Annotated in this window: 51 protein-coding genes and 2 pseudogenes (1 of these 53 cut by a window edge); 25 read left to right on the top strand and 28 right to left on the bottom strand. The window is 72.3% G+C overall.

Annotated features, from left to right (window positions below):
• Positions 1–345, bottom strand: a pseudogene (locus tag ACFWW8_RS22475) (HAMP domain-containing protein) (its annotated part extends 108 nt beyond the left edge of the window); the annotation flags it as partial.
• A gap of 484 nt (positions 346–829) precedes the next feature.
• Between ACFWW8_RS22475 and ACFWW8_RS22470 the strand changes: the two are divergent.
• The 3 genes from ACFWW8_RS22470 to ACFWW8_RS22460 all read left to right on the top strand — a co-directional run bounded on the left by ACFWW8_RS22470 (position 830) and on the right by ACFWW8_RS22460 (position 2228).
• Positions 830–1297: a DUF3618 domain-containing protein gene (locus ACFWW8_RS22470; protein ID WP_386530718.1), complete on the top strand. Its 468-nt coding sequence runs from the start codon at positions 830–832 to the stop codon at positions 1295–1297.
• Positions 1294–1560, top strand: coding sequence for a DUF4235 domain-containing protein (locus ACFWW8_RS22465; protein WP_386530717.1), 267 nt, complete (start codon positions 1294–1296; stop codon positions 1558–1560). Before ACFWW8_RS22470 ends, ACFWW8_RS22465 begins: the two co-directional genes overlap by 4 nt.
• Before the next feature lie 197 nt (positions 1561–1757).
• The gene (locus ACFWW8_RS22460; RefSeq protein ID WP_386530716.1) at positions 1758–2228 is read left to right on the top strand and encodes a Dps family protein; all 471 of its coding nucleotides are present in this window, start codon (positions 1758–1760) and stop codon (positions 2226–2228) included.
• Positions 2229–2332: 104 nt separating this feature from the next.
• On the opposite strand, the gene ACFWW8_RS22455 is transcribed toward ACFWW8_RS22460, so the two are convergent.
• Positions 2333–4363: a SpoIIE family protein phosphatase gene (locus tag ACFWW8_RS22455; RefSeq protein WP_386530715.1), complete on the bottom strand. Its 2031-nt coding sequence runs from the start codon at positions 4361–4363 to the stop codon at positions 2333–2335.
• A gap of 214 nt (positions 4364–4577) precedes the next feature.
• Between ACFWW8_RS22455 and ACFWW8_RS22450 the strand changes: the two genes are divergently transcribed.
• A complete protein-coding gene (locus ACFWW8_RS22450; protein WP_386530714.1) occupies positions 4578–4832 on the top strand; it encodes a DUF5133 domain-containing protein in 255 nt (84 codons plus the stop codon).
• Between the two features lie 117 nt (positions 4833–4949).
• Positions 4950–6167, top strand: coding sequence for a phosphatidylserine/phosphatidylglycerophosphate/cardiolipin synthase family protein (locus ACFWW8_RS22445; protein ID WP_386530713.1), 1218 nt, complete (start codon positions 4950–4952; stop codon positions 6165–6167).
• Here ACFWW8_RS22445 and ACFWW8_RS22440 read toward each other — a convergent pair.
• Positions 6158–6607 carry a luciferase family protein gene (locus ACFWW8_RS22440; protein ID WP_386530712.1) on the bottom strand — a complete coding sequence of 150 codons (450 nt, stop codon included), beginning with the start codon at positions 6605–6607 and terminating at the stop codon, positions 6158–6160. The two genes, ACFWW8_RS22445 and ACFWW8_RS22440, sit on opposite strands and share 10 nt — an antisense overlap.
• Positions 6608–7022: 415 nt before the next feature.
• Here ACFWW8_RS22440 and ACFWW8_RS22435 point away from each other — a divergent pair, with 415 nt between their 5' ends.
• From ACFWW8_RS22435 to ACFWW8_RS22425, 3 genes are all read left to right on the top strand, one after another.
• Positions 7023–7409, top strand: a complete 387-nt coding sequence (locus ACFWW8_RS22435) for an ATP-binding protein (protein WP_386530711.1) — start codon at positions 7023–7025, stop codon at positions 7407–7409.
• A gap of 515 nt (positions 7410–7924) precedes the next feature.
• The gene (locus ACFWW8_RS22430) at positions 7925–9166 is read left to right on the top strand and encodes an amidohydrolase family protein (RefSeq protein WP_386530766.1); all 1242 of its coding nucleotides are present in this window, start codon (positions 7925–7927) and stop codon (positions 9164–9166) included.
• Positions 9167–9630: 464 nt separating this feature from the next.
• Positions 9631–10629 (top strand): helix-turn-helix domain-containing protein, encoded by a 999-nt coding sequence (locus ACFWW8_RS22425; protein ID WP_386530710.1) that lies wholly within the window; start codon positions 9631–9633, stop codon positions 10627–10629.
• A gap of 95 nt (positions 10630–10724) precedes the next feature.
• On the opposite strand, the gene ACFWW8_RS22420 is transcribed toward ACFWW8_RS22425, so the two are convergent.
• The 3 genes from ACFWW8_RS22420 to ACFWW8_RS22410 all read right to left on the bottom strand — a co-directional run bounded on the left by ACFWW8_RS22420 (position 10725) and on the right by ACFWW8_RS22410 (position 12138).
• Entirely contained in the window at positions 10725–10988 is a 264-nt protein-coding gene (locus tag ACFWW8_RS22420) for a hypothetical protein (protein ID WP_386530709.1), read from the bottom strand.
• Between the two features lie 156 nt (positions 10989–11144).
• Positions 11145–11651: an STAS domain-containing protein gene (locus ACFWW8_RS22415; protein WP_386530708.1), complete on the bottom strand. Its 507-nt coding sequence runs from the start codon at positions 11649–11651 to the stop codon at positions 11145–11147.
• A gap of 64 nt (positions 11652–11715) precedes the next feature.
• Positions 11716–12138 (bottom strand): ATP-binding protein, encoded by a 423-nt coding sequence (locus ACFWW8_RS22410; protein ID WP_386530707.1) that lies wholly within the window; start codon positions 12136–12138, stop codon positions 11716–11718.
• A 605-nt stretch (positions 12139–12743) separates the two neighbouring features.
• Here ACFWW8_RS22410 and ACFWW8_RS22405 point away from each other — a divergent pair.
• Genes ACFWW8_RS22405 through ACFWW8_RS22390 form a run of 4 tightly spaced genes read left to right on the top strand, consistent with a single transcriptional unit; the run spans position 12744 to position 16352 of the window.
• Positions 12744–14315 carry a PP2C family protein-serine/threonine phosphatase gene (locus ACFWW8_RS22405; protein ID WP_386530706.1) on the top strand — a complete coding sequence of 524 codons (1572 nt, stop codon included), beginning with the start codon at positions 12744–12746 and terminating at the stop codon, positions 14313–14315.
• Positions 14315–15394: a B12-binding domain-containing protein gene (locus tag ACFWW8_RS22400; protein ID WP_386530705.1), complete on the top strand. Its 1080-nt coding sequence runs from the start codon at positions 14315–14317 to the stop codon at positions 15392–15394. The genes ACFWW8_RS22405 and ACFWW8_RS22400 overlap by 1 nt, the downstream gene beginning before the upstream one ends.
• Positions 15391–15819, top strand: a complete 429-nt coding sequence (locus tag ACFWW8_RS22395; protein ID WP_386530704.1) for an STAS domain-containing protein — start codon at positions 15391–15393, stop codon at positions 15817–15819. The genes ACFWW8_RS22400 and ACFWW8_RS22395 overlap by 4 nt, the downstream gene beginning before the upstream one ends.
• Before the next feature lie 41 nt (positions 15820–15860).
• Complete coding sequence (locus ACFWW8_RS22390) at positions 15861–16352, top strand: MarR family winged helix-turn-helix transcriptional regulator (RefSeq protein WP_386530703.1); 492 nt, start codon at positions 15861–15863, stop codon at positions 16350–16352.
• 127 nt (positions 16353–16479) lie between these two features.
• Here ACFWW8_RS22390 and ACFWW8_RS22385 read toward each other — a convergent pair whose 3' ends face one another.
• Together ACFWW8_RS22385 and ACFWW8_RS22380 are read right to left on the bottom strand one after the other, a co-directional pair.
• Entirely contained in the window at positions 16480–18012 is a 1533-nt protein-coding gene (locus ACFWW8_RS22385; RefSeq protein ID WP_386530702.1) for an ATP-binding protein, read from the bottom strand.
• Positions 18013–18027: 15 nt separating this feature from the next.
• Positions 18028–18768 carry a response regulator transcription factor gene (locus ACFWW8_RS22380; protein ID WP_386530701.1) on the bottom strand — a complete coding sequence of 247 codons (741 nt, stop codon included), beginning with the start codon at positions 18766–18768 and terminating at the stop codon, positions 18028–18030.
• Positions 18769–19140: 372 nt separating this feature from the next.
• Here ACFWW8_RS22380 and ACFWW8_RS22375 point away from each other — a divergent pair, with 372 nt between their 5' ends.
• Positions 19141–19734, top strand: a complete 594-nt coding sequence (locus tag ACFWW8_RS22375; protein ID WP_386530700.1) for a carbonic anhydrase — start codon at positions 19141–19143, stop codon at positions 19732–19734.
• Positions 19735–19812: 78 nt separating this feature from the next.
• Positions 19813–21585, top strand: a complete 1773-nt coding sequence (locus tag ACFWW8_RS22370) for a SulP family inorganic anion transporter (protein ID WP_386530699.1) — start codon at positions 19813–19815, stop codon at positions 21583–21585.
• Between the two features lie 22 nt (positions 21586–21607).
• Here ACFWW8_RS22370 and ACFWW8_RS22365 read toward each other — a convergent pair whose 3' ends face one another.
• From ACFWW8_RS22365 to ACFWW8_RS22350, 4 genes are all read right to left on the bottom strand, one after another.
• Positions 21608–22315: a transcriptional regulator gene (locus ACFWW8_RS22365; protein WP_386530698.1), complete on the bottom strand. Its 708-nt coding sequence runs from the start codon at positions 22313–22315 to the stop codon at positions 21608–21610.
• Entirely contained in the window at positions 22312–23496 is a 1185-nt protein-coding gene (locus ACFWW8_RS22360) for a pyridoxal-phosphate dependent enzyme (protein WP_386530697.1), read from the bottom strand. Before ACFWW8_RS22360 ends, ACFWW8_RS22365 begins: the two co-directional genes overlap by 4 nt.
• A gap of 967 nt (positions 23497–24463) precedes the next feature.
• A complete protein-coding gene (locus tag ACFWW8_RS22355) occupies positions 24464–25042 on the bottom strand; it encodes a dienelactone hydrolase family protein (protein ID WP_386530696.1) in 579 nt (192 codons plus the stop codon).
• Positions 25043–25507: 465 nt separating this feature from the next.
• Positions 25508–25867, bottom strand: coding sequence for a hypothetical protein (locus ACFWW8_RS22350; protein WP_386530695.1), 360 nt, complete (start codon positions 25865–25867; stop codon positions 25508–25510).
• A 62-nt stretch (positions 25868–25929) separates the two neighbouring features.
• Here ACFWW8_RS22350 and ACFWW8_RS22345 point away from each other — a divergent pair.
• The 3 genes and pseudogenes from ACFWW8_RS22345 to ACFWW8_RS22335 all read left to right on the top strand — a co-directional run.
• Positions 25930–26508, top strand: a pseudogene (locus ACFWW8_RS22345) (IS5 family transposase); the annotation flags it as partial.
• A 315-nt stretch (positions 26509–26823) separates the two neighbouring features.
• Positions 26824–28020: an ATP-binding protein gene (locus ACFWW8_RS22340; protein WP_386530694.1), complete on the top strand. Its 1197-nt coding sequence runs from the start codon at positions 26824–26826 to the stop codon at positions 28018–28020.
• 719 nt (positions 28021–28739) lie between these two features.
• Positions 28740–29279 (top strand): MOSC domain-containing protein, encoded by a 540-nt coding sequence (locus ACFWW8_RS22335; RefSeq protein WP_386530693.1) that lies wholly within the window; start codon positions 28740–28742, stop codon positions 29277–29279.
• Between the two features lie 67 nt (positions 29280–29346).
• Here ACFWW8_RS22335 and ACFWW8_RS22330 read toward each other — a convergent pair whose 3' ends face one another.
• Together ACFWW8_RS22330 and ACFWW8_RS22325 are read right to left on the bottom strand one after the other, a co-directional pair.
• The gene (locus ACFWW8_RS22330) at positions 29347–30294 is read right to left on the bottom strand and encodes an RNA-binding protein (RefSeq protein ID WP_386530692.1); all 948 of its coding nucleotides are present in this window, start codon (positions 30292–30294) and stop codon (positions 29347–29349) included.
• An 86-nt stretch (positions 30295–30380) separates the two neighbouring features.
• On the bottom strand, positions 30381–31247 hold the full coding sequence (locus ACFWW8_RS22325; RefSeq protein ID WP_386530691.1) for a hypothetical protein: 867 nt from the start codon (positions 31245–31247) through the stop codon (positions 30381–30383).
• 382 nt (positions 31248–31629) lie between these two features.
• Here ACFWW8_RS22325 and ACFWW8_RS22320 point away from each other — a divergent pair, with 382 nt between their 5' ends.
• A complete protein-coding gene (locus ACFWW8_RS22320) occupies positions 31630–31914 on the top strand; it encodes a hypothetical protein (RefSeq protein WP_386530690.1) in 285 nt (94 codons plus the stop codon).
• 172 nt (positions 31915–32086) lie between these two features.
• Here the strand turns inward: ACFWW8_RS22320 and ACFWW8_RS22315 are convergent, their stop codons facing one another.
• Genes ACFWW8_RS22315 through ACFWW8_RS22295 form a run of 5 tightly spaced genes read right to left on the bottom strand, consistent with a single transcriptional unit; the run spans position 32087 to position 39340 of the window.
• A complete protein-coding gene (locus ACFWW8_RS22315) occupies positions 32087–34897 on the bottom strand; it encodes a hypothetical protein (RefSeq protein ID WP_386530689.1) in 2811 nt (936 codons plus the stop codon).
• Complete coding sequence (locus tag ACFWW8_RS22310) at positions 34894–36006, bottom strand: AAA family ATPase (RefSeq protein WP_386530688.1); 1113 nt, start codon at positions 36004–36006, stop codon at positions 34894–34896. Before ACFWW8_RS22310 ends, ACFWW8_RS22315 begins: the two co-directional genes overlap by 4 nt.
• Positions 36007–36018: 12 nt before the next feature.
• Complete coding sequence (locus ACFWW8_RS22305; RefSeq protein WP_386530687.1) at positions 36019–37461, bottom strand: VWA domain-containing protein; 1443 nt, start codon at positions 37459–37461, stop codon at positions 36019–36021.
• Positions 37458–38867, bottom strand: coding sequence for a hypothetical protein (locus ACFWW8_RS22300; protein WP_386530765.1), 1410 nt, complete (start codon positions 38865–38867; stop codon positions 37458–37460). The genes ACFWW8_RS22305 and ACFWW8_RS22300 overlap by 4 nt, the downstream gene beginning before the upstream one ends.
• Positions 38837–39340 (bottom strand): hypothetical protein, encoded by a 504-nt coding sequence (locus tag ACFWW8_RS22295; protein ID WP_386530686.1) that lies wholly within the window; start codon positions 39338–39340, stop codon positions 38837–38839. Before ACFWW8_RS22295 ends, ACFWW8_RS22300 begins: the two co-directional genes overlap by 31 nt.
• A gap of 195 nt (positions 39341–39535) precedes the next feature.
• On the opposite strand from ACFWW8_RS22295, the gene ACFWW8_RS22290 reads away from it, so the two are divergent.
• Positions 39536–41149, top strand: a complete 1614-nt coding sequence (locus ACFWW8_RS22290; protein ID WP_386530685.1) for a phospholipase D family protein — start codon at positions 39536–39538, stop codon at positions 41147–41149.
• A gap of 19 nt (positions 41150–41168) precedes the next feature.
• On the opposite strand, the gene ACFWW8_RS22285 is transcribed toward ACFWW8_RS22290, so the two are convergent.
• Positions 41169–41852: a M15 family metallopeptidase gene (locus ACFWW8_RS22285; protein ID WP_386530684.1), complete on the bottom strand. Its 684-nt coding sequence runs from the start codon at positions 41850–41852 to the stop codon at positions 41169–41171.
• A 239-nt stretch (positions 41853–42091) separates the two neighbouring features.
• Positions 42092–43075, bottom strand: a complete 984-nt coding sequence (locus tag ACFWW8_RS22280) for an aldo/keto reductase (RefSeq protein WP_386530683.1) — start codon at positions 43073–43075, stop codon at positions 42092–42094.
• Positions 43076–43179: 104 nt separating this feature from the next.
• Between ACFWW8_RS22280 and ACFWW8_RS22275 the strand changes: the two genes are divergently transcribed.
• The gene (locus ACFWW8_RS22275) at positions 43180–43770 is read left to right on the top strand and encodes a TetR family transcriptional regulator (RefSeq protein WP_386530682.1); all 591 of its coding nucleotides are present in this window, start codon (positions 43180–43182) and stop codon (positions 43768–43770) included.
• Positions 43771–43842: 72 nt separating this feature from the next.
• On the opposite strand, the gene ACFWW8_RS22270 is transcribed toward ACFWW8_RS22275, so the two are convergent.
• Complete coding sequence (locus ACFWW8_RS22270) at positions 43843–45477, bottom strand: BCCT family transporter (protein ID WP_386530764.1); 1635 nt, start codon at positions 45475–45477, stop codon at positions 43843–43845.
• A gap of 412 nt (positions 45478–45889) precedes the next feature.
• Between ACFWW8_RS22270 and ACFWW8_RS22265 the strand changes: the two genes are divergently transcribed.
• Positions 45890–47176: a ClC family H(+)/Cl(-) exchange transporter gene (locus ACFWW8_RS22265; RefSeq protein WP_386530681.1), complete on the top strand. Its 1287-nt coding sequence runs from the start codon at positions 45890–45892 to the stop codon at positions 47174–47176.
• Between the two features lie 101 nt (positions 47177–47277).
• Positions 47278–48588 carry an ion channel protein gene (locus ACFWW8_RS22260; protein ID WP_386530680.1) on the top strand — a complete coding sequence of 437 codons (1311 nt, stop codon included), beginning with the start codon at positions 47278–47280 and terminating at the stop codon, positions 48586–48588.
• A 66-nt stretch (positions 48589–48654) separates the two neighbouring features.
• On the opposite strand, the gene ACFWW8_RS22255 is transcribed toward ACFWW8_RS22260, so the two are convergent.
• Both ACFWW8_RS22255 and ACFWW8_RS22250 read right to left on the bottom strand, forming a co-directional pair.
• On the bottom strand, positions 48655–48900 hold the full coding sequence (locus ACFWW8_RS22255) for a hypothetical protein (RefSeq protein WP_386530679.1): 246 nt from the start codon (positions 48898–48900) through the stop codon (positions 48655–48657).
• A 130-nt stretch (positions 48901–49030) separates the two neighbouring features.
• Positions 49031–49771 carry a hypothetical protein gene (locus ACFWW8_RS22250; RefSeq protein WP_386530678.1) on the bottom strand — a complete coding sequence of 247 codons (741 nt, stop codon included), beginning with the start codon at positions 49769–49771 and terminating at the stop codon, positions 49031–49033.
• Positions 49772–50103: 332 nt separating this feature from the next.
• On the opposite strand from ACFWW8_RS22250, the gene ACFWW8_RS22245 reads away from it, so the two are divergent.
• Positions 50104–52110 carry an NAD-binding lipoprotein gene (locus tag ACFWW8_RS22245; RefSeq protein WP_386530677.1) on the top strand — a complete coding sequence of 669 codons (2007 nt, stop codon included), beginning with the start codon at positions 50104–50106 and terminating at the stop codon, positions 52108–52110.
• Positions 52111–52329: 219 nt separating this feature from the next.
• On the opposite strand, the gene ACFWW8_RS22240 is transcribed toward ACFWW8_RS22245, so the two are convergent.
• Positions 52330–52533, bottom strand: coding sequence for a cold-shock protein (locus ACFWW8_RS22240; RefSeq protein ID WP_267726646.1), 204 nt, complete (start codon positions 52531–52533; stop codon positions 52330–52332).
• A gap of 218 nt (positions 52534–52751) precedes the next feature.
• Positions 52752–53090 (bottom strand): MerR family transcriptional regulator, encoded by a 339-nt coding sequence (locus ACFWW8_RS22235; protein ID WP_386530676.1) that lies wholly within the window; start codon positions 53088–53090, stop codon positions 52752–52754.
• Positions 53091–53569: 479 nt separating this feature from the next.
• Between ACFWW8_RS22235 and ACFWW8_RS22230 the strand changes: the two genes are divergently transcribed.
• A complete protein-coding gene (locus ACFWW8_RS22230) occupies positions 53570–53803 on the top strand; it encodes a hypothetical protein (protein WP_386530675.1) in 234 nt (77 codons plus the stop codon).
• A gap of 240 nt (positions 53804–54043) precedes the next feature.
• On the top strand, positions 54044–54436 hold the full coding sequence (locus ACFWW8_RS22225; protein WP_386530674.1) for an ATP-binding protein: 393 nt from the start codon (positions 54044–54046) through the stop codon (positions 54434–54436).
• A 122-nt stretch (positions 54437–54558) separates the two neighbouring features.
• On the opposite strand, the gene ACFWW8_RS22220 is transcribed toward ACFWW8_RS22225, so the two are convergent.
• Both ACFWW8_RS22220 and ACFWW8_RS22215 read right to left on the bottom strand, forming a co-directional pair.
• Positions 54559–54867 (bottom strand): SCO5918 family protein, encoded by a 309-nt coding sequence (locus ACFWW8_RS22220; RefSeq protein ID WP_386530673.1) that lies wholly within the window; start codon positions 54865–54867, stop codon positions 54559–54561.
• A 48-nt stretch (positions 54868–54915) separates the two neighbouring features.
• Complete coding sequence (locus tag ACFWW8_RS22215; RefSeq protein WP_386530672.1) at positions 54916–55320, bottom strand: CBS domain-containing protein; 405 nt, start codon at positions 55318–55320, stop codon at positions 54916–54918.
• Positions 55321–55474 lie beyond the last annotated feature (154 nt).

The raw sequence follows: 55474 nt of genomic DNA, 5'->3' as shown, positions 1-55474 counted from the left end.
CGCCATCGCGTTGACGGACTCGGTGAGGTCGGCCCACGTACCCGACACCCCGGGGACGACCGCCTGGCCGCCGAGCGTGCCCTCCGTGCCCACCTCCCGGGCGACACGGGTCACCTCCGAGGTGAACCGGGACAGCTGGTCGACCATGCCGTTGAAGACCGTGGCGATCTCCCCGAGGAGGTCGTCGGCCCCGTACGGCAGCCGGGTCCCGAAGTCACCGTCGCGTACGGCCGTCAGCCCGGTCAGCAGCTGGCGCAGCTCGGCCTCTCCGACCGCTCCGCCCGGCGCCCCGGCGGAGCCCTGCTCGGCCCGCGCGCCGCGGATGCCCGCCTCGGTGATGCCCATCCCGCCTCCGTTCTTCCGCGGCCGCCACAGGTCCTGGGGTTCCGGGGTTCCTCACGTCCGCCTGCCCGGCGGACCCCCGGAAGGCTACCGTCCGCCGTCGTACGGGTGACCCGGCGAACGCCGCCGGCCTGCGGCGGGCCCGTGCGGGGCACGACGCGGGGCGCAACGCGGGGACCCTGCCGCGACTGACCCGCGGCGGCTGGGGTAGGCGCGCCATGACGACAGCACCGGAAGGCGATCTCATGGCGAACCCGTCCGCGCACGGCCCCGTCGAGCGGCACGGCGGAGGTTGCGGCGATAGCGGCCCCGGCCCTGGGCCTGCCCCGGTGGGCCTGGGCACCGATCACGGCGCCGGTGCTGTCCACTGCGGCGGCGCCCGGGGCGGTGGGGAAGAGACAGATCGGCCCTGCCGTCCCGACGGCCCCGAACAGACCATCCGGAGCGTGAAGGCCGACGTGGCCGAGATCAAGGAGAGGGCACACCGATGAGCGAGGACCACGCCGACCAGAAGCACCCCGCACCCACCCCTGCGGAGCTGCGCGAGCAAGTACGGCGAACCCGGGAGGAGTTGGGCCAGACGGTGGAGGCCCTTGCCGCGAAGGCGGACGTCAAGGCGCAGGCCAGGGCGAAGACCGCCGAGGTGAAGTCGCAGATCCGGGCCAGGACCGCACAGGTGAAGTCCCAGGTGCACGAGGCGGCCGCCCATGTGGCGGAAGCGGCGCACGACAAGACCCCGGAGACCATACGGGACACGGCGGCGCAGACCAGGGACCAGCTCACCGCGTCGGCGCTGGCGGTTGCTGCGAAGGTCCAGGAGAACACGCCCGAGCAGGCCCGTGAGCAGGCCCGGGTCGCGGCGACGGTGGCGCGCCGCCACCGCACCGCGCTGATAACGGTCGGCGTGGTGGTCACGATCGCCGTGCTGCGCCGGGTCCGGAGGAGGAACCGATGAACACGTCCAAGGTCGCCTACAGGCCGGTCGGCCTCCTGCTCGGCATCGCGAGCGGCATGGCGGCCGGTGCGGCCGTCCGGCATATCTGGAAGGTCGTCGGCAACGACGACGACGCCCCGGACGCGACCGACGAGGACCGCACGTGGCGGGAGATCCTGCTCGCGGCCGCCCTCCAGGGCGCGGTGTTCGCCGTGGTGAAGGCGGCCGTCGACCGCGCGGGGGCGACGGGCGTCCGCCGTCTGACGGGCACCTGGCCGGACTGACCCGGAGGCCGGCGTCCCGTACCGCACGCCTCGCCTCGCCGCGCCGGGCGCCGGGCGCTGATCTTCGCGGGAGATCCGTTTTAGCCGGAGCGATCCGGGTAAGCGATGCTTCGTCTTGGAAATCCTGTTCCTCCGCGGAACGGCCCGGCTCCAGCGCCGGACCTCTCCACCGGGGACACCGCACATTGGAGAACCTCGTGTCCGTCGTGAAGAGTGCCCTGTCGGATGCCGACCTGAAGACCGTCGGCGAAGCGCTGCAGGGCGCGCTGGTGGATCTCGTCGACCTCGCCCTCGTGGCCAAGCAGGTCCACTGGAACGTCGTCGGCCCCCGTTTCCGGTCCGTCCACCTCCAGCTCGACGAGGTCGTCGCCTCGGCCCGCACCCACTCCGACGTCGTGGCCGAGCGCGCCTCCGCCCTCGGCGTGACCCCGGACGGGCGTGCGGCCACGGTCGCGTCGACCAGCGCCATCGCCGGGGTGCCCGAGGGCCTGATCAAGGACGCCGACGCCGTACGCATCCTGGTGGACGCCCTGGGCGCGGTGATCACCCGCATGCGCGAGCGCATCCAGTCCACCGGCGACCCGGACCCGATCACCGAGGACATTCTGATCGGCCTGACGGGCGACCTCGAGAAGCACGCCTGGATGTTCACCGCCGAAAGCTCCTGACCCACCCGTGAACGATGCCCCGACCGCCCCCGGGCGGCCGGGGCATCCGTGCGTCCCGGAGCGGATGCCGGTACCGCGCGCCGGCCCGGGCGGTCCCGACTGCTTCACGTGGTCTCCGGTGGGTGGGGGCGGCGGACGACGAGGACCGCTCGGTCGTCCTGGTGGCGCGTGGCGCGGGCGCAGCCCATCAGCGCGTCCGCGATCTCGTCCACCGAACCGTGGCGCGTCGTCTCCAGCGTCCGGCAGACCAGGGCCGTGCCGTCGTCGAGGCTCATGCCCGGGCCCTCCACGAGCCCGTCGGTGACCAGGGCCATCGTGTCGCCCTCGGCGAAGGTGCCCCGGGAGAGCGGGTAGCGCGTGCCGTGCAGGACCCCCAGCGGGAGGCCGCCCGCCGTCTCCTCGACCCGGGCCCCGGCCGGCCCGCACCGGACGGGCGGTACGTGTCCGGCGCGCGCGGACAGGACGCGGCCCCGCGGGTCGAGGAGGGTATAGAGGCAGGTGGCGAAGCCGGGGGCGCCCATCTGCAGCATGAGCTCGTTGGTGCGCTGCAGGACCCGGTCCGGGGAGGGGTCCTGCCAGGCGTACGCGTGCATGGCCGTCCGCACCTGTCCCATGAGGGCGGCGGCCTGGATGTTGTGGCCCTGGACGTCCCCGATGATGCAGGCGACCGAGCCGTCGGGGAAGGTGATGACGTCGTACCAGTCGCCGCCCACGTCCAGCCCCTCGTGCGCGGGCAGGTAGCGGGCCGCGATCTCCAGGCCGTCGATCGGGGGCAGCGCGGCGGGCAGCATGTCGCGCTGCAGTGCGCCGGCCAGTTCCAGGCGGGCGGTGCTGAGCCGGATCCGCGCCCAGGCCTGGCCCGCGAGTTCCGCCGTCACCCCGAGGAGCGTGCGCTCAGGTTCCGTGACGGCGTGGGGGCGGTCGTAGGTGATGACCCAGCCCCCCAGCGGCCTGCCCGGCTCGGCGGCGAACGGCACCATCAGGAAGGACTGCGCGGTCGTCGCGTCCAGGAGGTGGTGGGCGCGCGGCCAGGTGGCGCGGTAGTCCTCGCGCGAGTCGATGGCCTCCATACGGCCCGTACGGATGGCCTGCGCCAGCGGCTTCGGGGCGTCCAGCGGCATTCCGTGCAGGGAGCGGGCCATGGCGGGGTCGATGCCGTCGCCGAAGGTGACGCGCAGCCGTTCGTCCTCCACGAACGCGAGCAGCGTGCCCGTACCGGAGAAGGTGGGCGCCACCTTGTGCAGGATCGCCTCGGTCAGCTCCTCCTCGGTCTTGGCGGAGACGAACGCGGCGGCCAGCTCCCGCACGAGCCTGCTCTGCCGGGAGTGCTCCCGGGCCAGTGACTGCCGGCGCTCCACCGCGAGGGTGGTGTCGGCGGTGGAGCCCACGATCTGGCGCGGCCCGTCGAACCCCAGCCGCAGGATGCCGGACATGGAGGTCAGCCAGCGGTGGCCGCCCTCGCCGTCGGGGTGGCGGAAGCTGATGTGCGTCACGTCGGTCTCGCCGCGCCTCAGCGCCCGGAACGCCCGGGTGACCTCGTCCACGTCGTCGGGGTGCAGCTCGTCCAGGACCGCCTGGAGGGGAAGGTCGCCGGAGGTCCGGCGGCGGCTGTGGGACAGCGCGTTGTCGATCCAGCGGAACCGGTCGTGCGTTTCGTCGTACACCCACGCCGACTGCCCGCGCAGCGTGGCCGCCGCGTGCAGCACGGCCCAGTTCTCCCAGCCCGGGCCGGGTGGTTCGGCCAGGTCGACGGTGGCGGTGGTCCGGCCGGCGCCGTCCACGGCCGGGCGGGCCGAGGCCACGCACAGGACCGGTTCCCGCTGCCCCCGCAGGACGAGCGGTCTTCTCGCGACGGGCGGAACGGGACCGTGCCCCGCCGGGGCCGCCTCGGCGGCGTCCGTGAGGAGGCGGACGGCGGACCCGGCGTGTCCGGGCGGGGCGAGGTCGGCGAAGGTGCCGGACAGGAGCGCGTCGGCCTCGATGCCCAGCAGTGCGCACACCCGCGCGTCGGCGTCCAGGATCATGCCCCCTTCCTCCGCCCCGTGGGAGAGGTCGACCAGGAGCCGGGCGGCCTGCGGGTGGGCTGCGGGCAGGGAGGGGCGCATCGGGCTGTCCGTCCGTCTGGTCGGGGGCACGACGTTCCACTGAAGCGCAGGGGGTGGGGGGCGGCACAGAGGCTTCCGCCCGTACCGGCCGGGTCGAAATCCCGTACGAGCCGGGCTGAACGGCCCGTACGCGGGCGGGCCCGAAGTCCCGGACCGGCTCCACCGCGGACCGGTTTCCGTCCCGCGTGCATGCACACGGGGTAGCGGGGCAACTGCGTATCACACCCCGCAGAAAGGCAGTCTCGTGCTGAAGCCCGCCCCCGCCGTCCTTCGCGGCCTGCTGTCCCGATACGCCGACGCACGGATCACCCTGGCGCTCGAGGACTCCCCCGAGGTACGCCTCGAGCTGGACAATGTTTCGTTCACGCTGTGCGTGGCAACTGCGACCCGGAACATCAAGGACGCCCTGGCGGCCGCCGACGACATGCTGGCGGCCGCTCCCTGCGCCCCGGCCCCCCGTACGACAGCGGGCGCGCCGGCCGGTTCGGCCGCCGCCTGACCGGACGGCGATGGTCCCCGGCCCGCCCCCGCTCCCCGCGGAAGAGCCGGGGACCGTCGCCGTCGGCGTCGGATAGGGTCCTGGGCGGCAACGGACCCGAACCGAGGAGCGCGCGGCATGATCGACGGGGAACAGCAGCTCAGCGGCGTACTGGCCCCGCCTGCGGGCAGCCGCACGGCGGACGAGCGGATCCGGCGCATCCGCCGGCGCCTGGAGCGGCTGATCGGCATCGCCGCGACCGAGGGAAACACCGTGCGGCCGCTCCGCAACGGGGACGAGATCTTCGCCGCGATGCTGGACGCCATCGGCTCGGCCCGCCACACGGTCGACATGATGACGTTCGTGTACTGGAGGGGCGACATCGCCCGGCAGTTCGCCGAGGCCCTGACCGACCGGGCGCGTGCCGGTCTGCGGGTGCGGCTGCTGCTGGACGGTTTCGGCAGCCGGCTCATAGAGCAGAACCTGCTCGACGGGATGAGGGCCGCGGGCGTCGAGGTCGCGTGGTTCCGCAAGCCGCTCTACCTCTCGCCGCTCAAGCAGAACCACCGCTGCCACCGCAAGGTCCTGGTGGTCGACGAGCAGACCGCCTTCACCGGCGGCGTCGGCATCGCCGAGGAGTGGTGCGGCAACGCGCGCAACCCCGGCGAGTGGCGGGACACCCACGTCGAGGTCAGCGGCCCGGCCGTCGACGGCATCGCCGCGGCCTTCGCCCAGAACTGGGCGGAGTGCCACACCGAGCTGTTCGACGACCGTGACCGCTTCGTCACGCACGAACCGAGCGGCGGCGCCATCGTGCAGGTGGTCCGGGGTTCGGCCAGTTTCGGGTGGCAGGACATGCAGACGCTGATGCGGGTGGTCCTGGAATCGGCCGAGGAGCGGGTGCGTCTGGCGACCGCCTACTTCGCCCCCGACACCTACTTCATCGACCTGCTCTGCGCCACCGCCCGCCGCGGCGTCGAGGTGGAGATCCTGCTGCCCGGGCCGCACACCGACAAGCGCGTGTGCCAGCTGGCCGGTCAGCACCACTACGAGGCGCTGACCGCCTGCGGCGTGAAGATCCACCAGTACCAGCCGACCATGATGCACGCCAAGATCGTGACCATGGACGGCGTGGTGTCGCTGATCGGCTCGACGAACTTCAACCGCCGGTCGCTGGACCACGACGAAGAGGTGATGCTCGCCGTGATGGACGCCGAGTTCACGGCGACCCTCGACGCGCACTACGACGAGGACCTCGAGGCGAGCGACCTGATCCGCCCCGGCCGCTGGAAGCGCCGCTCGGTGCTGCAGCGCGCCCGGGAGGCCGCGGTCCTCCCCATCCGCCGCTACCTGTAGCAGCCCCGCGCGCCCGGCCCGTCGTCCGGAACGTCCTGGGCGTCCGGGTGCCGGATGATGACGGGCGCGGGGCTCCCCTGCCGCGTACAGGGTGCCCGCCGCGGTCCCCGTACGTCCGGCTCCGCCTCGGCCCGGGTTGCGGCCTGGAGCGCGGCGCTGACGAGGGTGGCCAGCAGGTCGATGTCGGAGTCGATGTCCAGACGTACCGTCACCCACTCCGACCCGGTGCGCAGATGGACCGCGGTGGATCCGGCGAGGGCCGGCTCCAGCCTCGCGATCATCGCGCGGGTCAGATGGACGTCAGCCTCGTGATCGCCGTGGAAGTGGACGATCTCCTGTGAACCGGCGTTGAGGCCGAGTCCAGTGCCGCACGGGGTGCGGCCTTCGCTGAGTGCAGGCCAGCTCATGAGCTGTTCACTGGCGTGCCTGGCAGTGTTCATGACCCGAGCCTGCCCGGCCGGGGACCCGCACCACAAGAGCGCTGACTCAATCGCTCCCCCGTACCGCGGAATTCGGCCGCCGCGACACGCGGCGCCCCGCCCCGCCGGGCCGCGCGCCGCCGAGGGGGGTTTCGACCGCGGTCCAGGGGTCACACGCGCAGAGGTAACGGTCCGCGAGGAAGGACTCCACCATGGCAACGATGATCCTGCTGATCGCGCCGATGCTGCTGGCGCTCCTGCTCGTCAAGCGCGGGAGCGGTCAACACGCCCGCCACCGGGCCGGACGGACCTGAGGAACACGTGCCGAAAAGGCCGGAACCAGGAAAGTGAGGTGGGTGCCTTGTCGCTCCGTGCGGTGGGCTGGGCCAGGTCGTTCCCCATCCATCGAGGGCCGGGATCGGCCCGCCGGTGGAGCATGGAGCACCTGGAGTCCCTGAACTGGACCGAGGACGCCCCCGATGTCGTCCATTCCGTCCTGCTGACGGTGTCCGAACTGGTCACCAATGCGCACGTCCACGCGCACAGCAGCGCCCAACTCGTCCTGACCTGGGACGGACAGTGCCTGCACGTCAGCGTCGCCGACTCCGACCCCGGCCTTCCGGCGCCGGGCGAGGCCTCGGAGGGAGCCGTCTCGGGCCGGGGCCTCGCCATCGTCGACGCCCTCGCCGACCGGTGGGACGCCCACGCCTTCCACGGCGGCAAGACCATCACGGCCTGCTTCCACCCGCCCGGCCGGCCGGATCCGCACCCCGACACCGACCCGGCCGGCTCGGGCCACCTGCGTCCACACACCTCGGGCTGAGCCGGCGGGCCGGCCCGGTCGGACCTCCGGACAGGACGGGGCGCCGGGTGGGCGACCGGCGGTACGCGGAGCCGAATTCCACAAAATGTTGACGCGCCTCTATCGCAACGCCGCTCCCCTGCCGCACGCTTCAGCTACCTTCCCCGTTCCATCCTGACGTCTCGTCAGCGACGGGAAGTGCTGTCCGACGCGTGCTCGTTGGGAGGCAACACCACATGGACCCGTACGGCGGGTGTCCCGCCCCCGCTTCCGCCACAGCCCCCGCTCCCCCTACGGCCCGGACCGATCTCCCGGATGCGACCGTCCCTCCACCGGCCCCTCCGGCCCCACCACCCCCGTCGCGACCGGGCCGCCGCGGCGTGCTGGCCGGCATCGGACTGGCCGCGACCTCACCCTTCCTCCTCGGTACCGACCGCGGCGCCGGAGCCGGCCGCACCGCGCCGCGGGCCGAACCTCCGGCGGGACGACCCGCGGGCCGGGCGACCGTGCTGAGGAACGCCTCGCTCGTGCTCACCATGGACCCCACGGCCGGCCAAGGGCCCCTGGGCGGCGTCGAGCACGCGGACGTCCTCATGGCGGACGGGCTCGTCACGGCCGTCGGGCGGGGGTTGCCGACGCCGCCGGGCACGCAGGTGATCGATGCCGCCGGAAAGCTCGTGATGCCGGGGTTCGTCGACGTCCACACCCACCTGTGGCAGTCGTCGATGCGCGGCGGCTGCGCGGACCGCGACCTCTTCGGCTGGCTGGCCGCCTGCAACCGGACGACGTTCTCGCGGATCACGCCGGCGGACATGTACCGCTTCGTGCGCCTCGGCGCCCTCGACTCCGTGCAGTCCGGCGTGACCACGCTCGTGGACTGGGTGGACGCCCTCCCGTACGACACGACGGTGCAGTATGTGCGCGCCCTCACCGACACGCGGGTGCGGTTCGCGTACGCCATGTTCCAGGACGAGCGCGGAACCCCGCTGATCGCCCGGACCAAGCGCGAGCTCATCGATCCGCTACCGCTCGCCTCGGCGCAGGTCGCCACGCACGCGGCGCGGCCGCTGCAGGGCCTCAACCGGCTCCACTGGGAGATCGCCCGGGACCTCGGCGTCATGCTGAACAGCCACGTCCTCGAACGCGGCGAACAGCACGCGGACGATCCCGTGCGCGTCCTCACGGACATCGGCGCACTCGGGCCGCGCCTGCTGATGAACCACGCGGTCCACCTGACCGACGACGAGCTGGCCGCGGTCGCCGCCCACGATGTGCGGGTCGCGCACTGCCCGTTGAGCAACATGCGCCTCGCCTCCGGCATCATGCGGCTCCCGGACCTGGCGCGGCGCGGCGTCAAGGTCGGGCTGGGCCAGGACGGCGGCACGAACGACACCTCCGACGTCTTCGCGCTGATGAAGGCGGCCATCGGCCTCCAGCGGGCGCGCGCCCTGGACCCCGCGGTGTTCCCGCAGGTCCACGACGTCCTGCGGATCGCGACGATCGGCGGAGCCGAGGCCATCGGCATGGCGGACCGGATCGGCTCGCTGGCACCGGGCAAGTGCGCCGACGTCATCGTGATCGACCCGGCCGCCCTCAACTTCGCGCCGCGATTCGACTGGGTGAACCAGGTCGTCTTCAACGGCCGCCCCGAGAACGTCCACGCGGTCTTCGTCGGCGGCCGCCCCCTCAAGCTCGGCGGCCGCCTCGTCGGCGTCGAGCCCGACCGCGTGGTGCGCGAGGCGGAGGCCGCGGCGGCCCGGCTCCGTGCCACCACGTGAACGGCGGTCCCGGGCGGGGCGGGTGAGTCGGACGCTGCCGGAGTGAACCGCCGGGACGGTCCGTGCGTCTGGCCCCGGGCGGCACGGTGCCGTCCCAGCGCGGCCGATGTCGGGCCAGGCCGGGGAGGGGAGCATCGCGTCACGCACCATGCCTCGGGCATCGTGGACAAGGCGCCCTCGGTCAACGCGGCGTCTGGTCCCGGCACTGAGCTGACGCCGCCCGAAACCCCCGTCCTCGGGCGGCGTCAGCTCAGTGCCGGGACCGCGAGAGGGCCCCGGTCGTCGGAGGGGCTCCGGTTTCCCATTCCCTCACCGACTCTCTGGCGCCCAGTCTGCCAAGCCCCGGAGCACCCCGCATTGGCCTGGCGTGCACAGTGTCTTGACGGAGAGTCGCCCCGCCGCCCGCACCCCGGGGCCCCGGCTCCTGTTGCGCGGGCCGCCACGGCCGGTATAAACCGGTGATCATGCTGCCCGAGAGAACGTTCCGCAGCGCGGAACTAGCACCCGCCGACCGTTTCGAGAGCTGGCGGGCCCTGATGTCGCAGACGCATGCGCCCATGGAGATGCGCAGCGAGCACGCCGCCGACTTCTGGGCGAACCAGCGCGTCATCTCACTCGGCGGGATCACGGTCTATCCGATGGAATGCCGTCCCCTGACCTTCCGGCGCACACCGAAGCTGATAGCGAGGTCAGACCCCGAGGCGTTCCACCTCTCGCTGATCAAACGGGGGGCGGGAGCGGTCACCCTGGGCAAGGACACCGTGGTGCACGGTGTGTTCGACATCCACACCAGTGACACGTCACGGCCGTTCGAGATCAGTTCCGGCCCGCATGCCGTGGAGATCATCGGGGTCGAGGTACCCAAGGCGCAGCTGCCGCTGCCCCCTCACACCGCCGGCCGGGTCATCGGCAAGCGCATCTCGGCCCGGGAGGGAATGGGGGCCCTGCTGGCCACCTTCCTCGACCAGGTGACCAAGGACAGCCGGTCCTACCGGCCGGCCGAGGGCCCGCGCCTGAGCGGTGTACTGGCTGATCTCGTCGCCTCGCTCTTCGCCGGCGTCCTCGAAGCGGACCGGTCCTTGACCCCGGAGACGCACCGGCGCGCCCTGGCGCTCCGCGTGATGGCCTTCATCCGGGACAACGCCGACGATCCGCTGCTGGACGTCGCCGCGATCGCCGCCGCCCACCACATCTCCGTCAGCTATCTCCACCGGGTGTTCCAGCAGGAGGGGGACGGGGCAACGGTCGCGGCCTTCCTTCAACGCCAGCGGCTCGCGCGGGCACGCCAGGACCTGGCGGATCCGCTGCACCAGGGGGTGCCCGTGCACGCCATCGGCGCCCGGCGGGGCTTCCGGCACGCGTCCGCGTTCAGCCGGGCGTTCCGCGATGCCTACGGCCTGCCGCCCGCGGCCTTCCGCGGGCAAGCCCGGGCGGAGGACCTGGCCGGCGCGGACTCCTCCTGAAGGTTGTTGCAGAAGGTCGTCCCGGGCAGGTCTGAGCGGTGTCCGGCCTGCTGTTGCACCGGGCCATGGCGAAGTTGCGCAGGGTGGCGAAAGGGTCAGGGGGTGTCGCTGTCCCAGTGGAAGGGGCCGTCGGGGTCGGCTTCGGAGGGCTTGTAGAGTGCCCGTCCGCCGGGTCCGAACAGGCCTCGGTCAGTGATGAGGAGCGCGCCCACTGCCCGTTCATCCCGGGACCAGCCGGTGATGTCGAAGAGCTGGCCGTCGAGGGGACCGCCGAGCAGGGGCACATATGCGCGTCCGGGCAACGGACCGGCCCAGTGGCCGTCGTCGCCGCAGTACACCCGTGCGTCCAACGTGCTCATCCCACGCGCGTGCCCCCTCCCGGGGCCCACAAGCGGTTGAAGCAGCTTTCCCACGCCCCGCTGCGGAAGCCGTACGGCCGATCGTGCGGCTGACCGGCATGGCTGTCGCTCGCCGCCGGCGCCCGATCGGGCTCGGTTCGGGGTGGGCGGGCGGGTCTACAGGGTGCGTGCGGTTTCGATGCTGTCGGCGATCTGGAAGAGGGCGCGCGATTGGGTGAGTTCCAGTACGCGGTCCAGGGTGCGCGGCAGGGGGCCGACGAGGATGAGGCGGCTGGTGCGCAGGAGGCGGAACATCTCGTTGAGCATGGAGGAGTCGGCGAAGGTGATGCGGCTGACGTCCAGCACGACGCGTCGGATGGTCGGGTCGCTGGTGGCTGCGGCGCCGGCCTTGCTGATGGCCGTGAGTGACTGCTGGTCGAATTCGCCGGTGCAGATGATGACACGGGCTCCGTCGTTGAGGTCCGGCAGCGACACGACGTGCTGCTCCCCCGGGGGCCGGTAGTGGGGAGGCTTCGGGTCGCGGCGGCGGATCAGTCCGGCCTGGTCCAGTACTCGCAGGATTTCCCGCGCGAGGTAGGCGGGATTCAGATCGTTCGAAGGTACTGCGGCGAAATAGGCGGCGATTCTGGTGGCGACTACCTTTTCGGCTTCTGCATCGGTCATGCGTGCCCGTCTGGCTGTTTACTGCTTCGCCCGGACGCCGCTCGGCGTCGGGGGTGGTGTCGGGCTAGTTCAGGCGCTGAACGGTGGTGATGGTTTTACCGCCGGCGTCGGGGAGGGGGGTGATGTCGATGTGTTCGGTGAGGCGTTGGATGAGGGGCCAGCCGTAGCCGCCGGGGGTGCCGTGGCCGGTGGGGCGGGGAACGGGAGGGTGGGGGCTGGGGTCGCTGACAGCGACGTGCAGGGCGTCGTCTTCGATGGCGGTATGGAAGTGGATGACGCCGCCGCCGTGGCGGATCGCGTTGGTGACGAGCTCCGAGGTGATGAGGAGGGCGTCGGCAGCGGTGACGCTGTCGAGGCTGATTCCCGCGTCCGTGAGGAGCTCGCTGACAACACGCCGGGCGGTCGCGGATGTGGGGGCGGCCGGCCGGTCGCCGTTCTGGCGGCGGTCGGGGCCGGAAATCTCGTCGGCTGCCTCGGGCGGGTTCATGCTGCTATCGCCTGCCCTGCGTGTTTCGGGTTATGCGGACGCATACCGGTTCGGTTGAGTCTGTAGCCGTCAGCATGTCATCCCGTCCCGGACGCCGTTCGCACGGCGGAATACGGGCCCGGTGCTGGTCACCTCGAATGGGCGGCTACCGGGAGGTGCGGTGGGCCGGCCAGGACGGGCGTCCTGTCCGCTGACGTGTGACGCTTCCGGGCTTCGAGGAGGGCGTGGAGGACGGAGGAGTCCGCGAAGGACATCCGGGAGAGGTCGGTCACGGTCCGTGTGAACGCTGGGGCGGAGGGGTCAGCGGCGTCCGGGAGTCGAGGGGTGCCGGACTCGCTGTCAGTCGGGCAGTGAGAGCTTTCACTCTCCGTCATGTGGAGGAGGCGTGTACCGCTGGTCCGCATGGGGTGGAGGACAGCGAGGTGAGGGGGTGGCGGTTGCCAGGGGCTGACGGATAGAGGATGGTTGCCGCAAGGCAAGTAGTCTTCTTCGAGTCTATGAGGTGAGGGGTTCGCCCAGCGGGCCCTTATCGTTTGGTGAATCCCACCCAGGAAGCCGTCGCTGCGGCGCGCGCGCCGTGGAGTGAGGCCCCCTATCCCGTGCTTGTGGCCGACGACCAGGGAACGCTGGTGTCCGCCAACGAGGTTGCCCGGCTCCTCCTGCCCGAGGCCCGGGTCGGGGAGGCGCTGGCGGACACGGTTCCCGCGTGGCTGTCCTCGGCGCACTCCTCCTGCCGTGCGCCGGCCGCGGACGCGGGCCGGGGAGCTGTGGCCGAAGGCCCGGTCGGTGAGCGTTCGTACGAGGCGCATCCGACGGTGCGCGAGGACGGGACGGTGGTGTGGTGGCTGGTCGACGACACCGACCGCCGGCTGGCCCGGGAAGCTCTTCGGATCGAGCGGGAGCGCACGGCGTTCCTGGGGCAGGCGTCGAACCTGCTGCTGTCCTCGCTGAACCTGGAGCGGTGCATGGACGTCACGGCGCAGATGGCCGCCGAGCACCTCGCCGACGCGGCCCTGGTAATCGCCCCCTCACGCGGCCGTGAGCTGCCGATCGTGTCCTGCCTGCACGGCGGGATGCCGGTGTCTTCCCGGGTAGCGGCTCGCCCCGAGGCCGTTCCGGGGCTGGCGGAGGCACTGCAGGGGTTCCCGCCGGTGCCGTCCCGCTGGATCGATCCCGCGACGGCTCCGGCCTGGCTGGTCCCCGAGGGCTTCGGAACGGTGGGGTCGATCGTGATCACCCCGCTGCCCGGGCACGGCGTTCCCGCGGGCGCCCTGGTCCTGCTGCGCCGTGCCGGCGGAGCCGGGTTCACGGAGGAGGAAGAGGTTTTCGCGCGCCTGTTCGCGGCCCGGGCCGGGGCGGCGATGTCGGCGGCCCGGCTGTACGCGGAGCAGGCGTCGATCAGCGAGACGCTGATGCGGGACCTGCTGCCCCCGTCCCTGCACGAAGTGTCGGGGGTGGAGTACGCGGGCGGCTACCGGCCTTCCCTGGACCACGAACGGATCGGCGGGGACTTCTACGACGTGCACCCCGCCGCCGTCGAGGGCGACGCCTCGCTCGTCGTCCTCGGCGACGTGTGCGGCAAGGGCCTTGAGGCGGCGGTGATGACGGGCAAGATCCGCAACACCCTGCACGCCCTGCTGCCCATGGCCGACGACCACCAGCGGATGCTGAACCTGCTCAACACGGCGCTGCTCAGCACGCACCACGCCCGCTTCGCCACCATGGTGCTGGCCTCCGCGGCCCGTGAAGGCAACGCTGTCAAGCTGCGGCTGACCAGCGCCGGCCATCCCGCGCCGCTGATCGTGCGCGCCGACGGCCGCGTGGAGGAGGCGGCGACCCAGGGCACGCTGGTCGGTGCCCTGCCCGACGTCGTCGCCTTGACGGCCGAGGTGACGCTCGCGCCGGGCGAGACGTGCGTGCTCTACACGGACGGGATCACCGAGGCCCGCGGCGGGCCGATGGGCGGCGCCATGTTCGGCGACGCGCGGCTGCAGCGGGTCTTGGCGGAGTGTGCGGGGATGCCCGCGGAGGCGGTCGTGGAGCGGGTGCAGATGCTCGCCTCCGAATGGGTCGGAACCGGCAGCCACGACGACATGGCCGTGGTGGTGATCTCCGCACCCCGGACCAATCACCTCAGTGCCGTGGACGGGCACACGAGGGGCAGGTTCACGACGTGATGGGCGTTCTGACGGGCTCGGCAGCACTCGATCACCTGCTGGAGCGGCTGTTGGCCGCGGTCCTGGACGGCGACGAGCGGACTGCGGCCGCCGTGGTCCGCCAGGCCCTGGACACCGGCGCGGATCCGGAGCAGGTTCTGCTCGACGTCATCGCCCGGGCTCAGCGCCGGGTGGGTGAAGCATGGGCCGGCAACCGGATCAGCGTCGCGCAGGAGCACGCCGCGACCGCGATCAACGAGCGCTCCGTCGCCGTCGTCGCCGGACACACGGCTTCCCGTACGGAGCCGTCGCGGGGGCGGGTCCTGGTGGCGTGCGTGGACGGCGAGTGGCACGGCCTGCCGGCCCGGCTCGTGGCCGAGGTCCTGAAGCTGCGCGGCTGGCACGTGGACTACCTCGGCGCGCACGTCCCGACGCCGCACCTCGTCGCGCACATCCACCGCACCGGGCCGGACGTCGTCGCCCTGTCGAGTTCGATACCGACCCGGCTGCCGACCGCGCACGCCACGATCACCGCCTGCCAGGCCGCCGGCACCCCGGTCCTGGTCGGCGGAGCCGCCTTCGGCCCCGACGGCGAGTACGCCCGCCTGCTCGGCGCCGACGCCTGGGCACCCGACGCCCGCACGGCCGCCGACCGGCTGGAGCGTCACCCCCTGCCGCGGCCGCAGCCCGACCACCAGCCGATCGACGACCTGCCGCACCTGGCCGACCAGGAGTACACCCTCGTCACCCGCACCCGCCCGCAGCTCGTACGGGCCGTCTTCACCGGGCTGGAGGAGCAGTACCCGGCGATGCGCGGCTACAGCGAGGCGCAGCGCGAGCGCACGGCCGAGGACCTCTCCCATGTCGTGGAGTTCCTCGGGACCGCGCTCTACACCGGCGACGAGAAGCTGTTCTCGCGTTTCCTGCTGTGGACGGCCCGCATCCTCGAAGCCCGCGGGGTTCCCGCGCAGAGCCTGCCGCACGCCCTGGACATCCTCGGTCGGGAGCTGAAGGACTTTCCGCGGGCCACCGACATCCTGCACTCCGCCACCCGGCGGCTGCCGTCCACCCCGATCTCCGTCATGGGAGCTGCCGAATGATCGAGATTCCCGGCCCGCTCCGCCTGACGCGCGTGGACACGGACGACGCCGTCCGTATAGAGCTGCACGGAGACTTCGGCCACCAGGACGCCGGCGCCCTGCTGGACGTCGTCGGCGCGGTCCTGGCCGAGCCGGACGCCCCCCTCGATCTGCACGTGGACTGCGCGGGCGTGGCCTCGGTCGACTCCAGTGGCCTGTCGGTCCTGCTGATGGCCCGCCGCCTCACCGGCGCCGCGGGCGTACGCCTCCACCTCGACCACCGGCCCGTGCAACTGGACCGGATGCTGACGGTCACCGGTACCCTGAACCACCTGACCGGCCAGAGCGCAGGCAAAGCTTCCGCATCACCCGCAAGGGAGAGACGGTCCGCCCGCTCGGAGGAATCCATACCGGCCCGCTCCAGCGGACCGGACGCCACCACCTGACCGGCACTCGCGGGCGGCCCGCCCGCGCGAAGGGAACGCAGATGCCCACCACGGCCTCCGGGCCCACCAGCATCACCCCGGACGCGGCCCGTTCGGTCAGCGCCATCGCCGAACTCCTCGACGTCGTCTACGAGAACACCCGCCAGGCCGCTACGGCATCACCGGTCTCCACGACACAGCTGCGCCTCATGTTCCTCGTCGACCGTCAGCCCGGTCTGCGGATGCGGGCCCTGGCCCAGCTCCTCGGCGCGGCCGGCCCCTCCGTCACCCGCCTGTGCGACCGCCTGGAAGCCGCCGGATTCCTGCGCCGCCATCCCTGCCTCAGCGACGGCCGCGAACTCACCCTGCGCCTGACCCCCGCCGGGGAAAGCCATCTGGCCCAGATACGGGAGAAGCGCGAGCAGACGCTCGCCCGGGCCCTCGACACGATGACGCCCGACAGCCGCCACGCGCTCGCCACGGGACTCGCTGCCCTGGAGCTGGGCATCACCGCGGCTGCCGGCGTCACCCGGCAGGACCACCGCACCGCCTGACCAAAGGCTGTTGCAGAACGTCTGGGGCGCCGGATGGGGAAGCGGGCCGCGGTGGTGGCCGAACCGGCCGTTGCCGCGGCAGCAGCCCGCTCCCGCCCGGCCTACGCGGGCCCCCGCCAGGACCCGCTCACGGCCGGACGCCGCTGTGCGGCTTGGAGCGCGGGCGGGGGACGGGCACGGTCCTCCGGGTGGGCCACTGCCGGAGCGCGTCGCCCCGACCGGGCGTCGGTCCCGGTCCGCCGTGTGACGGGACTGCGGGCAGCCGTACCACGGCGTCGATGCCGCCCCGGGCGGCCGTCTCCAGGACGACGTGGCCACCACCGGCTGCGGCGAGCCGCTGCACCAGGGCCAGGCCGAGGCCGCTGCCGCCCTCGGTGGAGCCCGGCGCGCGCCAGAACCGGTCGAAGGCGCGTTCCCGCTGCTCGGCAGTCATCCCCGGGCCTTCGTCGATGACGTGCAGCTCGGCGTGTTGCGTCCGGTGTTCGCGGTGGCCGCGACGCGGCGGCTGGGGGCGCCGACGGTCCAGCAGTACCACGGAGCCGGGCCCGGACACCCGCAGGGCGTTGGAGAGCAAGTTGTCCAGGATCTGCTCCACTGCGCCGGGCACGGCGAAGGCCTGCCCGCAGTGCTCCACCCCCAGCGCCAGCCGGCAGCCCCGCGCCTCGTACACGGGGCTCCAGGTCTGCACGCGTTCCGCCGCGATGCGGTCGAGGTCCACCGGCACCCGGGTGACGGCCTTCTCGTCGAGCCGTGCCATCGCCAACAGCCCCTCGACCATCCGGGCCAGCCGGTCCGTCTCGGTCACCGCCGCGGTCAGACCGCCCCTCGCGGGGGCGGCCACGTCCGGCTCCAGGTTGTCCAGGCGCAGCCGCAGTGCGGCCAGCGGTGTCTTGAGCTGGTGCGAGGCCTCACCGGCGAACGCGCGCTGCGAAGCCAGCAGGTGCTCCAGGCGCGCGGCGGTCTCGTTGAACGTGACCGCGAGGCGCCGGACCTCGGGCGGGCCGGTCGACGTGGCCAGGGTCGCCCGCACGGAAAGGTCCCCCTCGGCGAGACGGGCCGTGGCCCGCTCCAGTTCCAGGACGGGCCGGCTCGTCCAGCGGGCCAGCCAGAACGCCACTCCCGCCACGGCTGTCAGCGCTACCAGGCCCGCCGCCGCCAGGGTCAGCCACACGCCGTGGACCCGCTGGCGCACTGCGTCGGTGGGGAGGGTCACGCGTACGGCACCGTAGCGGGACAAGCCGAGCGGCACCGGCGCCGCCGCGGCCAGCACCCGCGCCCCGCCCCCCACCGGAGCGGTACGGTCATCGATGGCCGCCCGTCCCCGCAGCGCCGACCGTACCTCCCGGGTCCCGGCCAGGTCCCTGACCTGATCGGGTGTCAGCGGCCGGGACGAGGCGACGGGACGGCCCGACGCGTCGAAGACGGCCACCTCGCCGCCGATCCGTTCGGCACAGTGCGCCACCCGGTCCTCCAAAGCACTGGTCCGGCCGCCCTCCAGCGAGACCGCGGCGTACGCGGCCAGCGATTCGGCCTCGTCCTCGGCGGCCCGGGTGGCACGTTGTTGCTCGGCCCGGCCGTAGACGATGCCGAGGGGTACCTCCAGGCACAGCAGGACCAGGAGGGCCACCGTCAGGTAGCCCAGGAGCAGACGGCGGGTCATGGCGCGTCCTGCCCCTCAGCCGCGCGAGGCGGGTACGACGAGGCGGAACCCCACCCCGCGTACGGTGTGGATCCAGGCGGGATCGCCGAGTTTGCGCCGCAGGGCCGCCACATGGACATCGAGGGTCTTGGTGGGTCCGTGGAAGTGCGGGTCCCATACCTGGTCGAGGATCTGCTGGCGCGAGTACACCGCGCCCGGATCCTCGCCCAGCAGCGCCAGCAGGTCGAACTCCTTGGGCGTCAGTGCCACCAGGACGTCGCCCACCCACGCCTGGCGGGTACGGCGGTCCACCACCAGCGCATCCGGCCGCGGCGCGTGGCCGGCCGGGCCGGCGCCCAGGTGCGGGTGTCCGGGCCGCGGCACGGCGGGTGCCGGCACAGACGTGTGCGGCGCGGGCTGCGCCCCGGCGCGCGTACGCCGGGTCACGGCGCGGATCCGCGCGATGAGCTCGCGCATGCTGAAGGGCTTCGCCAGATAGTCGTCGGCCCCCATCTCCAGCCCCACCACCCGGTCCGCCTCCTCGCCGCGGGCGGTCAGCATGATGATGGGCACGTGGGACACCTGCCGGATCCGGCGGCAGACGTCGATGCCGTCCATGTCCGGCAGGCCGAGGTCCAACAGCACGATGTCCCCGAACGGCCCGGCGAGCGCCGCCCCGCCCGTCGCCACCCGGTCGACCGCCAGTCCGTAGCGGAAGAGCCCTTCGGCCAGCGGTTCGGCGATGGATTCGTCGTCCTCGATGAGCAGCACCCGCATGTGTCGTTCCCGTCCTTCCGGTTCCCCATCGGCGCGCGACGCGCCGCACGGGGCCGGAATGTTCCAACTGCCGAGTCCCGAAACGCTGTTCGAGACTCCGCACCGTACAACAGGGCCAGTCGCCCCACGCCGCCGCTTTCGCCCTTCGAGCGATACCTCACACCGTCCCGCGACGAAATTCTGGGCGCCCGCTGGCCTGGCGTTAACCAACCGCTGGCCTGCTCCTGGAAGAGACCTTCCTAGGGTCGTCCACACGGTCCCCGGTCACCGCGCCGCACCCCGCCGCACCGCCGCATGCCCAGTCACCAGGGGTGCCGAATCGTGCCGCCGGAACCCCGTACCGACCCGACCCGACCCAGGAGGACACCACTCGTGCAGGCCCTTCTCGACCACGCTCGTTCCTTCCACCGGCAGGTCGCCGACGCCGGGGACACCTACCGGCGCCTCGCCGACGGCCAAGACCCGCAGGCCCTCGTCATCAGCTGCTCCGACTCCCGTGTCGTTCCCTCTCTGATCACCGGAGCGCGCCCCGGCGAGATCTTCGAACTGCGCAACGCGGGAAACATCGTTCCGCCGCGCTGGGCGGCCGACGTGTCCGGCGAGGTGGCCACCATCGAGTACGCCCTCAACGTGCTCGGCATCCGCGACATCGTCATCTGCGGCCACTCCCACTGCGGAGCCATGGACGCGCTCGCCTCCGGACGCGACCTCTCGCTCCTCCCCGGAGTCGACGCGTGGCTGTCCCTCGTGCGCCCCGCGCTGACGTCCCGGACGCCGGACGACTCCGAGTCGCTCGAACGACTGGTGCAGCTCAACGTGGTGCACCAGCTGGCGACCCTGGGCACCTACCCCGTGGTCCGCGGCCTTCTGGACGACGACCTGCTGCGGCTCCACGGCTGGTACTACCGCGTCGACACCGGCGCACTCCACGAGCTGGGCGAGGACGGCACCTTCGCGCCCCACTGACCGCCCGGCCCCGCTTCCGGCCCCGCTTCCGAGCCCACTTCCGGCCCCGCCTCCGGCCCGCAGAAGGAGTCCCCCACGATGTCCTTACCGTCCCCGCCCCGACCACGTGCCCGGCACGCCCGTCCCGCCAGCCGCTCCGGTCCCCGCTACACCGTACGTCCCACGGCTGCTGACACCGACGCCAGCAGCCCGTCCGCCCCGGCTCCCGAAGCCGCTGCCAGATCCGCTCCCGCGACCGCGCCGGCGGCGGCGCGGGGACTCGTCGCCGAACTGCGCGGCGCGTCCCTCGCCACGGAGGTCACCGCCTCGTTCGTGGTCTTCCTGGTCGCCCTCCCGCTGTGCATCGGTGTCGCCGTGGCATCCGGCGCGCCGCCCGAGCTGGGCATCGTCTCCGGCATCGTCGGCGGGCTGGTCGTCGGCCTCCTGCGCGGGAGCGTGCTCCAGGTGAGCGGGCCCGCAGCCGGCCTGGCGGCCCTGGTCGCCGAAGCCGTACTGGAACACGGACTGGCGATGCTCGGCGTCATCGTGCTGGTCACCGGCCTCCTCCAGATCGTCCTCGCGCTCGTACGGCTGGGCCGGATGTTCCAGGCCATCTCGGTCGCGGTCGTTCAGGGCATGCTCGCCGGGATCGGACTGCCGCTGATGATCGGCCAGGCATACGCCGTGGCCGACTCCAAAGCGCCGGGCACCCCGGTGGAGAACCTGCTCGGGCTGCCCGGACTGGTCACCAGGACCATCGGCACGCCGGACGCGCTCGCCGCCGCCGCGCTCGGGACGGTCACCGTGCTGCTCAGCTTCCTTTGGAAGAAGGTGCCGGGCCCGCTGAACCGGGTGCCCGCCGCTCTCGTCGCCGTGGTCCTCGGGATGGGCGTCGCCGCCCTGCCGGGCGTCGACATCAAGACCCTCCAGGTCGGCGACCTCCTCGGCTCCGTCAACCTGCCGGGACCCGGAGAACTGGCGGGACTGGCGGACCCGGCGGTGATCGCCACCGTCCTCACCTTCACCGCGATCGCTTCGGCGGAGAGCCTGTTCACCGCCGCCGCGGTGGACCGCATGCACAGCGGGCCACGTACCCACTACAACACCGAACTGCTCGCCCAGGGCATCGGCAACACCGTCTGCGGAACCCTCGGCGCGCTGCCCATGACCGCCGTCGTCGCCCGCAGCTCCGCCAACGTCCAGGCCGGCGCACGCACACGGCTCTCGCGCACCCTGCACGGTCTGTGGCTCCTCGCCTTCGCGCTCCTGCTCCCCGGCCTGCTCGCCCTCATCCCCATCACGGTCCTCGCGGGCGTCCTCGTGCACAGCGGATGGAAGCTGTTCGCCCCGGAGCAGTTCCGCGCGCTGTGGGAGCAGGACCGCGGTGAAGCCGCCGTCATGGCGGTCACCACGCTGGCCATCTTCGGTACGGCGCTCCTGGAAGGCGTACTCGTCGGACTGGCGGCCGGGACCTTGCTGGCGGTGCTGCGCATGTCACGGACGGCCTTCCGGCAGACGGCCGACGCGGAGACGGCGGTGCTGACCGTCACGGGCAGCGCGACCTTCGTCCGGCTCCCGCAGCTGCTGGAGGCCCTCGAAGCGCTCGCGGCCGCCGGGAAACCCCTCATGCGCCTGGACCTGACCGCCCTGACGCACCTGGACCACGCCTGCCGGACCCAGATCGACGAGTTCGTCGCCCAGCAGCGCGCGTCCGCAACCGTACGGGTCGAACTGCTGCTGCCCGACCTCGCCGACAAGCCCCCGGCCCCCGCGGTGTCGGCGTTCGAGACGGAGGGCGGGGAGGAAGACCGGGCGGCGGACGGGTTCGCCTGGTTCACCGACACCAGTGTGATGCGCCGGAATTCTCAGTGAGGGGGATCCGGCTTCAGGCCGTTCATCGGTCCGGCTGCTTCGTGTAGTTGTAGACGGTCGCCCGGGAGACGCCGAGTTGGCCCGCGATGAGTTGCGCGGAGCTCCGGGTCTCGAAGAAGCCCTCGTTGTGCAGCCGACGTACCAGCTCGCGTTTCCGGTCACGGGTGAGGCCGCGCGGCGTGGTGGAGTGCTGCGCCGCGAAGGAGTCGATGGCCGAGCGGAGTTCGCGTCCGGAGCGGTCGCGCAGCGTCTCCGTGGTCTCGCCCCGGTGTTCGGCATCGGGGGCGACGAGGTTGGCGAGCGTCAGGGCCAACGGGGACAGCGTGCTGACGTCCAGGTTCAGGCACAGGGCCGCGACGTACCGTCCCTCGGCGTTCTTGATGCCGATCGACGTGCTCTTGGCCGGGCGCCCGTCGGGGAACTGGTTGCTGTAGTTCTGGATGACGCTGGGATAGTCAGGGTCCGCGATCCGGCGCAGGCCCAGTTCGGTGGCGGAGTCGCCGACCTGTCGTCCGGAGAGGTTGTTCTCGATGGTGCGGATGGCGTTGTCGGGGCGGCGCAGATCGTGCAGGACGACCTCGCACAGACCTGGAAACATGCGGCCGACGGCGACAGCGATGCGCTCGGCTTCCCGCACGAGGTGCTCGTCTTCCGCTACGGAGCCCTCGTCTGCCGGTACGGCGGGCTGGTCGGTGCGTTCGTCATCCGGTCGGCCGGTGGAGTGGGTCATCGCGTGCTGCCCGATTCCTGCGCGTCGTCACCGGGTCCGGCGAACACCGCGGCCATCTTCTCGGCGGACTTGAGCCCCGCACCGGTGAGCACGACCACGGTCGTCTGGTCCGGAGCGATCCCTCCGGTCGCAATGAAGTGATCGAGGGTCGCCGCGGCGACGCTGCTGGTCGGCTCGGCGTACAAGCCGCGCGCGCTCAGGGCGCGCACCGCGGCGTGAATCTCCGCCTCGGAGACGGCGTAGGCGGCGCCGTCGGAGCGGCGGACGGCCTCCACCGCCTCGGGCAGCCGGACCGGGTGGGCGATGGACGCACCTTCGGCGATCGTCGGCACCCGCTCGCCGCGGCCGGCCGGGTCGATGCCGTTGAACGTGTCGGCGATGGTCGCCCAGTGCTCGGGCTGCCCGACGAACAGGCGCGGGCGCCTGTCGATCTGCCCGGCGTCGAGCAGTTCACCGAACGCGAGGTCGCACCCGATGATGTTGCTGCCGGCCCCGGCCACGAGGACTACGTTGTCGGGCGCGGTGAAGCCGAGCGACTCCCACATTTCGTAGGCGATGGTCTTGGTGCCCTGGAGGAACATGGGGTGCCAGTTGTGGCTGGCGTAGGGGATGTGACGCGACTGCCGGATCGCCTCGTCCGAGACCTCGTCGCGGGTGCCGTCCACGAGCTCGATCTCGGCTCCGTAGGCACGGGCTTGGAGGATCTTGGCCGCCGAGGTGGCGGCGGGAACGATGATCTTGGCACGGATCCCGGCAGCGGCGGCGTAGGCGGCGACCGCGGAACCGCCGTTGCCCGAACTGTCCTCCAGGACGCGCTCGGCGCCGTGCGCCGCGAGGTGAGACATCATCACCGAGACGCCCCGGTCCTTGAAGCTGGACGTCGGGTTGAACCACTCCAGCTTGAAGTGGACGCGCCGGCCGCCCCAGTCGACCGGGACCATCGGCGTACACCCTTCCCCCAGGCTCACCCGGCGGACGGCCGGGACGGGCAGAGCCGCGGCGTAACGCCACAGGGACCGTTCGGCGGTGTCGATCTGTTCGGGACGCAGGCCCGGCAGTGCACTGACGGCGAGAGGGCTGCCGTCCTCGCCCCGCCAGCGGGGGTCGTCCAGGGAATAGCGCCTTCCGGACCGGTCGTACAGGGCAGGGAGGGCGACTGCTGAGTGCGGTTCGGCGTTCATGGGTGGTTCCGGCTTCTCCTCGCTTGACGCGTTGTCGTGCCTGCTGAACCTCGCGGCCCAGCGGGCCCCACCCTCCCATGTTAGACAAATGATCCAGATGTGAATAGTCAGTCCAAGCACTCGCGGGTTCGACGCACTGCGCCCACCGTGAGCCGACCGAAGCCGACGAGGCTCAGCAGAACCGTTCAGGTTGGGACTGCGGGGCAGCTCCGCCTGCGCTGACTGCGGGACTCCCACTCCCCTGTGGAATCGGCCGCACCCTCGCAACCCGGCACGGCGTCGGTGGAGGCTACGGCGAAGCCCCGGGACAGGGGGGTGTCCCGGGGCCAGGAGTCGCGGCCACCGCAAGGGGGGAGCGGTCGTGCACTGACGCGACGATATGGATAAACGATTCATCAGAGGGTCGGTCACGGCCGGTCGGGCGGTGAACAGGCACGGCGTCGGTGCGGCGGTACCTTTCCGGTGCCCCTCAGCGGACGCTCAGGCCGTTCGCGCGGGCGATGCCTTCCAGCCCGGCGGCGGGACTTCTGCTCGTCATTCCGGTGGGCGGCGGTGTGACGGGCGGCCTGCCGAGCAGCCCCGTCATCGCCGGGGCCGGCCTCGATGACCGTCACCTCGACCGGCCGCCGGGAACGGGGATCTCGACCGGGCGGTGGTCCATGCGCCCTGTGATCATGACCGCCAGCAGGGACAGGTACTCCCGCCGCAGATCCTCCCCGTGCCAGGCCACCCCTGATCGCTGTCTGACGGCCGCAGAGGGCCGCGTCCGGGGGAACCGCCAACCGCTAACCGGAGGCCGCCGAGTGGTTCTCGTAGGGCCGCATCGACCGCAGGACGAAGCCGTGCGGGAGGCCGCTCAGGCGAGGCTGCGGCAGAACGGGTGGTCTCATGGGACGGCCCGGCCAGCCACCGGGACTGTGGCCGGGCCGCGTGATCAACAGCGGGCAGGCACAGGTTGTTGACCCCTCTACTTGATGCGGTCGAGGAAGCCGAGCACCCGAAGGTCGACCTGCGTTGCGGCCTGTTCTTCATAGGACGGGAGGCTGCTGTCGGTGAACAGGTGCCTGTCGCCGGGATAGAGGAACAGCTCGGCGTCCACTGCGGTCCCGACGACGGCGCGGGCTGCGTCCACATCGCCCTCCCCGGCGAAGAACGGATCTGCGTCCATGCCGTGAATCTGGACCGGGACGTCCTGGGGCCAGGCGCCGCCGAACTCCGAGACGGGGACGCATGCCTCGAGCAACAGCGCGCCCCTTGCGCCGGGGCGGGTCTGGGCCAGCTTCTGTGCCAGCAGGACGCCGAGCGAGAACCCGACGTAGACGAGCTCTGCGGACAGTCCCTCGGCGGCGGCGGTTCCGCGCGCGGTGATCGTGTCGAACCCGGCGTTCTCTGCGTAACCCATGCCTTCCTCGAGGCTGTCGAATACCTGCCCCTCGTACAGGTCCGGAAGGTGGACGGTATGTCCGGCCCGTCGCAGGCGCTCGGCGAACTCCCGAACGCCGGCGGTCAGCCCGTGCCCATGATGGAAAACCAGCACCTCAGCCATGGTGCTCCCCTCGTATGGCGGTGCCCGAGCGGCGCCGCGGCACGAGTATGTCCCGCAGCACTGACATTCGCGGGCCCGGCCCGACAGGGATGAGGTCGGTGGTCCGGGTCCGGTAAGGCGGGCTTCGAGGCGGGCGACGCGGCGGTCTTGGAAGCGGAAGTTGGAGCGGGCAGCTGCGACGCGCGCGTCGAGGGTGCACGACGGACCCGTGGCCGGCTGCGCGTCAAAGGAGCCAAGTGGATACCAAAGTCACAGATTCATCCCATCCAGATGGAGAGGGAGAGCTCCGTCCTCTGTCCACAGGGAGATCGTCCGAGGCTGCTGGGACCGTCATCCTGATCGGCACAGCGACCGTACGTCAGGAGCTGCCTGTGTCCCCCATCGTTCCCGCCCCGTCGCCCGTCCTGCGTCTGCAATGACTTATTGATCGCTTCAGAATCATCTCGCGGTCGTGGCGGGACCCTGTCAGCCGTCGAGCCGCTGAAGGACCTGCGAGAACTCATCGTTCTCGACCAGGCCGATGAGCACGTGGGTCATGCTGCTGATGCCGGCATCGCGGACGATGAGGCCGTCCGAGACCCAGAAGTAGCGCCCTCCCAGAGCCTCACCGTTTGCCTCCCACCTCTTCATCACAAGCTCGACCTGGGCGAGAGTGATGATGGTTGCGCTCCATCGAGAGCCGTCCGGGAGGTCAACGAAGACGTCGACGTTGTCCACCGTCTCCAGGTCCTCACCCGCGTTCGGCACGAACGCGGCCTCGAAGTGCTCTGTATGGACTCGATAGAAGGGGCCGTCCCAGGCTCCCGGCTGTCCGCTCTGACTCATCAGGCGAGTTTGACGGGTCAATCGACCCACCTCAACGGAGATCTTCCGCCACGCTTCCGGACGTGATCAGCCGTCCTGTGCCCAAGGACCTATGGACCCGCGTTACTCCGATCTGCCGGCCCCTCCGCAGCGGCGGCGTCGGTACGCAGGACGACACCGCACATGCGACCGCATCGCGCTGGCAGACATCATCTTGGTTCTGCGCGGGGGTGAGCTGGCGCGACGTGCCACGTCGGGAGGTGGGCAGCTCCGGGGTCACTGCCTGGCGCGTCTGCGGGACTGGACCGAAGCCGGGGTCTGGCCCCGCCTGCACGTTGCCATCGTCACCGAGCTGCGGACGGCGGCCAGCCTGCTGGAGATGGACGACTGTGCCATCGACGGCTCGCACCTCCGCACCCTCAAAGAGGAGCTCATACCGTCCTTCCGCGGTCGACCGGGGCCGCCCCGGGAGCAAGCACCACGTCATCGTCGACTGGCACGGCACACCGCTCGCGGTGTCACTGACCGGCGGCAACCGGCACGATGTCACCCAGCGGATGCCGCTCGTCGATGCCATCCCGCACATTCGTGGCCTGCGCGGACGGCCGCGTCACCGCCCGCAACACCTGTTCGCTGACCGTGGCCACGACTTCGACAAGTACCTGGGCGCAGTGGCGCATTGTGCCCTGCGGGAAAATCCGCGGGAAAGGGCACCTTAGGCACAGCTGTGAATGCCCCCAACACGCCTCCGGCGAGGCGTTCACGCTGCTCCGTTCCCAGCAGCGGCCCTCCAGAACGGTGGCCTCGGGGCAGCCGCGGACGCGACCACCTGAAACCTCACCACGTAGGCTCTGACCTGCATATTCAACTCCAAATACCTAGGATGCACCTGCACTGGTTACGGCGTGGAAGCAGCTTCGGCGGGTTCGGTGACGCCCGGTTACACAGGTGCTCAGGACGTCCCAGGAGGGTGTTTCATGACCGAGTCCCACAGCCCCAGTCAACCTGCAAGCGGGGACGGGCACGGGTACAGCAGCAGTCACATCCAGGTGCTCGAGGCTTGCGAGGCGATACGCAGGCGCCCCGGCATGTACATCGGTTCGACCAGCGAGCGCGGCCTGCACCAGATGGTGTTCGAGGCCGTCACGTATGCCGTCGACGAGCACCTTGCCGGCCATGCCGACACCATCGACGTCACGATCACCGCGGACGGCGGCATTCGCATCGCGGACAACGGGAGGGGCCTGCCCGTCGAGGTGGAGGAGTCCACCGGCAAGCCGGCCCTCGAACGCGAACTGACGGAGCTGTCCCTCGGCACCAAGCCCCACACTGGCTACCGGGTGTCCGGCGGCATCAGCGGCCTAGGCCTGTGCGTCGTCAACGCGCTGTCGGGCCGTCTCACGGTCGAGGTCCACCGAGACGGCCACCGCTGGACCCAGGAGTACGAGAAGGGCACTCCCCTCACTCCCCTGACGAGGCATGAGGAGACGGGCGATCACGGGACCGCGATTACGTTCCTGCCCGACACGGACATCTTCGAGACCACTCGCTACTCGTTCGCCACGCTGTCGCAGCGCCTCCGGGAACTGGCCTTCCTCAACGGCGGCCTGGCCATCTCACTCACCGACGAACGTCCGGAGCGCCCGGCCCGCTACCACCACACGGACGGCCTACGGACCTACGTCGCCCACCTCAACCCCTACCCCCCGAGCCTCGTCCACTCCCCCGCCATCGCCTTCGAGTCGGAGGACGAGGATGCGACGATCTTCGTGCAGGTCGCCATGCAGTGGAACACCTACTCCACGGGAGGATTCCACTCCTTCGCGAACAGCACCCGCACCCATGAGGGAGGCGCACACGAACAGGGCTTCCGTACCGCACTCACGGACCTCGTCAACGACTACGCGCGCCGTCAACGGCATCTGTCCACACACGACGAGGACATCACGGCCGAAGCCATCCACGAGGGCCTGACCGCGGTCGTCTCCGTGAAACTCACCCATCCCGTTTTCGAAGGCTGCACCAGAACCAAACTCAGCAACCCCGAGGCAGCCGTCTACGTCCAAGAGGTCGTCCGCGAACACCTCACCGACTGGCTCGACCACAACCCGGACGAAGCCGCGGCCATCCTCCGCCACATCGTGCTGCGAAGACCCCAAATGCTGCGAGGTTAAATCCGTCTCTCGCGGGTGCTCCCGGGAAACGCCGAAGCCGGCGGAGGGTCGCTCTGGGAGCGACCCGGCACACCGCCGGCTTCGTACAACGTCCAGGCCCGGAAAACCAACCAGCCTGCACGGCAAGCCTATAGGCCGCGCCCCCACGGCACAGCAGCAGCCGGTGCCGAGGAGACGACGTGATCCCCCGCAATCAGCCGTTCATCAACGAGGCCGACATCACCCGCCGGCTCGGGGTACCCCTGGCCACCTGGCGCCGCCGCAACGCTCCCGCTTTCCGCCAACACGTGCCCACCCTTCTCCCCGAAAGCCGCTATCTGATCTACAGCCTGGCCCAGGCGGACGCCTACCTCGCTGGCAAGCCGATCCCGCGCTACCCGACGGCGAGCACCCCGACGACCTACTCACCGCCGAGGACGCCGTCGTCATCCTCGGCATCAGCCCGGGCACCGTGCGGGCCTATACCGCCCAGGGCTACCTCTCCACCGGAACCACCGTTTACGGCGCGCGGCTGTGGCCCCGGCACGAGGTTGAAGCGCGCCGCGACAACGCACCCGGCCAGGGGAAGGGCGGAGGCCGCCGCGCCGGGCTCGTCCGAGCCCGGCGCTGGAGCACGCCCTGGCGGATAGGGCGACACTCTGCGGGATCCTTCGGCGCGAGGTCAGGCCCGAGGGTTAGGGTCGTGGCTGATCATTGGTATTCAGGAGGGGGCTCCGAGGATGAGCGGGATAGTGACGGCAGTCAGCAGCAACTGTGAGTACACGTTCACGAAGCCGAACCGGGACAGCATCACGCTGCTCGCCGGGCTCGGCGTGGAGGGTGACGTACATGCCGGCGTGACGGTCAAGCACCGCTCCCGGGTCGCACAGGACCCCAACCAGCCGAACCTGCGCCAGGTCCACCTCATCCATGAAGAGCTCTTCGCCGAGGTCCGTGCGGAGGGATTCACGGTGGTGCCCGGTGACCTCGGCGAGAACATCACCACCAGCGGTATCGATCTGCTCGGCCTGCCGGTCGGCACGCTGCTGCGCATCGGCGACGCAGTGCTGGAGGTGACCGGCCTACGCAATCCCTGCCTGCAGATCGACCACTTCCAGGACGGGCTGCTGAAGCAGGTTGTCGGTCGTGATGAAGCCGGGAACATCGTGCGCAAGGCAGGAATCATGAGCATCGTGAAGGAGGGCGGCGCGGTGCGCCCGGGCGACACGATCGACGTGGAGCTTCCCAGCGGGCCACACCGGCCTCTGGAACGAGTCTGACGTCTCCACCGCGCAGGCCGTGACATGGCATCGGCCGCGCGGGTTCCGTTATCCGGCGTGGACCGGGTCACCACCGGGCTCGCAGCACGCCGTCGCTGTCGGGCAGGACGGCGTGGAGCAGCGGGTGGCGTTCGTCGAGGGACAGGGTCAGGGCGCAGGCCGCCCGCGCGTCGGCCACCAGGGCGGCGAGCTGCTGGTACTCGGTGTCGTCGACGATCGCGTGGCTGATCGTCCCGTCCTGCGCCTCCCGGACGAACTCCACGGAGTCCGCCTCGGGCAGCGCGGCGAGGACCGCGCCGACGTCTGGGGTCAGGTCGGGCCAGACGGTCAGGAGAGCTCGTGGCCCGAGACCGGCGCGCACCGCGTCGAGGTTCTCCGGCGTGAGGCGGTGCCAGCGTGCGGCGTTGAGGACGTAGGCCTCCTCCAGGAGCACCGTCTGCCGTGAGGCCGGCTCCGTGCGCACGCGCGCCCAGAAGTCCTCGTCAGCCGGTTCCGTCACTTCCCGTTCCTCGCGTTCCGCCGCGTAGGGCGAGGCCGTCAGCGGTTCTGGGAAGAGGCCGAGTTCCCGTGTACGGGCCACGGCTTCCGGGCAGGGCCGATGGCTGCCCACGTACGTGTACTGGTCCCATCCGACGTGCACGGTGAACACGTCCTCCGCCTCCAGCCGGCACCAGGCGCCCTGGTCGCGGAGCATCGCCCGGACCAGTTCCAGAGCCACGGGAAGGGAGACCTCGGCCCCGTCGTGAAAGCCGGTGAGGTCGGGCGGGAAGAGCCCGTTCAGGCCGTGTCCCACGGGCGCCTCCACGCCGAGGTGGACGAAGCCGGTCACCGAGGGCTCACGGATCTCCAGCCGGTCGATGCCCGAGGCCTCCGCGAAGGCCGCGATTGCAGCCAGGTAGGCCGCTTCGACCGGCCCGTGGTCGCTGACCGCGTCCTCGGCGCCGGTGTAGCAGCCGCGCTCGTCGCGGTCGGCGGGGTCGTACTTGGTGATGCGGTGGACGTAGGACGGCGGCACGATGCTCCCAGGGCGGCAGGCTCCTTGCGGGACTGTCCGTCGCATGGTTGGTGACCGGGGGGAGAGGGTCTTTCCAGTGCTGGGTATCAGCTGCTGAGGTCGAACACGCCCCACGCGGTGAACGGCTCCGCCTGGACGTAGATCCTGCTTCCTCGGCTGACGACCCGTCGGCGGCCAGGGACAGGGCCATCGGGCAGGGTGAGCAGGCCGACTTCCTGTGGCTCGACGGACGTTTCGGTGAGCTTTCCGTGGGCGAGTCGGTCCCGCTCCTCGCCGTAGCCGCCGTAGAAGGCGACCCGCTCGTCGTGGACGGCCACCGCATGGGCGCCTCGTACGCGGTTCGCCCACACCCTCACGGGCCGGTCGAGGCGGTCGGGGCGTATCTCGACGAGCGGGAAGTCCGTGTACGGGCACGCCCAGGCGGCGGTGCCCGACACGTTCAGGGCGTAGCAGTCGAAGAGACCGGGGAGGCGGGCGCCGTCTGATGTCCAGGCGAGTCGGCCTGTGGCGCTCCAGCGACGGATTCCGGCCGGGTTCTCGTCGAAGTGCCCGACCCAGATGTGGCCGGCCTCGTCCACGAGCAGGTGCTCGATGGCATCGCCGACGGAGAAGGACGAAGCCTCCCGGCCGAGCGCGTCGAAGATCTGGACCTGGTCCGCGTCCTCGTAGCGGCGGGCGCGGGACGCGGCGACGACGAACCTGCCGTCGGGCAGACGGTCCAGGCGCGGCCAGCGGGCCCGCACGGCGCTCAGCTCGGTGAGTTCGACGTCGCCGCCCGGATGGACGGAGACGATCAGCGCGTCGAAGGGCTGGGCCTCGCCGCGGGGCTGCGGGGCGCGTTCGGTGAGCAGCCAGTGGGCGGCGCCGAAGGGGTCGACGGTACTGGTCAGGACGTGGCGGTCGTGGTGCGATCGCGGGAGGTGGGCGTAGGCAACGAGGGCGGTCTTCTGCACGGGCGGGCTCTCCTGGGTGGGCGGTCACGGCCATCGGGCGCTGCGCTGAGCGTCGGTCGGTGGCGCGAGCGGCGGAGAGCGGAGCGGAGCGCCTAGAGGGCATGGCCCTTTCCGGTCGTCATGGGGGGATCATCGTCGCCATCCGACCTCATGACAAACCCTTTCGGCACACGGCCACCTTGATCGAGTACTGCGAAGGTACGAACCCGCCCGCACTCGCTCGCCCGCCGCATCCGGTACACCGCGCAGGACGTACGGCGCTCCGGGACCGGGTGTGAGCCGAACGGGGGCTCGTCCCCGGTGCGGGCGACCTGGTTGCGCCGATGCCACCGCCGGTCGCTGAACACTGGTGGACCACTCACCTCACCGGAAGGACCCGGCCATGGCGAACGTGCGGCGCATCGGCGATGTCGAGACGCGGGAGATCGAGGTCTTCGAACTGGAACTGGACGAGGCGGATCGGGCCGCGATGCGCGCCGACCCGGACGCGTACGTCAGGGACGTGCTCGCGGAGGAGATCAGCCACATCAACGGCGTCGCCGTCGACGTGCACATCCTCGACGAACTGGCACGCGGCACGGCCGTCTCCGGCGGCCCGTACGTCGTGCACCACACGGTCAGCGGACGGTGGGCGTCCCGGGTCGAGGTCACCGACCCGAAGCAGTAGCCGACGCTGCGGCGCTCCCGGCACTCCTGCCGGTGCTCTCGGGAATCCGGGCACCGGCAGGAGCCGGACCGCGCGCGGCACGCCCGGACCGCGCGCGGCACGCCCGGACCGCGCGCGGCACCGCCGGACCGCTCGTGGTGCGGGGCTCCGCCGCGAGCGGGGCCCCGCCCCGTCAGCCGGCCAGCAGCGCCGCCAGCGCCGCGGCCGTGTCCGGGTGGCGGGCGGCCAGGGCCGCGCCGCCCGGGCCGGGGCCGGCCGTGTCCCACTCCCCCTCGCACCCCAGCAGGGACGCCACCGCGTCGCACGCGACGGGGTGGGCGGCGAGCAGCGCACTGCCGCTGCGGTCCGTCGCGCGGGACGCCGGCCGGGCGGGGTGCGGTTCGGTCCCGGCGCGCCACGGCGGGACCCATCCGTCCAGGGGGGCGAGCCGGCCGGGGAAGATCCGTCCGGCCTCGCGGATCAGCAGCGGGGCCAGCTCGGCGCCGTCCGACCGGAGGGTGGTGATCAGGGTCGGGAGCCACGGCAGGAGGACCGGGTCCGGGAGCCGAGCGAAGGCGTTCGACACGGCTTCCACCACGAAGTCGGTGAGGCCGGGCACCGGCTCCAGGGCGTCCACGAAGCCGCTGAGGTAGCGCGGATAGGCGGGGACCACCATGGGGTTGCCGAGCAGTTCGTCGCACGTCGCGCGCAGGTCCGCGCGGGTGAGGTGCCCGAGGTGGACCTGGGCCGCCCACAGCAGCGCCGTCTTCGACGGGTCCCGCGGGTGCGACTGGGCGACCGCGAGTTCGAGCTGGGTCCGGTCGCTCCCCAGGGACATCGCGAGGCTCTCCATGCCGAACAGGAAGCCGAGCATCGCCGCCACCTGCCGCACGGTGGCGTCGTCGTCGGTGAAGGCCGTCGGCAGCAGGGTGCAGTAGTGCGCGTAGCCGGCTTTGGCGAAGGACTCGATCCACGGCGGCAGCACCGGCTCGCAGGTGCGGTAGTACGCCAGCAGCCGCCGCACCCGGCGCAGTACCTCCGGTGCGCCGTCGACGCTGCGTTCGGCCGACAGCACGTCCAGCGCGCGCGTACCCAGCTCGTCCGTGAGCCGGCGGTTGCGCAGGTACAGGGTCGCGTCCTCGACGGCTTCCAGGACGCTCGCCGCGGTGGCCCGCGGCCCGTACGCCGTGCGGCGAAGGCGCTGTTCCAGGACCTGCTCGATGCTGACGCCCTCGTAGCCGAGCTCGATGAGCGCGCGCTGGTGGGTGCCGAGCGCGAGGTCCCAGGACTCCTGGATCGACCGCTCCCCCAGGCTCCGCTCGCCCATGATGGGCCGCGCGGTGCCGTGCGGCATCAGGTAGCGGAGCATCCACAGGACGTCGGAGCACCGCTCCAGCTCCGGGCTGCCGGCGATGTCGAGCAGCGCGCGCTGCACTCCGCGCTGCTGGAGCTTCAGGTTCAGCGGGGCGAGCCGGTCGTGGACGTCGCGGGCCAGGGGCGGCAGCGCGTCGTAGCCGACCTGGCCGATCCGGTCGCCGCCCATCATGATCTCGACGAGCCGGTGCACGTCGCGCCGGCCGGGCACGGTGTCCTTCTCGATGCAGGTGACGGCCGCGTCCTGGAAGTCGTACGGCGTGGGTCTGGCGCGGTCGCGCATCCCGGCCAGCAGGATCGACGTCTCGAACACGGCGATGGCGTCGGCGGTGGAGGCGAGGTAGCCGTTGCGGCGCGCGGCGCGCACGATCTCCACGGACCAGCCGAGCAGTTCGGCCTCGTCCAGCGGGTCCAGTACGGGCGGCTGCCGCAGGAACCCGGTCAGCTGGTCGGAGGGTGCGGCCGGAGGTGCGGGGACCGCCGCGGCGGCCTTCCTGCGGCCGGCCCCCGGCTTCCTCGCGCCCGCCTGTCCGGCCAGCCGGTACGGCTCCGTGCGCGTGCGGGTGACGTTCCTGGCCCAGACCGTCGCGGCGATCGACACCGAGCCGGCGGCCAGGCCGAACTGCGCCTCGATCGCCGCGTGGCTGGACGGGATCAGCCCGTACTGCCACGTCGTGGCGGTGCGCGGGCCGATGGCGAACGTGTCGGCGCCGTCGACGCCGAACTCCGCCACGCGGCTGGCCGCGTGGAAGGCGCCGCAGACGTAGAGGCAGTCGGCCGGATCGGTGCCGGTCGCGGCCAGGTGCTCCCGCATCCGGGTCCACATGTACCGCTCGCGGTCCTCGTCGACGCCCACCCGGCGGGCGTCGCCCGGGGCCAGGCGTCGGAAGAGGCTGCCGATCAGGAGCATGACCTGCCGGTACGTGTCGTGGTCGCTGTCGCCGAGGGGCAGCTCGACGTACTGGTGCCACCACTCCGACCAGTGCCGGACACGGCCGTGGCGCAGCAGGTGCTCCTCCAGTTCGGCGAAGCGGGGTCGCAGGTCCCCCAGCTCCACGCCCACCGCGTCGCCGTGCAGAGCGGCCTCCTCCTCGGCGGGCGCCGCGTCCGGGCCGGGGGGCCGGGCGTCGGTGCCGGTGCGGCCGGCGCGTGCGTCCCACTGGAAGACGTGGTCCGAGGAGCGGTCGACGAGGACCAGTTCGACGCCCGGCGTGTCCAGCGCGTAGGCGATGGCCTGGTACTCGGCGGAGGCCTCGGTGATCGGCGCCACCACCGACAGCGGGGACCACTCGGCGGGGAAGCCGTCGATCTCGGCCGCGAACGCCTGGACGGCCACCGGCAGCCTGCAGTTGCGCAGTTCGGTGAGCAGCGGCGCCATGTCCTCGCACAGCTCCAGGTAGACGACCTTCGGCTGTTTCTCGCGCAGGCGGCGGGCCATCGCGAGCGCGGACGCGGGCGAGTGGTGGCAGACGGGGAAGATCTCCAGCGGCTCGCGCACGGCACGGTCGACGTCGTCGACGATGCCGAGGAGGATCCCCTCCAGGGCGTCGGGTCCGTCGGCGAACGTGGCGGCGGTCTGCCGCAGCTGCGCGCGGAGCGCTTCGAAGGTCCCCTCGTGCGCGCCGCTCACGACAGGGTGGCGATCGCGTCGCGGCCGCCCTCCAGGAACTCGGGCCAGGCGCCGCCCTGTTCCCTGCTGCGCGGTTCGACGACGCCGTGCAGGTACTTGTTGAGGATGGCCAGGTCCTCGGGCTCGCGCCGGGCGAGCGAGCCGACGAGGGAGGAGGCGAGGGTGCGGGCGGTCAGGGCGCGCTCGCCGAAGAAGTTGCCGTGCAGGATCGCGTCCTCCAGGACACCGATCTGTTCGGCGGTCGACAGCGCGGACTCCAGCTTCTCGTCGTCGCTGCCGGCGGAGGCGGCCGAGGCGCGCAGGTCGGCGAAGCTCTGCAGCAGCACGTCGAGGAGGTTGGGCGGTACGTCGAGTTCGATCCGGTGGCGGTGGAGCAGTTCCTCGGTGCGGAAGCGGACGATCTCCGCTTCGCTCTTCTTGTTGGTCATCACCGGGATGCGGACGAAGTTGAAGCGGCGCTTCAGGGCCGACGACAGGTCGTTGACGCCCCGGTCACGGCTGTTGGCGGTCGCGATGATCGAGAAGCCGGGCTTGGCGAAGACGATGCTGTCGCTGTCGAGTTCCGGGACCGAGATGTACTTCTCGGACAGGATCGAGATCAGTGCGTCCTGTACGTCGCTGGTGGAGCGGGTGAGTTCCTCGAAACGGCCGATGGCTCCGGTCTCCATCGCGGTCATGATCGGCGAGGGGATCATCGACTCCCGCGACTGCCCCTTGGCGATGACCATGGACACGTTCCAGGAGTACTTGATGTGGTCCTCGGTGGTGCCGGCCGTGCCCTGCACGACCAGGGTGGAGCTGCGGCAGATCGCGGCGGACAGCAGCTCGGCCAGCCAGCTCTTGCCGGTGCCGGGGTCGCCGATGAGCAGCAGGCCGCGGTCGGAGGCCAGGGTGACGATGGAGCGCTCGACGAAGCTCCGGTCGCCGAACCACTTCTGGGAGATCGTGCGGTCCAGGCCATCGGCCCGCTCGGAGCCCAGTACGAACAGGCGGACCATCTTCGGGGACAGGCGCCAGGAGAACGGTTTGGGGTTGTCGTCGACCGACTCCAGCCAGTCCAGCTCCTCGGCGTACTTGGTCTCGGCGGGGGCGCGCAACAGGTCGGGCATGTGAGGGCCTTTCTAGGTGAGGAACGTCTTGAGTTCGTGCACGAGCTTGCGGATGTGGCCGGAGAGCACCGGTGTGCCGAGGTCCTTGAACCGCTCCCGGAACCAGGGGTTGACGCTGCCGCGGCCGGAGCTGGTCACCGAGCCGACCGGGATGAACCTCGCTCCGGAGCGGTGGATGGCGGCCATGGCCTCGAACAGCGCCTCGGACCGCCATTCGTAGAAGTCGGAGATCCACACCACGGCGGTGCTGCGGGGTTCGGCGATCTTCGGCTGGGCGAGGGCCATGGCGACCGTGCCGTCGGTGCCGCCGCCGAGGTTGGTGCGCAGCAGGGTCTCGAAGGGGTCGTGCACCCAGGGTGTGAGGTCGAGGGCGTGCGTGTCGTACGCGATGAGGTGGACGTCCACCTTCGGCAGCCCGGCGAAGATGGACGCGAGGATGGTGCAGTTCACCATCGAGTCGACCATCGAGCCCGACTGGTCCACCACGACGATGAGCCGTTGCGGTGTGGTCTTGCGGGCGGTGTGCCGGTAGTGGAGGCGGTCGACGTACAGCCGCTCCTCCTCCGGGCTCCAGTTGACGAGGTTCTTCCAGATCGTGCGGTCGAGGTCGAGGTTGCGGTACACGCGCTTGGGCGGGACGGAGCGGTCCAGGGCTCCCGCCGTCGCGTTCTCGACCTGGGTGCGCAGGACTTCGGCGACCTCGTCGACGAAGCGCCGGATGAGGTCCTTGGCGTTGGCGAGGGCCAGGCCCGACAGGTTGTCCTTGTCCCGCAGCAGCTGTTCGATCAGCGACATGCTGGGGGTCAGCCGTGCGGCGAGTGCGGGGTCGGCCAGCACCTCCCGCAGGCGCATGCGCGCGACGAGGTCGGCTTCGATGGCGGCGAGTTCCGGGCCGATCTCCGGAATCAGCCGACCGGGGCGGGGGGTCGTGGCGCGGCCGCCCGTGCCGGTGGGGCTGACGCCCGCGCCTCCCCCGCCGGCGCCGCTCCCCGCGCCGCGTCCCCCGCGCAGGTCGCCCAGTGCGCGCTCCAGCCAGGCCGCGTCGGACTGCCAGCGCGTCAGCTGCCCCGCGGTGACCGTGCCGGTTCCTGCGGCGAAGACGCCCAGCAGCACCTTGGACACCAGGGCCGCGCGGCGCACCTCGGCGGCCCGGTCGCGCGCCGCTCCGGCGTCCTGCGGTTCGGGTGCCATCAGACCCTCGAACTCGGCTGCCAGCTCCGGGTGGCGCTGCACGACGGAGTCGACGGACGCCTGGGGGTCCAGCAGGGCCGGCGGCAGTCCGATGTCCTCGACGACGGCGAGGCTCGCGGATTCCAGTGCGGCCTGCTCCTCCGGGTCGAAGAGGCGGGCGAGGAGGCGCCAGTACAGGACCTGGCGGCGGTTCTCGTCGGGGTCCGGCCCGGGGGCCGCCGAGGGGGCGGGTCCGGCCGGCCGTTCGTCCGTGTTCCCGGTCACTTCCGCAACAGCCTTCCCGCGCGCTCCCGCAGCACGGCCACGGCGTCGGTGGCGGCCTTCTCGGCCTTGACGCCCGCCTTGTCGGCCGTGCCTCCGGCCCATCCCCCGGCGTGTACCGCAACGGGCTTCTTCCGTACGGTCGTCTCGACGGCCAGGGGCTGGACCCGGTAGGCGCCCGCGTCCCAGCGGAGCAGTCCGATGCAGGCTCCGGGCACGGCGACGGTCTGCGGCGTCAGCGGTCCGGCGGCCGGAATGCGGTCGGTGTCGACGGCGAGGGGCTGGCCGGCGACGGTGAACGTGAGGGCGCCGTCCTCCTCGCGGGCGGTGTAGCCGTCCAGGAACACGGGGACGGCGATGCGCGCCGGGTGCCGGTCCAGCGGCGCGGTCACCGCACCCGTCGTGGTGGGCAGGACGACGCGGGCAGTGGCGAAGGCGTCGGCGGGGCCGCCCGTGCGGGCGTGCCCGTCGCTCCAGAGCAGGTCGCCCTCGGCGGTGACGGGCATGTCGGCGAGTTCCATCGAGCGCCCCTCGCCGACGGCCGCCAGGAGCGACAGGTGCGGGCGGAGCAGCTGCCACAGGCCCGCGCCGACGACCGTGTCGGGCTTCGGCGCCGAGACGCCGGCGCGCACCAGGCGGGGAGGTCCGCCGTCGGAGGGCTCCAACACCGCGTGGACCTGGGCCTGTACGGCGGTCGCGTGCTCCTGTACGTCGACACCGAGGGGCAGCAGCCGGCCGCTCACCGTGCCGGTGGCGGGGGTGGCGGCCGCGCCGGGCAGCGTCAGCAGCATCGCGCGGGACCACAGGTCGGCCCAGCGGCGTACCGGGACGCGTTCGAGGGTCGCACCCGGGCAGGACGCGGCGAGTTCGGCGGCGAAGCCGTCCAGGAGGGTGGCCAGGCGGCGCAGTTCCGGGTCCGGGAGCAGGGCGGAGACGATCGGCGCCGATCCGGAGACCAGGTCGTGGTCGATGCCCTGCCACCCGGAGCGGGCCAGGTCGCACAGCCAGGACCGGGCGGCGGAGAGCAGGTTCGCCGCCTGCTGAGCGCCCGGCGGCGGGACCGCTGCGTCGCCGCGGGGGCGGCCCAGCGCCTCCTCGGCGCGGGCCGTCAGCGCGTCGTGGACGGAGCCGAGCAGGGCGGTGCGGGCCGCGGCGAGGGCCGTGAAGTGGTCCTCGCCGGCGATTCCGGCCGCGGCCTTCCCGGCCGCCTCGCCGACCCTGGCGGCCAGCGGCGTGCCCGCGACGGCGTCGGCGAGTCCGGCCAGTCCGGCGGGCCGGGGGCGGAGCAGTCCGGCCACCAGGGCCCGGTCGAAGGCGTCGACGGCCGCCAGGGCCTCGTCGAGACCGTCGACGGGTTCGACGAGCAGGTCGGCACGCATCATGCCACCGCCCTGGTCGGCGGGAACCAGTGCATCTCCGGCAACGGTGCCGTGGTCGGCGCGAGTTCCAGGTAGGCGAGGTGGCGCAGGAAGCGGCTGAAGACGGGGGCGGCGGCCCGGGTGTCCCCCTGCGGCGGCCGCGCGGCGCCCATCGCGGCGGTGATGGTCTGCGCGTTCGGCTCCGCGCCCGCGGTCTCCGCCCTCAGGTAACGGGCGACGCGTTCGGCACCGTACTGAAGCGCCGCCTCGCCGATCAGGGCGCGGATGTGATTGCAGAACGAGCCCCTCGCGCCGCCGCAGGGCCGGTTGTTGTTGGTGCTGCAGGCGAACGCGTACGTGCCGGCCGCTACGGACGAGACGTAGACCCGCTCGATGTCCGAGCCGCTCGACACCACGCCTTGCAGGCGTCCGTCGGCCAGCTCGACGAACGGGACCTTGGCGAGCTTGCGCGGCCGTGCGGGTGCGATCACCCGTGCCGTGCTCGACCTCTCCCAATCTGACAACGCGCCTTCTCCTCTGCACCGGGGGGCGTCCACGCCACGTCGGCGGGACACGGCTGAACATAGGTGCGACCACTGACAACACGGGCCCCGGCAGCCCCTCCTGGTGCCCGGGGCCCGCCGAACGGATCACGGAGCCGTCGCGCGGCATGGGCCGGGGCGGACTGGGTAGTCGCCGTACGGAGGGAAGGACGTGCAGTGGAACTCTCCGACTGGCTGCTGACCGCGGACGAGCGCGGAAATGCCGCGACGCGCCTGGATCGCCGTCGCCCCGACGGCGCGGCCTGGTCGCACGGCAATGACGTCCGGCCGCTGGTCCACGGCAGGACGTACTTCGCCGAGCTGCTCACCGCGATCCGCTCGCAGGGCCCGGGCGACCTCCTGATGTTCACGGACTGGCGCGGCGACCCCGACGAGCGCCTGGACGGCGAGGGCACCGAGATCGGTGCGGTGCTGGCCGCCGCGGCCGAGCGCGGCGTGATCGTCAAGGGGCTGATCTGGCGCTCCCACCTGGACGGATTGCAGTTCAGCCAGACAGAGAACCGACATCTCGGCGAGGAGATAGCAGCGGCCGGCGGCGAATGCCTGCTGGACATGCGGGTGCGCCCCGGCGGCTCACACCACCAGAAGCTCGTCGTCCTGCGCCACCCGGAGCGCCCCGAGGCCGACGTCGCGTACGTCGGCGGCATCGACCTGTGCCACGGCCGCAATGACGACGCCTCCCACCACGGCGACCCGCAGGCCATCCCCTTCGCCGAGGCGTACGGTGAGCGACCGCCGTGGCACGACGTCCAGCTGGCGGTGCGCGGACCGGCCGTCGGCGACCTGGAGGCCGGTTTCCGCGAGCGGTGGGAGGACCCTTCACCGCTCAGCCGCAGCCCCCTGACCCGGATGCGCGAGCTCTTCCACCACGAGGACACCGAAGCCGACCGGCTGCCGGCGCAACTGCCCGATCCGGAGCCGTGCGGCACCCACACCGTCCAGGTGCTGCGCACGTACCCGAACCGGCTGTTCCGCGGTTATCCCTTCGCTCCCGACGGCGAGCGCAGCATCGCGCGCGGCTACCTCCGGGCCGTGGGACGGGCCCGTTCGCTGATCTACCTGGAGGACCAGTACCTGTGGTCCCCGAGCGTGGTGGAGAGCTTCGCGCGGGCCCTGGCGGCCCACCCCGGACTCCACCTGGTCGCGGTCATCCCCACCGTCCCGGAGCAGGACGGCCGGCTCACGCTGCCGATGAACCTAGTCGGACGTGTCGCGGCGCTGGACCGGCTGCGCGAGGCGGGCGGCGACCGGGTCGCGGTGTACGGGCTGGAGAACCACGCCGGAACACCCGTGTACGTCCACGCGAAGGCCTGCGTCATCGACGACGTGTGGGCGGCGGTCGGGTCGGACAACATCAACCTCCGCTCCTGGAGCCACGACTCCGAACTCGGCTGCGTCGTCCTGGACGGGGACGCCGACCCCCGCACGCCGCGCGACCCGGCCGGCCTGGGGGACGGCGCGCGCGTCTTCGCCAGGGAACTGCGGCTGCGCCTCGCGCGCGAGCACCTCGACGAGGCCGAGCCCGACCCGGGGGCCCCGGATCCGCTGTGCGACCCGCGGCACGCCTTCGAGGCGTTCGCGGCGGCCGCCTCGGCGCTGGACGCCTGGCACGCGGGCGGCCGTCAGGGGCCGCGCCCGCCGGGCCGGCTCCGCGCGTACCGGCCGCCGGAGATGTCCTCGCTGGCCAGGACGGTGTCCATGCCGTTCTACCGGCTGCTCGTGGACCCGGACGGCAGGCCGCTGCGGCTCCGGCTCCGCAAGTCGTTCTGAGGGTGCGCGCGGGGCGGGGTCAGTCGCCGTTGGCGGAGAAGTGCTGGTAGTCGGGGTTGGACCAGCGGTCGCCCCAGGACCAGCCGACCTCCTCGAAGGCCCGGGCCACGGCGTCGCCCGGCCGGATCATGCCGGGCCGGGCGCGGTCGCGGTCGAGGTGGTCCCGCCCGTTCGGCGGGTGGCTGGTGCCGTGGAGGTCGACGTAGGGGTTCTCCACCGGGTTGATGTCCACGGCGTCGCCCCAGGCGTGCCGGGAGAGCTTGCGCGGGTCGCCGGTGACCGGGCGGCAGTTGAAGGCCGAGGTGTTGTCGTCGGCCATGGCCCGGGCGTCGCTGCCCCCGTACGCGGCCATGACCCGCATGCGGCGGATCGGGAAGCGGGCGGCGTAGGCCTTGCCGAACACGTGGAGCAGCGGGGCGACGGCCTCGCGGTGGACGATCAGCTCGCCCGTGTGGACCTTGCCGTCGAAACCCCAGTGGTTCATCCGGATCAGGCGCAGGTTCCCGGGCGGTACGGGGCAGCCGGCCCGGTGGGAGGCGCCCAGTTTGTCCGCCGGAACGGCCGACACGCGGGCGGCGAGTCCCGGCACCGATTCCGCGGGCAGGGCCAGGAACCGCGGCGCGGGGGCCTGCTGCACGTCGCAGGCCGGCAGGGACGCGCAGAGAGCGGCGGTCAGGGCGACGACCGCGAGGCGGTAGCGCACTGATCCACCGTAGGTCCGCGCGGCCCGGCGGGCATGCCGGGGCCGTTCCGGAGCCGGTCCGGGCCTCGCGGCACGGGCAGGCCCCGGCCGGTCAGGGGGGTGACCGGCCGGGGCGGCCAGGGAGGTGGCGGCGGGCCGTAGCCTCACGGCACGGGCTCGCACGGCGCCACATATAGATGAACGCTCAACGACCCGATGCCGTTCCGGTCACCCGCTGTGAACTGCGCCACCCCGGCGGATCAGCCGTTCAGGGAGCCCATCAGCTCCGGCGCGTAGCGGTCGCCCGAGACCACGCCCCGCGGGGCCACGGCCTCGATGCGGGCCAGGTCGGCGTCGGAGACGGTCACGGTGGTGGCGGCCACGTTCTCCTCCAGGTACCGGCGCCGCTTGGTGCCCGGAATGGGCACCGCACCCCGGCGCAACGTCCAGGCGAGGGCGAGCTGCGCGGGGCTGACGCCCTTCTCCGCGGCGAGGCGGCGGACCTGGTCGACGACGGCCAGGTTGCGGTCGAAGTTCTCACCCTGGAAGCGGGGGTCCGTCCGCCGGAAGTCGTCCGCCGCGAAGTCGCCGGGGCTCGTCACGGCCCCGGACAGGAAGCCCCGGCCCAGCGGCGAGTAGGCGACGAGGCCGATGCCGAGCTCGCGCAGGGTGTCGAGGACGCCGTCCTGCTCGATTCCGCGCTCGAAGAGGCTGTACTCCGTCTGCACGGCGGCCAGCGGATGGACGGCGTGGGCGCGCCGGACGGTGGCGGGCGCGGCCTCGCACAGGCCGATGTGGCGGACCTTGCCGGCGGCGACCAGCTCGGCCATGGCGCCCACGCTCTCCTCGATCGGCACGGCCGGGTCGACGCGGTGCAGGTAGTACAGGTCGATGTGGTCGGTGCCCAGATGACGCAGGGACCGGTCCGCCGAGCGGCGGATGTAGTCCGGGGTCGCGTTGTGGCCGAGGAAGGTGCCGTCGTCGGCGAACTCCACCCCCGTCTTGGTGGCGACCACGGCCGCTTCGCGGCGCCCGGCGAGCGCCCGGCCCAGGAGCTGCTCGTTCAGGAACGGGCCGTAGCCCTCCGCGGTGTCCAGCAGCGTGACCCCGAGCTCCAGCGCGCGGTCGATCGTGGCGAGCGACTCGGTCTCGTCGGCGGCGCCGTAGTGGGCGCTCATCCCCATCAGACCGAGGCCCTCGGCGCCGACCTGCAGGCCCTGGCCGCCCAGTGCGCGCATCTCCATGGTGTTCTCCTCAGCGAAAGTAAGTAACTAACCGGATAGGTCAACCATGCGCGCACCTCGCCGCGAATGTCAATAACCGGATAGTTACTTGCTAGGCTGCGGGCATGGCAAGGGACTCCAGCGCAACCAAGGCACGCCTGCTCGACGCCGCCTTCTCCGAGTTCGCGGCGTACGGCATCGCCGGCGCGCGGGTCGACCGGATCGCAGAGGCCGCGCAGGCCAACAAGCGGCTCATCTACGTCTACTTCGGCAACAAGGAGGAGCTCTTCGACGTCGTACTCCGGCGTGCGCTGGAAGACGGCTCGGAGTCCGTTCCCTTCAGCCCCGAGAACCTGCCCGGCTACGCGGGCGCCGTGTTCGACCACCTCGTCGCGCGGCCGGCGCTGATGCGGCTCGTCCTGTGGAAGCAGTTGGAGCGGCCGGGCTCCGCCCCCGCCGAGGCCGAGTCCTACCGCGGCAAGATCGCGGCGGTGGAGCGGGCCCAGCAGGCCGGCGCCGTCGACCCCGCGCTGGACGCCGTCGACGTCCTCACCCTGGTGATGAGCCTGTCCCAGGCCTGGTTCGGTGCGGTCGGCGGCCCCGCGGCGGGCGATCCGGGCGCCGGCTGGCCTCCCGGGCGCCTCGCCCGCCACCGCGAGGCCGTGGTGGAGTCCGTACGCCGCCTCACCGCGCCGCCGGGCGTACGGACCCCCTGAGGGGCCCGCACCCTCCGGGAGCGCCCCGGCGGGCCGCACGCCCGGAGGGTGCGGGCCGGGGGCGTGCGGCCGTCAGTGCCGACCGTCGATCGGCGAGGGCCGCGTCGCGTCCGGCTCCGCGCCGGCGCCGGGCCCGATGCGGATCTCGAAGTCCCCGTCGTACTCCTCGTGGCCGGCGACCACGGCCTGGGCCACGGCCTCCTCGCCCATCTCGCCGCGGACGATCAGCGGGTCCCGGCGCAGGTCGCGCATGAGGGCCACGCACATGCCGATCATGACCAGGGTGAACGGCGCCGCCACCAGGATCGTCAGGTTCTGCAGGCCGGCCAGCGCGTCGCCCTTCCCGTTGCCGATGAGCAGCATGATCGCGGCGACGGCTCCGGTGACCACGCCCCAGAAGACGACCACCAGCCGGGCCGGTTCGAAGACGCCCTTCTGGGAGAGGGTGCCCATCACGATGGACGCGGCGTCCGCGCCCGACACGAAGAAGATGCCGACGAGGACCATCACCAGCAGGCTCATCACGGTGGGGACGGGGAACTGCTGGAGCACGCCGAAGAGCTGCCCCTCCGGCGTCGTCTCGCGGCCGAGCTCGCCGCCCTCCCGTAGCTTCATCGCCGTGCCGCCGAAGACGGCGAACCACACCAGGCTGACGGAGCTGGGCACGAGGATGACCCCGCCGATGAACTGGCGGATCGTACGGCCGCGGCTGATCCGGGCGATGAACATGCCGACGAACGGCGTCCAGGAGATCCACCAGGCCCAGTAGAAGACCGTCCAGCTGCCGAGCCAGTCGGCCACGTCACCCGCGCCCGTGGCCTCCGTGCGGCCGATGAGCTGGGGCAGGTCGCCGAGGTAGGCGCCCAGGGAGGTGGGAAGCAGGTCGAGCACGATGATGGTCGGTCCGGCAATGAACACGAACACCGCGAGGACGAGCGCGAGGACCATGTTGATGTTCGACAGCCACTGGATGCCGCGCTCCACGCCGGAGACCGCGGAGGCGACGAACGCGACGGTCAGCACGGCGATGATCGCGACGAGCAGGCCGGTGCTGACCGTGGCCATCCACCCCAGCTCCTGGAACCCGCTGCCGATCTGCAGCGCGCCCAGGCCCAAGGAGGCGGCGGAGCCGAAGAGCGTGGCGAAGATGGCGACGATGTCGATGACGCGGCCCGCGCCGCCGTGGGCGTGCCGGGCGCCGATGAGCGGCTCGAACACCGCACTGATCGTCTGGCGCCGGCCGCGCCGGAAGGTGCTGTAGGCGATGGCGAGCCCGACGACCGCGTAGATCGCCCACGGATGGAGCGTCCAGTGGAACAGCGTGGTGGCCATCGCCGTCTGCATGCGCTCGGCGGAGTCGACGGGGTGGGTGCCGGGCGGCGGCGTGCCGTAGTGCGACAGCGGCTCGCTCACGCCGTAGAACATGAGCCCGATCCCCATGCCCGCGCTGAACATCATCGCGACCCACGAGACGGTGCGGAACTCGGGTGATTCGCCCTCGCGCCCGAGGTGGATGCGGCCGTAGCGGCTGATGGCGAGCCAGAGCGCGAAGACGACGAAGCCGGTGGCGGCGAGCATGAAGGCCCAGCCGCCGTTGTGGATGAGCCCCTTCAGCAGTCGGCTCGACACGCTCTCCAGCGAGTCGGTGGCCAGGGCTCCCCACAGCACGAAGGCCAGGGTCAGGCCCGCGGTGACACCGAAGACCACCTTGTCGGTTCCGAGCTTGTCGGTTCCGGGCTTGTCGGTTCGGGAACGAGGGCCGGCCGGCGGATCGTGCGACAACGAAGTCCCCTTCCACGAAGACCTAAAAGGAACGTTTCAGTACGCGTACCGGCTTATCACGCTTTTCATCCGAAAGTAGCCTTGTGCCGGCGCCGGTGCGCGGATGTCGCGGACCGTACGCCGCCACCGCCCGGGCGGCGTTGACCCAGTCGGGGGCGGTTTGGGCGCGGCCGCCCCGATGTCCGGGGCGGCGCACGGGCGGCGGGCCAGGCTCGGACCGACGCGAACCACGGCTCCGCGGAGGTCAGTACATGCCCGGTGCTCCCGGCGAGCGCCCGCCACCCGCGCCCAGCGGGCCCCGCCCCCGCCCGCCGCGCCCCGGGCGGGGGTGCGGCGGGTGACGGCCGGTCAGCCGGGCGGCCGCGGGCCGCTGGTGTATCTCGTCGCGGCGGTCGCGGGCTGCCTGGTGGGGCTGGTCGGCGGGAGTTTCCGCTGGTGCCTGGTACGGGCCGACGAACTGCGCGGCTCTCTGGTGGTGGCGTCGGAGCGGCTCGGCGGCCCGGGCTGGCTGGTGCCGGTCGCCCTCACCGCGGTGGGCGCCGCCGTCGCGTGCGCGATCGCCCGGCGGGTCCCGCTCGCCGCCGGCAGCGGCATCCAGGACGTCGAGGCCGTGTGGCGCGGGGAGCGCGAACCGCGGCCCCTGTGGCTCCTGCCGGCCAAGTTCGCGGGCGGGCTGATCGCCATGGGCTCGGGGCTGATCCTCGGGCGGGAGGGCCCGACGGTGCACATGGGCGCGGCGATCGGCGCCGCGGCGGGGCGCCGCACCCGGATGGGCCCCGGCGACATCACCCTGCTGCACACCTCGCTCGCCGGGGCGGGCCTGGCCGTGGCGTTCACCGCGCCGCTGAGCGGGGTGCTGTTCGTCTGCGAGGAGGTGACCAGGCGGGTCCGGCCGCGCCTGGTGCTGCTCACGCTCATCGGCACCGCCACGGCCGTCGGCTGCTCGCAGCTCGTCGTCGGTGACCGGCCCGTCTTCCGCGTGCCGGACACGGCCGCCCCACCGCTCCTCCTGCTGCCCGTCTTCCTCCTGTTCGGCGTCGCAACGGGCGCCCTGGGAGCGGGGTACAACCGCCTCGTCATCGGAGCCCTGGCCTGCTGCGACCGCACCACCCGGGTGGGCCCGGTCGCCCGGGCCGCCCTCATCGGAGCCGTCGTCGGACTCCTGCTCGGCATCGATCCGCTGCTGGCCGGCGGCGGGGACCAGCTGAGCGGGCGGCTGCTGGCCGGCGACGTGCCGGTGGTGCCCGTACTCGCCGGGTACCTCGTCGTACGGTTCCTGGCGGGCCCCCTCAGTTACGCGGCCGGCACCCCGGGCGGGCTCTTCGCCCCCCTGTTGGCGCTGGGCGCCCTGTGGGGGGCCCTCGTACACGGCGTCGCGCTGCCCCTCCTCCCCCATGACGGCTCCGGCGCCGCGTCCTTCGCGGTCGTCGGCATGGCCGCCCTGTTCACCGCGGCGGTCCGGGCGCCCGTGACGGGCATCGCGCTCGTCGTCGAGATGACGGGGGCCACGTCCCTGCTGGTCCCGCTGCTCACCGCCTGCTTCGCCGCCACCCTGACCGCGGACCGGATGGGCAGCGCCCCCGTGTACGACAGCCTGCGGCTGCGCATGCTGGACCGGCCGTGACCCTCCGGCCGGCCCGGGGCCGCCGCGAGGAGCGCCCCTCCCTCACCCGCACACGCTGCAATTTGACATGATTTCAGGTGATTCACCGCTACGTTGATCCGGTGACCGCCCCCGCGCAGCCCGCCGCACCCCCGCCGGCCTCCCCCGCCAGGGCCCTGCTCCCGCTGATCCTGCCCGCCCTCGCGATCGGGGTGGGCTCCAGCCTGCTGCTGATCGGCGTGAGCGAGGCGGCCGATCTGCTCAAGGACGTCCTCTGGAAGACCCTGCCCGACGCGATCGGCGTCGGTCCCTGGTCGGTCGCGTGGATCCTGGCCGTCCTGACGGCGACCGGTCTCGCGGTCGGGCTCGTGGCGTGGAAGGTGCACGGGCACGCCGGCCCCGACCCCGCGACCACGGGGCTGGTGGACGCCCCGCTGCCGCTGGGTGTGGTCCCCGGGCTGCTCGTCGTGACCGGGCTGGCCCTGGCCGGCGGGGTCAGCCTGGGCCCGGAGAACCCGATCACCGCCGCGAACATCGCCCTCGCGTACTGGCTCGGACGGCGGCTCGCACCGGGCAGTCCGGCGCAGATGTGGGTGGCGCTGGGCGCGGCGGGCACGGTCGGCGCACTGTTCGGCACGCCGGTCGCGGCCGTCCTGATCCTCACCGAGTCGATGGCGTCCGCGCCCCGCCCGGCGACCCCGACGGCATCCGGCGAGCGCGTACCCACCCTGTGGGACCAGCTCTTCGCGCCGCTGATCGCCGCGGGAGCGGGCGGAGTGACGAGCGTGATGCTCGCCGCCCCCACCTTCCACCTCCCGCTGCCCGCGTTCGGCACGCCGCACTGGCCCGACGTGGTCGCCGCGTTCGTGATCTCCTCGGCCGGGGCGGCCCTGGCCCTGGTCGCCGTCTACGCCTTCCCCCACGTCCACCGCGTCTTCCACCTGCTGCCGCACCCGGTGCTCTCGCTCACCCTCGGCGGCCTGGTGCTGGGACTCCTCGGAGCGCTGGGCGGCAAGCTCACCCTCTTCAAGGGGCTGGAGGAGATCGGCGTCCTGGCCTCCGATCCGGGTGCGTACTCGGTCGGTTCCCTGCTCCTGATGACCGTGGTCAAGCTGGCCGCCGTCCTCGTGGCCTGCGGCTCGGGGTTCCGCGGCGGCCGGATCTTCCCGTCCGTCTTCGTGGGGGTGGCGCTGGGCCTCGCCGCGAGCGCCCTGGTCCCCGCGGTGCACCCGGCGGTCGGCGTGACCTGCGCGGTCCTCGGAGTCCTGCTGGCCGTCACCCGGCAGGGCTGGGTCAGCCTGTTCACCGCCGCGATCCTCGCCCCGGACCCGGGCCTGCTGCCGCTGCTGTGCGTGGCGCTGCTCCCGGCCTGGCTGCTGGTCAGCGGCCGGCCGCAGATGCAACTCGACGCCACGGGCGCCCCCTTGCGCTGACGCCGCCGCCGTCGGCGCCCCCGGCCGCCGGCACGGGCACCCGGCTCCCGGCTCCCGGCTCCCGGCTCAGCCGGACGGGACCGGCCGGCCGTCGGGCGCGGACCGGTGCAGGGTCCGCGGGCCCTCGGTCAGGAGCCGCAGGCCGAATGCGGACCGGGCCTCGACATCGGTGCTCGTGAACACCGGCAGGACCGCCGCCGGGTGCGGATGCGCGTGTCCGGCGGCCACGGCACCGCGCAGCCGTCCCGGACCGGCCGGGCCACCGGCGCCGCGCGAGCAGGACGCGCCCTGCTCCGCCAGCGTGTGCCGCACCGTGTGGTCCGCCTCGGCCGGCAGCGTCCGCGCCGCCGTCCTCGGCGTGGCTCGGCCCGGCGCCGCACGCCGCCCAGCAGGCCGCCGCGTCCGCCTGACCACCCGCCTGACAGCCTCCCCGACGCCGCGTTCAGCGGCGCAGGGAGTCCGCGTCGCCCATGACGACGACGGGGCGCCGCTCCGGGTCGAGCCAGCGCAGCAGTTCGCCCATCTGCGGCTTCGCCAGGGAGACGCAGCCCTCGGTCGGGCCGTTGTGGTCGACGTGCAGCCAGATCCCGCCGCCCCGCTCCTCGCCGAGGGGACGGGTCCGGTCCAGCGGTGAGGTGCCCGGCTCCCGGTTGTAGTCGATCGCGACGACGTAGTCGAAGGAGCCGGCGAGGGGCTCGCCCAGGGATCCGGTACCTCCGATGGTGAAGGCGGGCCCCCGGTCGTACGGGAGGCGGGTACCCGGATCGTCGAGCAGCCCGCCCGCGCCGGTCAGCCCGTAGACCCCGACGGGCGAGCGCAGGTCCCCCTGGATGTGGTGGTCGGTCCAGCCCCGTCGGCCGTTGTGCGCGGGCCAGCCGGAGCCGGCGAGCGGCGCCGGGGACCAGCTTCCCGTGTCGTCGCGCTCGTACAGGATCACCGTGGAACGGTCGGAGTCCCGGCCCTGGCCGGTGACCAGCACGGCCTGTCGCGCCTCGGCGGGGATGGCCGCCGAGGTCAGCGGCCCGAGTCCGGGTATCTCGGCGGCGCGTCCCCCCTGCGCCACCGCACCGTGCCCGCTCCCGCCGGGGGCCGGCGCGGCCGCGGGGGAACCGCCGCAGCCCGCCAGGGCGGTGAGGGCGGCCAGGGACAGGACGGCGACGGGCAGGGCGCGGCGCGCATGCATGGGGCGGGGTGCCTTTCGTCGGTTCGGACGGGAGCTCCGGGCGGGGGTCCCCGCGGGCGGCGTCGCGCCACCCGCGGGGTCGGCTGCCCCGGTACCGGCGAAGTACGCCGCCGCCCGGCCCCGTTCGGCCGCGGCGGCGGATCCCGCCGCCGGTACGGCCGGCGGACGGATCCACTCCGGCCCCGGCCGATCCGGTGTTTCGCGGAACGTTCATACCTCCGGGTGAGGGCGGGTTCCCGGGGGCGGAATGCCGGCCGGTCTTGCCTACCGTGAACACGGGGGTGGCGGGCAGCCACCCGCATGGCGCGTCGTCTCATGCCGGGGAGCTCTGCGTGGCGCAGCAGTACACGAGGGTCCGGGTGCGCCTGCGCTACCGGTTCGACAACCTGGTGGCACGGGGAACCACCGTGCTCATCAGCTGGCTGGCCCTGGCCTGCCTCGCCTTCGTGGTCCCGATGAGCCTGGTGCTCGTATGGGCCGACCGGCGGGTTGCGCCGACCGCCTCGAGCCGGCTCACGGCCGTGTGGGTCAGCGTCGGCCAGACGCTCAAGATCGGGGGTGCGGTCGGCTCCCCCGTCTTCATCCTGGCGTCCGTCTCGCTCGCCCTGGTCGCCCTGCTGTTCGTGTCGACGCTGGTCAGCCTGATCACGACCGGCATCGACCGCCGCATCATGGCGCTGCGGCTCGGTCACTCCACCGTCCTGGAAACGCGGCACACCGTCGTCCTGGGGTGGTCCGATCAGATCTTCCCCGTGGTCGGGGAGCTGGTGGCCGCCAACGCCAACCAGCGTCGGTCGGCCATCGCCGTGCTGGCCCCGAAGGACAAGGTGGAGATGGAGGAGGAGATCTCCACCCACATCCCGGCGACGGGCACGACCCGGATCATCTGCCGCCACGGCAGCACCACCGACCCCGCGGTACTGGCCCGGGTGAGTCCGGAGACCGCGAAGGCCGTGCTCGTCCTGCCGCCCGGCGGGGAGGGCGGCGACGCTCACGTGGTGAAGACGCTGCTCGCCCTGAACGCCGCCGTCCCGGAGGCGGGCAGCGCCGCGGTGGTGGTCGCCGCCGTCCGCGACACCCGCAACCACGTCACGGCCCGGCTGGCCGCCGGGCCGGGGGGCCACGTCCTCTGTGTCGACGACATCGTCGCCCGGCTGCTCGTTCAGACCGCCCGTCAGCCCGGTCTCTCCCTCGTGTACCAGGAGCTGCTGGACTTCGAGGGGGACGAGTTCTACACCGCCGCTGCCGAGGGCCTCGTGGGGCGCACCTTCGGCGAGGTCCTCCTGTCGTTCACCACGTCCTCGGTGGTGGGTCTGCTGCGCGCTGACGGGAGCGTCGCGCTCAACCCGGCTCCGGACACGGAACTCTGTGTCCGTGACCGCGTCGTCGTCATCTCGCGGGACGACGGCACGGCCGTGCCCGAGGACGCCGCCGGTTTCGTCGACGCGGACGCGATCGTCACGACGCGCCCCCGGACGCCCCTCCCGGAACGCCTGCTCCTGCTGGGCTGGAACCGGCGCGCGCCGCTCATCGTGGAGCAGCTCGATCAGTACGTCAGTCCCGGGACCACGCTGGACGTCGTGGCCCTGGGCGGCGACTCCGCGGTTCCCGGTTCCGGCCTCGCACCGGCGCGCGGTCATCTCGACGTGTCCTTCCAGCGCGGTGACATCACCGATCCCGGCGTCCTGGCCAAGCTCGACGTGCCGTCGTACGACAACGTGATCGTCATCGGCGAAATGGGCCACGCTTCCGTACCGGCGCCCCGTCCCGTTCCCTCCTCCGCGGCGGGTACGGGTACGGACGCGGGCGGCGGCCCGGCCACGGGCTCGGGGACGGCTGCGGGGCCGCCCCGGCCGGAATCCGAGACGGGGGCGGAGATGGACGACAGGACGCTGGTCACGCTCCTGCACCTGCGGGCGATCGGTGATGCCGCCCACCGGGAGCTCTCGATCACCACCGAGATGTCCGACGACGGCAACCGGTTGCTCGCGCCCGCCCGGGAGGGCGCCGACTTCATCGTCAGCGGTCGGATGATCAGTCTCCTGATGACCCAGATCTCGGAGAGCCGCTACCTCGCCGACGTCTTCGAGGAACTGTTCGCCGCGGAGGGGAACGAGCTGTACCTGAAGCCGGCCTCGGACTACGTCCGGGTGGACCGCGAGGTCGCGTTCGCCACGGTCGTCGAGTCGGCGCTGCGCCGCCGGGAATGCGCGGTCGGCTACCGGCTGCGCGCGGACACCGGCGCGGACCCCGCCCACGGCGTACGGCTCAACCCCGACAAGCGCGAGCGGATCCGCTTCACCGGGGCCGACTGGGTCATCGTGCTCGCGGAGAGCTGAGGCGTCTGGTTCGGATCGTGCCGGGTCCGCGCTGCACGGCACCGCCCCGCCGCGTCGTCGGGTCGACCGAGTACGTCCAGCATGCGGCGGGCAGCGTCCTCCGGTTCGTGCTGGCGGGCGCCCGCGTCCCCGGTACGGCCTCGGGGCCGCGCGGCTGGTGCTGCGCGGCCCCGAGGTGTGTACCCGCGGAGTCCCTGGGGATCGGGCGGGTCCCGATGATCAGGCGGGGGTGATGTTCTCCGCCTGCGGGCCCTTCTGGCCCTGCGTGATGTCGAAGGTCACGGCCTGACCCTCCTGGAGCTCGCGGTACCCGGACGCGTTGATCGCCGAGTAGTGGGCGAAGACGTCGGGGCCGCCGCCGTCCTGGGCGATGAAGCCGAAGCCCTTCTCCGCGTTGAACCACTTCACAGTGCCCGTAGCCATGGCAATGCCTTCCAGTCGGTGATCGTCGCCCACCATTGCGGGAAACGGAGGTGATCGCCCTGGTCCAGGCACAACTCAGCAGAACTGCCCACACCAACGAGATGCGGGCAGAAGGCACTTCGAACCACGACAGCTACCGGCACGCTACACGGACGGCACGCACCGTCACCAGAGGAAGGGGCCCTCAACATGAGTTCGCCGCCCGCGCCGCTCTGTGGTCACGCCCGCGGGGACCCCGCCGCGCGACGGTACTCGGCGTTGATGCGCTGCGCTTCCTCGAGCTGGTCCTCCAGGATGACGATCCGACAGGCCGCTTCCACCGGCGTGCCCTGGTCGACGAGTTCCCGCGCGCGCGCAGCGATCCGCAGCTGATACCGGGAGTAGCGCCGGTGGCCGCCCTCGGAGCGGAGCGGGGTGATCAGGCGGGCCTCTCCGAGTGCGCGCAGGAAGCCCGCGGTGGTCCCGAGCATTTCTGCTGCCCGGCCCATGGTGTAGGCGGGGTAGTCGTCGTCGTCCAGGTGACCGCCGAGCGGGCCTGTGGGGTTCTCTGCTGTCATCTGCACCTCTGTCGAAAATCATGGAAGGACGCGGGAACGCGTAGAGGGGCCCTGGTGCCGTGCGGCACCCGGGCCCCGAAGGGAAATTCAACACCATCCGTCGGCCCTAGTGCTGCGCCGACCTTCTGTTTCCGCGATCCCGCCCCGGAGAAGGGCGGGAGTACGGGGATCGCGTACGCGTGACCGTGGACCACCTTCCGTTCCGGCGTCGTGCGGTAACCCGGATCCAGTCGTACACCCGGGCGATCCTGATGGTGCTGCCGACCCTGTCGTTCTCCTCGTACGTTCCATCGTGGCTACGCGAAAAACCATAATCAGACGACCGGTCAATGTCTACTTTCGCCACTGTAGGTTTCCGTGCGTTCGCAGGGAGTTAATCGCCCTCGAACCAGCCCGAGATCACGCAGAGTGTTTCGAAAGGTCACGGGTGGTAACACTGGGTGAGGAGACAGTCAATCGACAGCAGGGAGGCGGGACACATGTCCGTGGGTACCGTGATCATCCTCGGTGCGGTGGCGGCGATCATCGCCGCTCTCGCACTCGCACCGCCGGTGACATCGCCGCGGGCGGGCGGACAGGCGGGCGGGCCGGCCCCCGGACCGGAGCAGCGTGCCGGCCGGCACCGGAGCGCGGGCGGCCCGCGCCTCCCCCGGCGGCGGCTGGGAACGGTGCCCGAACCGCGCTCCGGCCGGTACCGCCGCACCACCGGCTGACCGAAACGAACCGTCCCCGACTTCGGGTATCCCGGGCACATGGCTCCTGAGGCTCGGGGTACCCGAGGGGCGGGACATGAAGCACGCTGGGCCCGGCGACGACGCCGAGCCCGTGCGGTGACCGGGTCCAGGGCGTCGGGTCCAGGGCGCCGAACTCCGCCCCGTCCCTCCGTTCCGATGCGGACCCCGCCGCGTTGGGGAGGATCCGGGCACGGACGATCCAGAGAGCAGGTGAGCCTGATGCACACGACGATCACGAACGCCACCACCGTCCGGTCCACGACAGCCGTCGCCGGCGCCCGTGACTCCGTCCGGGCGTTCCTCGACGGGCTGCGCCGGCCAGTTGTGGCCCAGGACGCCGCCGACACCGTCGTCCTGGTCGTGTCGGAACTCGTCACGAACGCCCTGCGCCACGGCGGCGGCGCCTGCACGCTCGACCTGACCGCGCACCCCGACAGCATCGAGGTCGCCGTCCACGACACCAGCCCCCACGCACCTCGCATGCGCGTCCCCGACCTGCACGGCGGTGGCGGGGGGTTCGGATGGCCGATGGTGAACCGCCTCGCCCGCTCGACCTCGGTCACGCCGCGGACCGGCGGGGGCAAGACGGTGAGCGCCCTCCTGACCCGGTAGCCGCGCGGACGCACGCCGCGGGCCCGGCCGATGGGCGTACGTACGTGATGAGGGCCCGGCCTGCGTGCAGGCTGGGCCCTCATCACGATGCGTCTAGGTGCCGGCTTCCGGCCGTGCGCCGGTCAGACGGCCACGGGAGCACCGATCATGGCCGAGCGTCCCAGGATCGGGGCGACGACGGGCGTCGGTACGGCCTTGGCGACGGTGCGGCAGGTGAAGCCGAGCTGCGTCATGGCCCGGAACACCTCACCGGCGCTGAAGTCGCGGCGGTCCTGCCGGGTGACGACCTCGCCCACCTGCTTCACCGGGTAGTGGCGGCGGCCGATGATGACCGACTCGGCGGTGACCGGCTCGGGCTTGACGCCCTTCATCGATTCCAGCACGCCGCTCTTCGTCAGGTCGAACGGGAAACGGGCGATGACACAGCGCATGAGGCCTCACAGGGAGAAGGGGAGAGCGGTCCGGCCGGATGAGGCGGTTCAGCGGGAGAGGGCGAGGACTCCCAGGGCACTGCCGTGTTCGTCGACCACTGGCAGCGCCCGCAACCGCCGGTAGCGCATGGCGTGTTCGGCCTCGGCCATGGCGGTGCGGGGCGAGGTGAAGGGCCCCGGGGTGCCTGTGATGTCGCGCAGCCGGATCCGGTCCGTGAAGCCGGCGCTGTCGCGGAGGGCCGTGAGCCGGGCCCGGGTGACCAGTCCGGTGCACTCGCCGAACTCGTCACAGACGACCAGGTGCCCGGCGCGGGCACCGGTCATCACGGACAGGGCCACCTCGACGGTCATGTCGTCGCAGACCTGCGGTCCGGCGGCTTCCATCACCTCGGCCACCGTCCTGCGCACGGGGTCTGCGTGCGCGGGGCGGGGCTGTTCCTGAACCGGCGTCACAAGACCTCCTGCAGAGATGGGTCGGCTCTGGTGCACAGGCCCTTTCAGGCCGCCGCGTCGAAGGACGACTGCCGCTGACCGGTACGCCGCTGACCCTGTGCGGGGCGGCTGCGCCGTCCGCGGGTGGAGGCGGAGCTGCGCTTGGGCCGGTCGG

Source organism: Streptomyces sp. NPDC058701, from assembly GCF_042715295.1.
GTDB lineage: Bacteria > Actinomycetota > Actinomycetes > Streptomycetales > Streptomycetaceae > Streptomyces.
Note: the sequence above shows the minus strand (reverse complement) of the source record. Positions and strands in the feature narration are given on the sequence as shown.

What these genes read in the sequence shown, in the direction of transcription:
- ACFWW8_RS22470 (WP_386530718.1), top strand. Translation starts at nt 830, where the DNA reads ATGAGCGAGGACCACGCCGACCAGAAGCACCCCGCACCCACCCCTGCG.
- ACFWW8_RS22465 (WP_386530717.1), top strand. Translation starts at nt 1,294, where the DNA reads ATGAACACGTCCAAGGTCGCCTACAGGCCGGTCGGCCTCCTGCTCGGC.
- ACFWW8_RS22445 (WP_386530713.1), top strand. Translation starts at nt 4,950, where the DNA reads ATGATCGACGGGGAACAGCAGCTCAGCGGCGTACTGGCCCCGCCTGCG.
- ACFWW8_RS22440 (WP_386530712.1), bottom strand. Translation starts at nt 6,607, where the DNA reads ATGAACACTGCCAGGCACGCCAGTGAACAGCTCATGAGCTGGCCTGCA.
- ACFWW8_RS22435 (WP_386530711.1), top strand. Translation starts at nt 7,023, where the DNA reads ATGGAGCACCTGGAGTCCCTGAACTGGACCGAGGACGCCCCCGATGTC.
- ACFWW8_RS22430 (WP_386530766.1), top strand. Translation starts at nt 7,925, where the DNA reads ATGGACCCCACGGCCGGCCAAGGGCCCCTGGGCGGCGTCGAGCACGCG.
- ACFWW8_RS22425 (WP_386530710.1), top strand. Translation starts at nt 9,631, where the DNA reads ATGCTGCCCGAGAGAACGTTCCGCAGCGCGGAACTAGCACCCGCCGAC.
- ACFWW8_RS22420 (WP_386530709.1), bottom strand. Translation starts at nt 10,988, where the DNA reads ATGAGCACGTTGGACGCACGGGTGTACTGCGGCGACGACGGCCACTGG.
- ACFWW8_RS22415 (WP_386530708.1), bottom strand. Translation starts at nt 11,651, where the DNA reads ATGACCGATGCAGAAGCCGAAAAGGTAGTCGCCACCAGAATCGCCGCC.
- ACFWW8_RS22410 (WP_386530707.1), bottom strand. Translation starts at nt 12,138, where the DNA reads ATGAACCCGCCCGAGGCAGCCGACGAGATTTCCGGCCCCGACCGCCGC.
- ACFWW8_RS22400 (WP_386530705.1), top strand. Translation starts at nt 14,315, where the DNA reads ATGGGCGTTCTGACGGGCTCGGCAGCACTCGATCACCTGCTGGAGCGG.
- ACFWW8_RS22395 (WP_386530704.1), top strand. Translation starts at nt 15,391, where the DNA reads ATGATCGAGATTCCCGGCCCGCTCCGCCTGACGCGCGTGGACACGGAC.
- ACFWW8_RS22390 (WP_386530703.1), top strand. Translation starts at nt 15,861, where the DNA reads ATGCCCACCACGGCCTCCGGGCCCACCAGCATCACCCCGGACGCGGCC.
- ACFWW8_RS22385 (WP_386530702.1), bottom strand. Translation starts at nt 18,012, where the DNA reads ATGACCCGCCGTCTGCTCCTGGGCTACCTGACGGTGGCCCTCCTGGTC.
- ACFWW8_RS22380 (WP_386530701.1), bottom strand. Translation starts at nt 18,768, where the DNA reads ATGCGGGTGCTGCTCATCGAGGACGACGAATCCATCGCCGAACCGCTG.
- ACFWW8_RS22370 (WP_386530699.1), top strand. Translation starts at nt 19,813, where the DNA reads ATGTCCTTACCGTCCCCGCCCCGACCACGTGCCCGGCACGCCCGTCCC.
- ACFWW8_RS22365 (WP_386530698.1), bottom strand. Translation starts at nt 22,315, where the DNA reads ATGACCCACTCCACCGGCCGACCGGATGACGAACGCACCGACCAGCCC.
- ACFWW8_RS22360 (WP_386530697.1), bottom strand. Translation starts at nt 23,496, where the DNA reads ATGAACGCCGAACCGCACTCAGCAGTCGCCCTCCCTGCCCTGTACGAC.
- ACFWW8_RS22355 (WP_386530696.1), bottom strand. Translation starts at nt 25,042, where the DNA reads ATGGCTGAGGTGCTGGTTTTCCATCATGGGCACGGGCTGACCGCCGGC.
- ACFWW8_RS22350 (WP_386530695.1), bottom strand. Translation starts at nt 25,867, where the DNA reads ATGAGTCAGAGCGGACAGCCGGGAGCCTGGGACGGCCCCTTCTATCGA.
- ACFWW8_RS22340 (WP_386530694.1), top strand. Translation starts at nt 26,824, where the DNA reads ATGACCGAGTCCCACAGCCCCAGTCAACCTGCAAGCGGGGACGGGCAC.
- ACFWW8_RS22335 (WP_386530693.1), top strand. Translation starts at nt 28,740, where the DNA reads ATGAGCGGGATAGTGACGGCAGTCAGCAGCAACTGTGAGTACACGTTC.
- ACFWW8_RS22320 (WP_386530690.1), top strand. Translation starts at nt 31,630, where the DNA reads ATGGCGAACGTGCGGCGCATCGGCGATGTCGAGACGCGGGAGATCGAG.
- ACFWW8_RS22310 (WP_386530688.1), bottom strand. Translation starts at nt 36,006, where the DNA reads ATGCCCGACCTGTTGCGCGCCCCCGCCGAGACCAAGTACGCCGAGGAG.
- ACFWW8_RS22280 (WP_386530683.1), bottom strand. Translation starts at nt 43,075, where the DNA reads ATGGAGATGCGCGCACTGGGCGGCCAGGGCCTGCAGGTCGGCGCCGAG.
- ACFWW8_RS22275 (WP_386530682.1), top strand. Translation starts at nt 43,180, where the DNA reads ATGGCAAGGGACTCCAGCGCAACCAAGGCACGCCTGCTCGACGCCGCC.
- ACFWW8_RS22250 (WP_386530678.1), bottom strand. Translation starts at nt 49,771, where the DNA reads ATGCATGCGCGCCGCGCCCTGCCCGTCGCCGTCCTGTCCCTGGCCGCC.
- ACFWW8_RS22240 (WP_267726646.1), bottom strand. Translation starts at nt 52,533, where the DNA reads ATGGCTACGGGCACTGTGAAGTGGTTCAACGCGGAGAAGGGCTTCGGC.
- ACFWW8_RS22235 (WP_386530676.1), bottom strand. Translation starts at nt 53,090, where the DNA reads ATGACAGCAGAGAACCCCACAGGCCCGCTCGGCGGTCACCTGGACGAC.
- ACFWW8_RS22230 (WP_386530675.1), top strand. Translation starts at nt 53,570, where the DNA reads ATGTCCGTGGGTACCGTGATCATCCTCGGTGCGGTGGCGGCGATCATC.
- ACFWW8_RS22225 (WP_386530674.1), top strand. Translation starts at nt 54,044, where the DNA reads ATGCACACGACGATCACGAACGCCACCACCGTCCGGTCCACGACAGCC.
- ACFWW8_RS22220 (WP_386530673.1), bottom strand. Translation starts at nt 54,867, where the DNA reads ATGCGCTGTGTCATCGCCCGTTTCCCGTTCGACCTGACGAAGAGCGGC.